Annotated in this window: 61 protein-coding genes, 1 other RNA gene and 4 pseudogenes (1 of these 66 running past the window's edge); 24 read left to right on the top strand and 42 right to left on the bottom strand. The window is 38.9% G+C overall.

Translation table 11 applies throughout. The features are described 5' to 3' along the window. Positions 1-666, top strand: the 3' portion of a protein-coding gene (locus tag MOC09_RS03490) for a DMT family transporter (protein ID WP_268360345.1). The gene continues 213 nt to the left of window position 1, outside the view; only the last 666 of its 879 coding nucleotides appear in the window; its start codon lies beyond the left edge, outside the window; its stop codon occupies positions 664-666. Between the two features lie 322 nt (positions 667-988). Here MOC09_RS03490 and MOC09_RS03485 read toward each other — a convergent pair whose 3' ends face one another. The 4 genes from MOC09_RS03485 to MOC09_RS03470 all read right to left on the bottom strand — a co-directional run bounded on the left by MOC09_RS03485 (position 989) and on the right by MOC09_RS03470 (position 3,510). Beyond that, positions 989-1,153, bottom strand: coding sequence for a hypothetical protein (locus MOC09_RS03485; protein WP_268360344.1), 165 nt, complete (start codon positions 1,151-1,153; stop codon positions 989-991). Between the two features lie 102 nt (positions 1,154-1,255). Beyond that, complete coding sequence (locus MOC09_RS03480; protein WP_268369587.1) at positions 1,256-1,624, bottom strand: permease; 369 nt, start codon at positions 1,622-1,624, stop codon at positions 1,256-1,258. Positions 1,625-1,737: 113 nt separating this feature from the next. After that, positions 1,738-2,643 (bottom strand): type II CAAX prenyl endopeptidase Rce1 family protein, encoded by a 906-nt coding sequence (locus MOC09_RS03475; RefSeq protein WP_268369585.1) that lies wholly within the window; start codon positions 2,641-2,643, stop codon positions 1,738-1,740. A 237-nt stretch (positions 2,644-2,880) separates the two neighbouring features. Further along, positions 2,881-3,510: a type 1 glutamine amidotransferase family protein gene (locus MOC09_RS03470; RefSeq protein ID WP_268369584.1), complete on the bottom strand. Its 630-nt coding sequence runs from the start codon at positions 3,508-3,510 to the stop codon at positions 2,881-2,883. Positions 3,511-3,754: 244 nt separating this feature from the next. Here MOC09_RS03470 and bla point away from each other — a divergent pair, with 244 nt between their 5' ends. Next, positions 3,755-4,675 (top strand): class A beta-lactamase, encoded by a 921-nt coding sequence (gene bla, locus MOC09_RS03465; protein WP_268369788.1) that lies wholly within the window; start codon positions 3,755-3,757, stop codon positions 4,673-4,675. A 59-nt stretch (positions 4,676-4,734) separates the two neighbouring features. Here the strand turns inward: bla and MOC09_RS03460 are convergent, their stop codons facing one another. Both MOC09_RS03460 and MOC09_RS03455 read right to left on the bottom strand, forming a co-directional pair. Beyond that, entirely contained in the window at positions 4,735-5,130 is a 396-nt protein-coding gene (locus tag MOC09_RS03460) for an SMI1/KNR4 family protein (RefSeq protein ID WP_419901063.1), read from the bottom strand. Positions 5,131-5,600: 470 nt separating this feature from the next. Further along, positions 5,601-6,221 carry a lytic polysaccharide monooxygenase auxiliary activity family 9 protein gene (locus MOC09_RS03455; RefSeq protein ID WP_268362834.1) on the bottom strand — a complete coding sequence of 207 codons (621 nt, stop codon included), beginning with the start codon at positions 6,219-6,221 and terminating at the stop codon, positions 5,601-5,603. A 357-nt stretch (positions 6,222-6,578) separates the two neighbouring features. On the opposite strand from MOC09_RS03455, the gene MOC09_RS03450 reads away from it, so the two are divergent. After that, a complete protein-coding gene (locus MOC09_RS03450; protein WP_268367274.1) occupies positions 6,579-7,082 on the top strand; it encodes a DinB family protein in 504 nt (167 codons plus the stop codon). Positions 7,083-7,961: 879 nt separating this feature from the next. Here MOC09_RS03450 and MOC09_RS03445 read toward each other — a convergent pair. From MOC09_RS03445 to MOC09_RS03425, 5 genes and pseudogenes are all read right to left on the bottom strand, one after another. Continuing rightward, positions 7,962-8,489, bottom strand: coding sequence for a PadR family transcriptional regulator (locus MOC09_RS03445; RefSeq protein ID WP_268369583.1), 528 nt, complete (start codon positions 8,487-8,489; stop codon positions 7,962-7,964). A 35-nt stretch (positions 8,490-8,524) separates the two neighbouring features. Continuing rightward, the gene (locus tag MOC09_RS03440; RefSeq protein ID WP_268367245.1) at positions 8,525-9,373 is read right to left on the bottom strand and encodes a sialate O-acetylesterase; all 849 of its coding nucleotides are present in this window, start codon (positions 9,371-9,373) and stop codon (positions 8,525-8,527) included. Positions 9,374-9,554: 181 nt separating this feature from the next. Then, positions 9,555-9,680, bottom strand: a complete 126-nt coding sequence (locus tag MOC09_RS03435) for a tyrosine-type recombinase/integrase (protein WP_268362816.1) — start codon at positions 9,678-9,680, stop codon at positions 9,555-9,557. A gap of 214 nt (positions 9,681-9,894) precedes the next feature. Beyond that, positions 9,895-11,184, bottom strand: a complete 1,290-nt coding sequence (locus MOC09_RS03430) for a Na+/H+ antiporter NhaC family protein (protein WP_268369582.1) — start codon at positions 11,182-11,184, stop codon at positions 9,895-9,897. A 451-nt stretch (positions 11,185-11,635) separates the two neighbouring features. Further along, positions 11,636-11,815: pseudogene (locus tag MOC09_RS03425) on the bottom strand (DUF3885 domain-containing protein); the annotation flags it as partial. Between the two features lie 91 nt (positions 11,816-11,906). Between MOC09_RS03425 and MOC09_RS03420 the strand changes: the two are divergent. The 7 genes and pseudogenes from MOC09_RS03420 (at position 11,907) to MOC09_RS03390 (ending at position 17,846) form a co-directional block, all read left to right on the top strand. Further along, entirely contained in the window at positions 11,907-12,272 is a 366-nt protein-coding gene (locus tag MOC09_RS03420) for a hypothetical protein (RefSeq protein WP_268362952.1), read from the top strand. A gap of 221 nt (positions 12,273-12,493) precedes the next feature. After that, on the top strand, positions 12,494-13,168 hold the full coding sequence (locus MOC09_RS03415; RefSeq protein WP_268369581.1) for an SOS response-associated peptidase: 675 nt from the start codon (positions 12,494-12,496) through the stop codon (positions 13,166-13,168). 69 nt (positions 13,169-13,237) lie between these two features. After that, a pseudogene (locus MOC09_RS03410) lies at positions 13,238-13,345 on the top strand (ATP-dependent DNA ligase); the annotation flags it as partial. A gap of 662 nt (positions 13,346-14,007) precedes the next feature. Next, entirely contained in the window at positions 14,008-15,381 is a 1,374-nt protein-coding gene (locus tag MOC09_RS03405) for a glycosyltransferase (protein ID WP_268369580.1), read from the top strand. Further along, positions 15,378-16,484 carry a glycosyltransferase family 2 protein gene (locus MOC09_RS03400; RefSeq protein ID WP_268369579.1) on the top strand — a complete coding sequence of 369 codons (1,107 nt, stop codon included), beginning with the start codon at positions 15,378-15,380 and terminating at the stop codon, positions 16,482-16,484. Before MOC09_RS03405 ends, MOC09_RS03400 begins: the two co-directional genes overlap by 4 nt. Beyond that, a complete protein-coding gene (locus MOC09_RS03395) occupies positions 16,471-17,178 on the top strand; it encodes a class I SAM-dependent methyltransferase (RefSeq protein ID WP_268358820.1) in 708 nt (235 codons plus the stop codon). Before MOC09_RS03400 ends, MOC09_RS03395 begins: the two co-directional genes overlap by 14 nt. Next, positions 17,175-17,846 (top strand): glycosyltransferase family protein, encoded by a 672-nt coding sequence (locus tag MOC09_RS03390; protein WP_268369578.1) that lies wholly within the window; start codon positions 17,175-17,177, stop codon positions 17,844-17,846. Before MOC09_RS03395 ends, MOC09_RS03390 begins: the two co-directional genes overlap by 4 nt. Positions 17,847-18,510: 664 nt before the next feature. Here the strand turns inward: MOC09_RS03390 and MOC09_RS03385 are convergent. The 3 genes from MOC09_RS03385 to MOC09_RS03375 all read right to left on the bottom strand — a co-directional run bounded on the left by MOC09_RS03385 (position 18,511) and on the right by MOC09_RS03375 (position 21,243). Then, positions 18,511-18,903 (bottom strand): NTTRR-F1 domain, encoded by a 393-nt coding sequence (locus MOC09_RS03385; RefSeq protein WP_268358823.1) that lies wholly within the window; start codon positions 18,901-18,903, stop codon positions 18,511-18,513. Between the two features lie 1,308 nt (positions 18,904-20,211). Next, on the bottom strand, positions 20,212-20,682 hold the full coding sequence (locus MOC09_RS03380) for a tyrosine-type recombinase/integrase (RefSeq protein ID WP_340815571.1): 471 nt from the start codon (positions 20,680-20,682) through the stop codon (positions 20,212-20,214). 282 nt (positions 20,683-20,964) lie between these two features. After that, a complete protein-coding gene (locus MOC09_RS03375; RefSeq protein ID WP_268369576.1) occupies positions 20,965-21,243 on the bottom strand; it encodes a hypothetical protein in 279 nt (92 codons plus the stop codon). Between the two features lie 330 nt (positions 21,244-21,573). Between MOC09_RS03375 and MOC09_RS03370 the strand changes: the two are divergent. Further along, a pseudogene (locus tag MOC09_RS03370) lies at positions 21,574-21,902 on the top strand (hypothetical protein). A 38-nt stretch (positions 21,903-21,940) separates the two neighbouring features. Here the strand turns inward: MOC09_RS03370 and MOC09_RS03365 are convergent. Next, a complete protein-coding gene (locus tag MOC09_RS03365; protein ID WP_010334537.1) occupies positions 21,941-22,300 on the bottom strand; it encodes a hypothetical protein in 360 nt (119 codons plus the stop codon). A 5-nt stretch (positions 22,301-22,305) separates the two neighbouring features. Beyond that, entirely contained in the window at positions 22,306-22,773 is a 468-nt protein-coding gene (locus tag MOC09_RS03360) for a DUF4879 domain-containing protein (protein WP_268369570.1), read from the bottom strand. 231 nt (positions 22,774-23,004) lie between these two features. On the opposite strand from MOC09_RS03360, the gene bsrG reads away from it, so the two are divergent. Then, positions 23,005-23,121, top strand: a complete 117-nt coding sequence (gene bsrG, locus MOC09_RS03355) for a type I toxin-antitoxin system toxin BsrG (protein ID WP_009967548.1) — start codon at positions 23,005-23,007, stop codon at positions 23,119-23,121. A 333-nt stretch (positions 23,122-23,454) separates the two neighbouring features. Here bsrG and MOC09_RS03350 read toward each other — a convergent pair whose 3' ends face one another. The 4 genes from MOC09_RS03350 to MOC09_RS03335 all read right to left on the bottom strand — a co-directional run bounded on the left by MOC09_RS03350 (position 23,455) and on the right by MOC09_RS03335 (position 27,032). Next, positions 23,455-24,051, bottom strand: coding sequence for an SMI1/KNR4 family protein (locus MOC09_RS03350; protein ID WP_268369569.1), 597 nt, complete (start codon positions 24,049-24,051; stop codon positions 23,455-23,457). Positions 24,052-24,106: 55 nt separating this feature from the next. Beyond that, positions 24,107-24,565, bottom strand: coding sequence for an SMI1/KNR4 family protein (locus tag MOC09_RS03345; protein WP_003241729.1), 459 nt, complete (start codon positions 24,563-24,565; stop codon positions 24,107-24,109). Positions 24,566-24,574: 9 nt separating this feature from the next. Beyond that, complete coding sequence (yobL, locus tag MOC09_RS03340) at positions 24,575-26,377, bottom strand: LXG family T7SS effector ribonuclease toxin YobL (RefSeq protein WP_268369566.1); 1,803 nt, start codon at positions 26,375-26,377, stop codon at positions 24,575-24,577. A gap of 100 nt (positions 26,378-26,477) precedes the next feature. After that, on the bottom strand, positions 26,478-27,032 hold the full coding sequence (locus MOC09_RS03335; protein WP_268369565.1) for an SMI1/KNR4 family protein: 555 nt from the start codon (positions 27,030-27,032) through the stop codon (positions 26,478-26,480). 130 nt (positions 27,033-27,162) lie between these two features. On the opposite strand from MOC09_RS03335, the gene MOC09_RS03330 reads away from it, so the two are divergent. Further along, positions 27,163-28,599, top strand: coding sequence for a flavin monoamine oxidase family protein (locus MOC09_RS03330; RefSeq protein WP_268362966.1), 1,437 nt, complete (start codon positions 27,163-27,165; stop codon positions 28,597-28,599). A gap of 420 nt (positions 28,600-29,019) precedes the next feature. Here the strand turns inward: MOC09_RS03330 and MOC09_RS03325 are convergent, their stop codons facing one another. From MOC09_RS03325 to MOC09_RS03305, 5 genes are all read right to left on the bottom strand, one after another. Further along, positions 29,020-29,466 carry a site-specific integrase gene (locus MOC09_RS03325; RefSeq protein ID WP_268369564.1) on the bottom strand — a complete coding sequence of 149 codons (447 nt, stop codon included), beginning with the start codon at positions 29,464-29,466 and terminating at the stop codon, positions 29,020-29,022. Further along, positions 29,457-30,014: a site-specific integrase gene (locus MOC09_RS20155; protein ID WP_268369561.1), complete on the bottom strand. Its 558-nt coding sequence runs from the start codon at positions 30,012-30,014 to the stop codon at positions 29,457-29,459. Before MOC09_RS20155 ends, MOC09_RS03325 begins: the two co-directional genes overlap by 10 nt. Before the next feature lie 336 nt (positions 30,015-30,350). Next, positions 30,351-30,668, bottom strand: a complete 318-nt coding sequence (locus MOC09_RS03315; protein WP_268369559.1) for a hypothetical protein — start codon at positions 30,666-30,668, stop codon at positions 30,351-30,353. 91 nt (positions 30,669-30,759) lie between these two features. Then, complete coding sequence (locus MOC09_RS03310; protein WP_268369557.1) at positions 30,760-31,011, bottom strand: hypothetical protein; 252 nt, start codon at positions 31,009-31,011, stop codon at positions 30,760-30,762. 1,394 nt (positions 31,012-32,405) lie between these two features. Beyond that, positions 32,406-33,152 carry a glucose 1-dehydrogenase gene (locus tag MOC09_RS03305; protein WP_268369556.1) on the bottom strand — a complete coding sequence of 249 codons (747 nt, stop codon included), beginning with the start codon at positions 33,150-33,152 and terminating at the stop codon, positions 32,406-32,408. 168 nt (positions 33,153-33,320) lie between these two features. On the opposite strand from MOC09_RS03305, the gene MOC09_RS03300 reads away from it, so the two are divergent. Continuing rightward, a complete protein-coding gene (locus MOC09_RS03300) occupies positions 33,321-33,677 on the top strand; it encodes a winged helix-turn-helix transcriptional regulator (RefSeq protein WP_268367238.1) in 357 nt (118 codons plus the stop codon). Between the two features lie 727 nt (positions 33,678-34,404). Here MOC09_RS03300 and csaA read toward each other — a convergent pair. The 7 genes and pseudogenes from csaA to MOC09_RS03265 all read right to left on the bottom strand — a co-directional run bounded on the left by csaA (position 34,405) and on the right by MOC09_RS03265 (position 38,592). Further along, positions 34,405-34,737: a chaperone CsaA gene (gene csaA / locus MOC09_RS03295; protein WP_268359891.1), complete on the bottom strand. Its 333-nt coding sequence runs from the start codon at positions 34,735-34,737 to the stop codon at positions 34,405-34,407. 79 nt (positions 34,738-34,816) lie between these two features. Then, the gene (locus MOC09_RS03290; RefSeq protein WP_268369784.1) at positions 34,817-35,527 is read right to left on the bottom strand and encodes a helix-turn-helix domain-containing protein; all 711 of its coding nucleotides are present in this window, start codon (positions 35,525-35,527) and stop codon (positions 34,817-34,819) included. 35 nt (positions 35,528-35,562) lie between these two features. After that, positions 35,563-35,682: pseudogene (locus MOC09_RS03285) on the bottom strand (GNAT family N-acetyltransferase, cg3035/Rv0428c family); the annotation flags it as partial. A 77-nt stretch (positions 35,683-35,759) separates the two neighbouring features. After that, on the bottom strand, positions 35,760-36,335 hold the full coding sequence (locus MOC09_RS03280; protein ID WP_268359889.1) for a TetR/AcrR family transcriptional regulator: 576 nt from the start codon (positions 36,333-36,335) through the stop codon (positions 35,760-35,762). Positions 36,336-36,340: 5 nt separating this feature from the next. Next, entirely contained in the window at positions 36,341-37,042 is a 702-nt protein-coding gene (locus MOC09_RS03275; RefSeq protein WP_268369554.1) for an MBL fold metallo-hydrolase, read from the bottom strand. A gap of 75 nt (positions 37,043-37,117) precedes the next feature. Next, entirely contained in the window at positions 37,118-37,600 is a 483-nt protein-coding gene (locus MOC09_RS03270; RefSeq protein ID WP_268359886.1) for a GyrI-like domain-containing protein, read from the bottom strand. Between the two features lie 53 nt (positions 37,601-37,653). Beyond that, positions 37,654-38,592: a helix-turn-helix transcriptional regulator gene (locus MOC09_RS03265; RefSeq protein WP_268367237.1), complete on the bottom strand. Its 939-nt coding sequence runs from the start codon at positions 38,590-38,592 to the stop codon at positions 37,654-37,656. A 206-nt stretch (positions 38,593-38,798) separates the two neighbouring features. On the opposite strand from MOC09_RS03265, the gene csk22 reads away from it, so the two are divergent. After that, positions 38,799-39,344, top strand: a complete 546-nt coding sequence (csk22, locus tag MOC09_RS03260; RefSeq protein ID WP_268359885.1) for a mother cell-specific sporulation protein Csk22 — start codon at positions 38,799-38,801, stop codon at positions 39,342-39,344. 25 nt (positions 39,345-39,369) lie between these two features. Here the strand turns inward: csk22 and czrA are convergent, their stop codons facing one another. Then, positions 39,370-39,693 (bottom strand): Zn(II)-responsive metalloregulatory transcriptional repressor CzrA, encoded by a 324-nt coding sequence (czrA, locus tag MOC09_RS03255; protein WP_268359883.1) that lies wholly within the window; start codon positions 39,691-39,693, stop codon positions 39,370-39,372. A 191-nt stretch (positions 39,694-39,884) separates the two neighbouring features. On the opposite strand from czrA, the gene MOC09_RS03250 reads away from it, so the two are divergent. Beyond that, positions 39,885-40,562 carry a lysozyme family protein gene (locus MOC09_RS03250; protein ID WP_268369552.1) on the top strand — a complete coding sequence of 226 codons (678 nt, stop codon included), beginning with the start codon at positions 39,885-39,887 and terminating at the stop codon, positions 40,560-40,562. A 91-nt stretch (positions 40,563-40,653) separates the two neighbouring features. Here MOC09_RS03250 and MOC09_RS03245 read toward each other — a convergent pair whose 3' ends face one another. Both MOC09_RS03245 and MOC09_RS03240 read right to left on the bottom strand, forming a co-directional pair. Further along, positions 40,654-41,190 carry a DUF420 domain-containing protein gene (locus MOC09_RS03245; RefSeq protein ID WP_268359879.1) on the bottom strand — a complete coding sequence of 179 codons (537 nt, stop codon included), beginning with the start codon at positions 41,188-41,190 and terminating at the stop codon, positions 40,654-40,656. Positions 41,191-41,326: 136 nt separating this feature from the next. Further along, the gene (locus MOC09_RS03240; RefSeq protein WP_268359877.1) at positions 41,327-42,109 is read right to left on the bottom strand and encodes a VLRF1 family aeRF1-type release factor; all 783 of its coding nucleotides are present in this window, start codon (positions 42,107-42,109) and stop codon (positions 41,327-41,329) included. A 170-nt stretch (positions 42,110-42,279) separates the two neighbouring features. On the opposite strand from MOC09_RS03240, the gene MOC09_RS03235 reads away from it, so the two are divergent. The 5 genes from MOC09_RS03235 (at position 42,280) to desR (ending at position 46,889) form a co-directional block, all read left to right on the top strand. Next, the gene (locus tag MOC09_RS03235; protein WP_268359876.1) at positions 42,280-42,777 is read left to right on the top strand and encodes a hypothetical protein; all 498 of its coding nucleotides are present in this window, start codon (positions 42,280-42,282) and stop codon (positions 42,775-42,777) included. A gap of 63 nt (positions 42,778-42,840) precedes the next feature. Then, complete coding sequence (locus tag MOC09_RS03230; protein ID WP_268369550.1) at positions 42,841-43,818, top strand: S66 family peptidase; 978 nt, start codon at positions 42,841-42,843, stop codon at positions 43,816-43,818. 164 nt (positions 43,819-43,982) lie between these two features. Further along, complete coding sequence (gene desE / locus MOC09_RS03225; protein ID WP_268369548.1) at positions 43,983-45,038, top strand: fatty acid desaturase DesE; 1,056 nt, start codon at positions 43,983-43,985, stop codon at positions 45,036-45,038. A gap of 120 nt (positions 45,039-45,158) precedes the next feature. After that, positions 45,159-46,271 (top strand): two-component sensor histidine kinase DesK, encoded by a 1,113-nt coding sequence (gene desK / locus MOC09_RS03220; protein ID WP_268359872.1) that lies wholly within the window; start codon positions 45,159-45,161, stop codon positions 46,269-46,271. Positions 46,272-46,289: 18 nt separating this feature from the next. After that, positions 46,290-46,889, top strand: a complete 600-nt coding sequence (gene desR, locus MOC09_RS03215; protein WP_268359870.1) for a two-component system response regulator DesR — start codon at positions 46,290-46,292, stop codon at positions 46,887-46,889. Between the two features lie 416 nt (positions 46,890-47,305). Here the strand turns inward: desR and MOC09_RS03210 are convergent, their stop codons facing one another. The 7 genes from MOC09_RS03210 to MOC09_RS03180 all read right to left on the bottom strand — a co-directional run bounded on the left by MOC09_RS03210 (position 47,306) and on the right by MOC09_RS03180 (position 53,089). Further along, positions 47,306-48,169, bottom strand: a complete 864-nt coding sequence (locus MOC09_RS03210; protein WP_268359892.1) for a LysM peptidoglycan-binding and 3D domain-containing protein — start codon at positions 48,167-48,169, stop codon at positions 47,306-47,308. Between the two features lie 247 nt (positions 48,170-48,416). Further along, entirely contained in the window at positions 48,417-50,192 is a 1,776-nt protein-coding gene (gene recQ, locus MOC09_RS03205) for a DNA helicase RecQ (protein WP_268361391.1), read from the bottom strand. A gap of 139 nt (positions 50,193-50,331) precedes the next feature. Beyond that, positions 50,332-50,518, bottom strand: a non-coding RNA gene (gene ssrS, locus MOC09_RS03200) — 6S RNA. A 230-nt stretch (positions 50,519-50,748) separates the two neighbouring features. Further along, positions 50,749-51,375 (bottom strand): FMN-dependent NADH-azoreductase AzoJ, encoded by a 627-nt coding sequence (azoJ, locus tag MOC09_RS03195; RefSeq protein WP_019258647.1) that lies wholly within the window; start codon positions 51,373-51,375, stop codon positions 50,749-50,751. A 150-nt stretch (positions 51,376-51,525) separates the two neighbouring features. Beyond that, positions 51,526-52,017, bottom strand: coding sequence for a TraR/DksA family transcriptional regulator (locus tag MOC09_RS03190; protein ID WP_268361393.1), 492 nt, complete (start codon positions 52,015-52,017; stop codon positions 51,526-51,528). 180 nt (positions 52,018-52,197) lie between these two features. After that, positions 52,198-52,542 (bottom strand): PH domain-containing protein, encoded by a 345-nt coding sequence (locus tag MOC09_RS03185; protein WP_003220141.1) that lies wholly within the window; start codon positions 52,540-52,542, stop codon positions 52,198-52,200. A gap of 343 nt (positions 52,543-52,885) precedes the next feature. Beyond that, positions 52,886-53,089, bottom strand: coding sequence for a DUF6501 family protein (locus MOC09_RS03180; protein ID WP_268361396.1), 204 nt, complete (start codon positions 53,087-53,089; stop codon positions 52,886-52,888). A 229-nt stretch (positions 53,090-53,318) separates the two neighbouring features. Here MOC09_RS03180 and dhaS point away from each other — a divergent pair, with 229 nt between their 5' ends. The 3 genes from dhaS (at position 53,319) to MOC09_RS03165 (ending at position 57,637) form a co-directional block, all read left to right on the top strand. Then, a complete protein-coding gene (gene dhaS, locus MOC09_RS03175) occupies positions 53,319-54,806 on the top strand; it encodes an aldehyde dehydrogenase DhaS (protein WP_268367236.1) in 1,488 nt (495 codons plus the stop codon). A 100-nt stretch (positions 54,807-54,906) separates the two neighbouring features. Beyond that, positions 54,907-56,802 carry a prenyltransferase/squalene oxidase repeat-containing protein gene (locus MOC09_RS03170; RefSeq protein ID WP_268367235.1) on the top strand — a complete coding sequence of 632 codons (1,896 nt, stop codon included), beginning with the start codon at positions 54,907-54,909 and terminating at the stop codon, positions 56,800-56,802. Further along, a complete protein-coding gene (locus MOC09_RS03165) occupies positions 56,792-57,637 on the top strand; it encodes a superoxide dismutase (protein ID WP_268367234.1) in 846 nt (281 codons plus the stop codon). The genes MOC09_RS03170 and MOC09_RS03165 overlap by 11 nt, the downstream gene beginning before the upstream one ends. Positions 57,638-57,671: the final 34 nt, after the last annotated feature.

The following is a 57,671-nucleotide window of genomic DNA, read 5'->3' as shown; positions in this document are numbered from 1 at the left end:
CTGCTGATGGGTCTGGGCTACATGGGAATATTAACGTATGGAATGCAGTTTGTTGATTCCGGGAAAACCTCTGTCTTGGTGTATACGATGCCTATATTTGTTACGGTGATCAGCCATTTTACATTACACGAGAAAATGAATGTATACAAATCAATCGGGCTGATCTGCGGCTTCTTCGGACTTTTATTTATATTTGGAAAAGAAATGCTGCATGTCGATCAAAGCGCCTTATTTGGAGAACTGTGCGTCCTTGCGGCAGCACTTAGCTGGGGAATCGCGAATGTGTTTAGCAAGCTTCACTTCAAGCATATCGATATCATTCATATGAATGCCTGGCATCTTCTGATGGGAGCCGTCATGTTATTGGTTTTCTCCTTTTTATTGGAACCGGTCCATTCAGCCGAGTGGACATATCAGGCGATATGGTCATTGGCGTTTAATGGTTTGCTTTCTACCGGCTTTACATTTGTCGTATGGTTTTGGGTGCTCAATCAAATCGAAGCATCAAAAGCATCTATGGCATTAATGTTTGTCCCCGTCCTGGCTCTATTCTTTGGATGGCTGCAATTGCACGAACAGATCACCATAAATATCGTCATCGGCGCACTACTGATATGCTCCGGCATCTTTATGAATACATTTACATTTTCACGGCAGAAGGTGTGAGTTTTTAAAGAAATACTTTTTCCCTGTTGAAGTTGGAGACAGATATAGAGAGCGTCTGACGGCAGTCTATTAAACAATGAAAAAAGCTAATGTCTGGTGTGAGACATTAGCTTTAATGGCTGGCGTTTAGAATGGTGAGTAGCAAACTTGCAGGCGGCTTTATTTGCGAAACCAGGTTGCTTTTTGTAATGCACTGTACTTAAAATCGTTATTTATTTGATTTACGTGTCTGCTTCGGCAGGCTTCAAATCATAATCGCTTATGTATGACCAATTATTATCCGCCCCAAACTTTCTCCATCTGGCAAAAAAAGATTCTTTTATCAAAAAGCCTTAAATACTGAATTAAAGAAAAATATCATAATAATGATGGCCAGTACAATAACAATCTCAAACGTATGTGAACTGCCGTCTTCTTTTTCTTGTTCAGTCTTCTCCCTCATTTGTTCCCTATATTTTCTTTGTATCCCATCCTTTTTCTTATCCATTTTATTTCACTCCATTTATCTAAAGAAGCCTGTGAAATGTTAAATCCATATAAACCTCATTGAATAAAAGATGATTTATTTACTTTCACTTAAAAATTTTATTCAAATATACTCTTTCGTGTTTTCTTCTCTCATCTTTTTGTTTAGTTCGAAACCAATAAAGATATTGATAACTGCAGCTGGAAAATATAAAATCCCTGCACCTATAATTCCTATCGCCGTACTTGAACCAACAATAAATGATTGCGTTGCTACACTTCTTGCCTTCAAGCTGAGTAATATAAGAATCCCCGCTAAAACACCTATAAACCGAGCGTTACCCGAAATAAAGAAGTCAGATAAAACCTCAAATAATTGTCCAACGATTGATAACAGGATTCCTATAAAGCTTGAAAGCACAACTAATTTTTTAATGACTTCACACTCCTTTTTAAAGCTTTTTTGCTCAACTACTATAATCCCAGTATCCATTGGGGTCGCTATGACAATTGGTGTTTAAAAGTTCTGTAAACAGGTATTAACAATCAAATAATGTATTCTCATTCATAAAGGTTAACATTTTCACATTAAACAATTCTATACTTTTATGTATAAAACTGTTGTTTCATAAGTCGCCTTCTCTTATTTCTACGCCGCCAGCGAGCTACTATTGCAGGTATTAATATCAGAGAACCGACAATAAGCAACATAAAAAAGATCACAAACAGCGCGCCTGTACCTGGCACAATTTCTTCATAGGCAATAAAGCGTTCCTCCCCCTGCAGGACGAAGAACCGTGAATTTTCGAGAAAAGCTAGATGAAAGGCTATAGACGTCCACAAGCTTCCTGTTAGGACACGCAGGAGCTGAAGGATGAATCCAAACAACAACAATAAAATGATGTAATCTACTGTGATAGCAGGCGATTCAATTCCTGCTAGGTATTGAAAACCACTTACAGTTAATGGTGCAAGCACAAATAGGATCGGCTGTAGGAGCAAGGCTATGAAACAAGTAAATCGCCTATTCAGAGCATAGTACAACGTTCCGCGAAAAGTTAATTCCTCTGGAAAAGCTTCATAAAAGAAAGCGATAATCATGTTTAAGAGCAATACTGTCACTAAATGGATAGAGAAATGAAATTGTGTAACTTTGATCCAGCCCAATAAATGGGCGATCGCGAATCCGGATCCAGATAGAACAATCACATACATTGCTCCCATCGCGGCTTTCGGAATGGCTTGCCGCCACCCAGTCAGTCCGATAGAGCAGAATGGTTTACTAGACATCCGTCTAAGAAGAATGTAGAGCAACGGGACAGTCCATAATGTTACTAAACCTGCTTGGATACCTTGCTGCAAAAGCTTGGAAGCTCCTGCTTGGCGGGCCATTGAACCGATCAAAGTAGCAACAAACAAAGCAAAAACGAACGTCCCCCAGCTGAGAAAAATCGTTGCCAGCCATTTAAGATGATTGTTTTGTTTTCCGCTTTGGGTATGATGAAGCTGCATTTGGTTACCCCTTTCACATTACTCATAAGCACTAAATAAGAAAATAAATTGCGCAATTTATATTTAAACTTTATTATCTCGATACATTCCACATAATGTTATTGTTCAAATTTCTGTATTGCTTTACTACAATTGCGTCCTTTTCTTTCAACAAATAGACATATTCCATCATTCAAGATATTTAGACTTTAACAAACAAATGCCCCTTCAGTTAAGGGGCATTTGTTATTGACTCTTTCAATTTATTGTATTCATTAACTCAAAGAAGTATTCAGGTTTATGGGTCTGATTCAGCTTATACCATGAATGCAATGTATCTGGTGCAAATACATCTAGTTTTTTCAGTACTTCCATCGCAAATTCCAAGGGAGCTATTCCTGATGCAGTTACCAAATTTTCATCAGATACTGCAGGTCCCATCTCGTAAAATGTTTCTCCTTTATAAGTAGGACAGGCCATTTTCATATACGCTAGATCATTGCTTGTATGCTTTCTAGAATCTAAGTAGCCATCATTCGCAAGGCCCACTGTTGCACCACAAATTGCAGCTACAATCGCGCCGAGCTTTAAAGCTTCATCAGCTTTTTTCAGGATCGGTTGTTGAATATCTTCTCCCCAAGTATTCCCTCCGGGTAAAATCAAAAGATCTTTACTCTTAAGCGTACACTCATCAAGGGAAATATCTGGTTTTATGCTGAGCCCTCCCATCGTTGTAATCATTTCTTTTTTAACTCCTACTGTAACTACTTGTAAAGGGGTTGCATCTTTTTTAAAATATCTCCCTGAATGGAGTTCTGCAATTAAATATCCATATTCCCAGTCTGACATTGTATGAAATGCATAAAGATAAACTTTTTTTGTTTGCATCCATAACACTCCAATCACAATTGATAAAGCCTAATCAAATGACTTCGTCCCACACTTTAAAATAAGGCCATATGGATGACAATAGGAACAAATAGAAAAATCTCATGCTGCACCTGCCCTATTATCAGCGATTTTCATCATGCCCCTAATTCTCTTAAACTTTTAATGGGAATATATCGATTTTACACCTATTTTTGTGGTACTAATAGAAGAGGAATACAAAATCAATGATCAGGAGGCCTTGATTAATTTGAAAAATAAAGCGACATTAAAACTTGGAATATGTATTGGGCTTTTATGTTTAAGCCTTACTGGTTTCAAACCCTTTGACGGACCAACGCATGCTGAAGCAAAAGCCATACAAGACACAAAAATGACTAACCGTGCAACAATGAAAAAACTTGTTCAACTTGAGAAAAAATTTGATGCTAGGCTTGGCATTTATGCAATTGACACAGGTACAAACAAGACGATCGCTTATCGGCAAAATGAGCGGTTTGCGTACGCATCAACCTATAAAGTTCTAGCCGGCGCTGCGGTCCTGAAGACAAACCCAATTGAAAAGCTTAATGAAGTCATCCGCTACAGCAAAGACGACCTTGTTACATATTCTCCGATCACAGAAAAACACGTAGATACAGGCATGAGCCTGAAGGAAATCTCAGAGGCTGCTATCCGTTACAGCGACAATACTGCGGGGAACATATTGTTGCAACAGCTTGGCGGCCCTAAAGGCTTCGAAAATTCACTGAAACAGATTGGGGATTATGTTACCAAGGCGAATCGATTTGAGACGGATCTAAACTCTGCCATTCCTGGAGATATTCGAGACACAAGCACCCCAAAAGCACTAGCAACCGACCTTAAAGCTTTCACTGTGGATAACACTCTCACGACTGATAAGCTCACGATCTTAACTGAATGGATGCGTGGGAACGCTACTGGAGACGAACTGATTCGGGCAGGTGCTCCTATAGGGTGGGAAGTCGGCGATAAATCTGGAGCCGGAAGTTACGGAACACGAAACGACATTGCTATCGTTTGGCCGCCCAATAGAGCTCCTATTGTTTTGGCAATCCTATCAAACCATTTTACGAAAGATGCTAATTATGATAATGCTCTTATCGCTGAGGCTGCAAAAGTCGTCCTTCACGACCTCAAATAAAGATGAAGACTCCTATTCCGGAGTCTTCTTTTTCTGAAGCCATTTTGTCACATTTTTGATTATTCTTCCCAATATTTCGCCCCATTAGAAGAGACGAACATGTCAAACCATATCTCAAAATTGGAATCTAAGTTAACTGCATCATCAATATCATCGATTGAATCCAGATATAACATATAACCTAAACCGTTTCTTGATTTGTTTGTGTCTATGACATATCTTCCATCATAATGATATCCGATTAGGACGTATCCCTCGGGGAAATCTTGAACTTCATTATATTCAATGATTCCTTCTAAGCTGAGTATTTCAATGCCATCAAATATTTCCATCCCATTGTGTTGTAACAAAAATTCTTTATAATCATTAGGGAAAGTAACACCTAACTTCTTTTCTAAATCGCTAATTGCTTGAGGGCTTGCTGGATCTCTGAAATGGAAAGTAGCATCTTCCATGACATAATCCCCCTGCATAGAGAATGTACCATATTTAGAAATTGCTTTCTTAATACTATCGAGAGTCATGTGAACTAACTTTCCTTCTTCCATAAAAAGCTCCTTAATGTTTTTTTCCATTAGTATGTTCTTCTTGTTTGATAAGCATATACCAATAGAATGTTGGAGTACACTTCTCTTAAGGTGAAAAAAGATCGGCAAATGCACGAACATCTCACCGATCTGCAAAAGAATAGTTCTTCTTAGAAGCTTCACAGCATCCTATTTGATTCTGGAGCTCTCATACTCAAACACTCTGTGTTCATCAGGTTCCGTTACATTACAGTCAACATTTCACTAGCTTTTGATAAGTAATCGCTTTAACCTTATAGTCATAGAACCGTATAGGTATACACTATACCCAGATGCAGCGCGAATTTTTGTTCATTTCTGGAAACCTTATATTCTTGTCCATTATTGGAGGCTCAATCTCATCGTATTAGGTTTACATCAATTACGTTATAAAAGGCATTAGAGGTATCCGCAACATCCCACACCCCTAGAATGACATGATAACCACTGCGATCAGTTGGTACATAAATGTTATGAGATAGATTAGTATCAGCCTTTGAACCATCGTGAACTACAGTTCCAATTAATTCAAATTCATCTCTTGATAAAGGTTTGTTTGGATTCCAATCTTTCTTGGTTATATAATAGTGCCACTTTGATGTTGCGTGAGGAGCAGTATAGTGCCAAGTAAAGGTGTTTAGCCCCCCACGCATGTTTTGTTTTACCCAATGATCTGCAGTCTGCCTGTCTAATCCAAAATCAATTTGACCCGATCCTCCATTTGCTGATGCAATTTTTCCATCTGGTGGCCCTGCGGCTGGAAACCCTTTTGGCCCTTCCACCGATTGAGGATTATCAACTACGGAACCATATTTTTGGGCAGCTGCCGTCCAACCAATTATTTGTTTTTCTAATGACCCCATATAGGCTCTACTAGCAGGTTCTTTTATATACCCGTGTGCAGATACATCACCTGCAAATAAAGTGGCACCAACACTCAGAACAGCAGTTAAAACAGCGCCTTTAATAAAACCCTTCATTACCAACTCATTCCTCCCTTTATTGTAAAATTTTTCTCTTTCCTGCTATAATAATTCATTACATGTGAGGTAATCTCCTTCTTTATTTATGATGTCGTAAACTTTAAAGAACTTCATGTTCCTCTATTCCTTTGTTCTTCAGCTTATACTCTATCAGTCTCTTCTTGATCTTATGGCAACTTTATAAAACACATATCATCTGCAATATCATGTACCCTGCGTGCGGTGTGTGTTCTGTATATTATCGCGATGTCTTTTTTCTTTTGTCTATCGATCTGTTCTTTTTAATTAAACGGGGCACTATAATTGAACTGTAGGTTCGCAGAAAGAAAATAAACTATTATAAGGGGGATTTTTATGTTTCAAACCTTAAATCATTTTTTAAAGTCTTGGGAGTTCGAATCCGGTGCGACACAGAAGATACTAAGTACTCTAACTGATGAATCACTTAAACAAGAAATCACTTCACAAAATTGGACTTTAGGGCGCATTGCTTGGCATACTGTTGCTGCCATTCGCATCATCACCTCAAACACAAACTTAACATTTGATGCTCCAGCTGAAGATTATCCTGTTCCTACTTCGGCCAAATTGATAGCAGACAGCTATCACCAAGCCAGTAATGCATTTGTACAGGCATTAGAAACCCAATGGACTGACAAAACACTTCAAGAACATATCCACTTTATTGGTGAACAATTGCCAAATGGTTCGCTTTTGATGTTTTTGATTCAACATCAAAATCACCATCGAGGACAAATGACGGTTCTTATGAGACAAGCAGGATTAACTGTTCCAGGTATTTATGGTCCAGCTCATGAGGAATGGACAAAATTTGGTTTGGAACCCCCGAAAATGTAAATAAACTTTTTTATAAAGAAGTTAACCTATTACAATATATAAAAACATGTTTTGATCAATCTTATTTCAAAACATGTTTTTTCATTTATCAATGTTGTTATTAATAAATTTGATTCGCTTGACGATCAGGAGTACAAAAGGTGACTATATTCGACTTCTTCCATTCTCGTTGAGATCGTTTTTTCCCGTCTCTTTTCTGATTAAAATTGTTGATTTATTAAGATTCCTCATCAAAAAAAGCGCTCTGCTTTCGGCGGCAGGTGCGCTTCATCTCTCAATATTTGGACATATACCATCATTCCAGAACTATGAAAAACAACAGGATATTCGCCTAGATAATCATATTTGCCAATCCAGCTAAATACGATGACCATCCACCTGGAAGGAAGGTTTAGTTCAAATCCTAGAGTCTGAACAACTGCAGCTAAGAATATTTTTCAAACTTTGTGCTTCCATACTCGGTTCCTGCTGATACCAGTCATCAGCAGTTGTTTTGACTGTTAAGCTCGGAGGCTGTTTTAATGACATTAACTGGTTGATTAACACTTAATGCAATTGTATTGTTGTTCCTGACGTTTTCTTTAGCTTCCGCCCCATCCAAAAACTTAAAAGCTTCCTCTTCCAGGTTAAACACAGTTTAATACTAAGCACGGTAAAATCCACATACCCCTCTTCGAATCCTGGAGAGTATAATCTCTCCATCCCTGCATAAGAGGGTGATACAAATGTACAAGACATTCTCATTAAAAATAAAGGTTGATACATATTGCACACGACTAATATGTATCAACCTTTTAGTTTAGCTCAACAAACTCGCTTGATTGTTGAACCATTTTCTTCGCACTTCAATTTCAATAAATCCTTATTTCGTTTGTCCCACTATACTTCTGAATCAATCTCCTTTAATAGTTCATAAAACCACTTCACATTAACTTTATGGTGTGAAATGGAATTTTCCAACATACGAACAAAACTCTTCATGAGAGTTGATCTATTTGCTAATGCATCCTCTATGAGAGAAATTTTTTTCTCTGTTTGCTTAATCTGAACTAGAATGATTTCCCTCATCTTTTCTTTGTCGAATTCCTCTTCAAAAAGCATAGCACCATAAAAGGAAAGATTCACATAATCCGTTTTTGTCCCATACTTGGTCATTAAACGATTGAACTCTGTAATTCCTAAATCAGTAAGAATGTATTTATTTCTTTCTCTCGATTCTGATTCCCTCATTTCAGAAATGCGTTGAATCAATCTTTTTTCTTCTAACTGTTGAATATTGTAATAAAATGAACCTTTAGTGTAATTGACTACATACTCGTAATGTCGCTCATTCATAATCGCCAAAAGTTCATATCCATATGAACCGGGTTTTTCTTTTAACAACCCTAAGATTAAAAGTGGAATCAATTGATCTCTCCTCATAAAATGAGATTAATTTTGCTTTACTTACTTTCATTAATATTTGAGACATTAATAGAAAACTCCTCAAAACTTAATTGTCCCAAGGCAAACTTCATACTTTCAACAAATATACGTTCATTTTTAGTTAGTTCACGCTTTGCTTCCTTTTCAATCCATTCATGCTCAACGTCCAAAATATCTAAAACATGCTTTTGTTTTGAAAAAGCCTCATAGTATCTTAATCCAAATTTTCTTTGGGAGACGGCATCAATATGAATGCCATCTGGATTTGCTGTTAAGCCTTTTGATGTTACAAAATAACAATTTTTTTCGGTATGAGCAACTTTAGATAATATCTTGTTTATTTGTTTATATTCTACAGCGCTTTTTCCAAATCCGACATCTCCAAGGTAATGTCCCAACTCACCGATAATGATCGGGATATCTGGTGCATTCAATTCTTCTCTCAAGTGTTTAATTAATGAAAGTAATTTAACTTCATACGTCTTATAACGTTCTCCGTAACTGTCGCTTTCTCCTTGATGCCACAGAATTCCCACTAATTCACTTGTTTCCATTGCGAATTTTGCTTCAGAAATCGCGTGCCTTGTTAATAGTCCGTCAATTGCCCACTCATCAATTGAGCTTCCTCCCTCGGCACATGGTATTACCCCAATGGACTCGCCCGGATGATCCGTTGTCCAAGCTTGAGCAAATGAGGCTGCCGGCCCAACACCAGATACGTGACGATCAAAATTAAGCGGTTCTGCCATCATTTGCCATCTGCCGTTTCGCAACATATTTATACGCTCATTATAAATCGGCGGTACATCCTCAATAAATCCTCTGCCTGCCATATTTGATTGTCCGATTAATAATATAGATTTCATAGAAATACCTTCTTTCTTTGTTTACGATAGTCTAATTAGACTAAGTAGGTTTATAACCATAGTTTAATGAGACTTTCTTGTCAAGTCATTTTTGTCCTTATTCACTAAATGGCCAATAACAAAAAGACACACCTCTATATGTGCATCTCGATTTTGATTAAGTTTAATCCCGTTTTGCCACTTAGCTAAGCATATATTTTTGTGGCCTCACTCTTTCATGACCAAGTAAGCTTTGGATCGCTTCTAGTAGAACAACGTTATTAATCATATAAGTAGCATAGCTGTGTCGTAGTTGATGAGGATGAATACTCTTTTTTATCCCAGCTCGATTTAATTTTTAACTCTTTGCCTTTTTTATAAAAGTACCTCTTTCTATGTGGCTTTTGCTTTTATATATGAAATCAAATGCAATATCAGCTAAAGCTTGTTTCCATTACACGTTCTATCTTCCTTTTTCTTCACTTCTATATATTTTTACGAATTATATAAAAAAAAGGTACCACTTGGTACCTTTTTTATCTTTACTTCGTATTTCTTGTGAATTTTGGTAGTCCGAATATAATTGCTATGATGCCGCAGATCCCGATTAAAACAGGATAGAAGGAGTAATGCAAGATGCTGACGGGTGAAACATTTCCAAACTTCCCGGCCGATAACATCTGCGCCCCATAAGGGATTAAGCCTTGTATCATGCAGGAAAAGATATCTAAGATACTTGCCGACTTTCGATTGTCGATTTTAAATTCATCAGAGATATTTTTGGCGATTGGCCCGGCTGCAATAATAGCAATCGTATTATTGGCAGTAGCTAGGTTAGTAACGCTGACCAATCCGGCAATGCCGGCTTCAGCACCTTTTTTCGAATGGATTTTTTTAGAAATGAATCCCAGTAAAAAGTCAATCCCGCCGTTTTGTTTCATGACGCCGACCATTCCGCCAATTAACATTGAAAGGATGATAAGATCAGACATTCCGGCAATTCCATCTGTAATTGCTTTAAAATATGACTCAAGAGTTAAGCTGCCGCTTACAAACCCTATAATTCCTGTTAAGATCAATCCGCCGAAAATGACAGCCACCACATTAAAACCAATTAGCGCAAAGACTAACACGGCAACATAAGGAAGTACTTTAAACCAGCTGTAAGTTTCAGCTCCGGTATGTCCTATGTGTCCTGTCGGTATAAAAAATAATAAAATGATAGTTATGATAGCAGCAGGCAAAACGATCAAAAAATTCGTTTTAAATTTATCCATCATTTGTGTTTTTTGTGAACGTACTGCCGCGATGGTGGTGTCCGAGATAAAAGAAAGATTATCTCCAAACATAGCTCCGCCGACAACAGCTGCAATAGCAATTTCAGTAGACAATCCAAGTTCTCCGCTCAAACCGGCGCTAATTGGAGCAACTGCCGCAATCGTCCCCATTGATGTTCCCATCGAAACAGAAATAAAACAAGCAATGATAAAAAGCCCTGGCAGTATAAACTGCTGCGGAATAATGCTCAAAGCAAGGTTGACGGTTGAGTGTACCGCTCCCATCGCCTCAGCTGCAGAAGCAAAAGCACCTGCTAATATAAAAATGATAACCATAATAATAATATCAGGATGTCCCGCACCGGAAGCAAACCATTCTATTTTCTGATTGAGCGATTTCTTCTGGTTAAATGATAGCGCGAAAGCTGATGCTATAATTGCCGCAATCAATATTGGTAATTTATAGAAATCTCCAGTCAATACACCAGAGCCGACAAAAAGACCTACAAATAAAACTAGCGACAATAGCGCCCATGGATTTCCATTCTGTTTCATCTAAGTAGCCACCTCTAATTTCAATATCAAAACCGTTAAACATAGTCTAAGCAACATTCCATACTTTAAAAGGCTACAGTAAAAAAGTCAAGCTGAAAAATAGTATAGTAATTATTAAATTAATAACAGAAAAGAGAGAAGGATTATTCAAGGTGAGGAAAAGCACTCTTATCAACAGATTTATTTGGAAAGTACAATATGCAAATACAACTGTTTTGAGGCGTGTTTAAGCGGGAATATCTAGATAACTAAACTTTCTCATTAAACTTTGGGGAAGTTGGCAACAACGATATTCGGCAAAAAAACAGTTTAGTATTATTTATAATATAAAAAGGAAAGGGTTCATCCCCTTCCTCTATATGCACCAACTCAATCTGTGGTCGTAGCAACTGTTATTCAAACAAGACAAAACAATTTCAGAGAACATGAGAAGCATTTACAAGAAAATGCTTTCAAACGGGTATGAATATGCCTTTACTTGGATTAACTTTAAATAATTTTTACACTTTAGAAACAGTTGATACACCTTTAATTTTCTTATACATTTCTCTTTCTTTTTGTGCTTATACATATTCGTCACAAGGAATATGTCATCGTTTTGTTCGAATAATTCATTAAAAATGATTGAAATTTTTTTTAAGCCAAAACATCCAAATAAAAAAGCTGGTTATAATTATTATAAAAATCAATAGGAACAATATATATATTAAAGAGGGATTGTTATGACTAAATTATATACATGTTTAATTTGCGGATATAAAGGATTAAGTGAAAACCCATTAAACAACGATGGTGAGTATCAAAAAACATTTGAAATCTGCCCTTGTTGCGATTTTGAATACGGCTACAGTGAAGATCATGAAGTAAGCTTAGGTTTTATTGTGACGCCAGATTACTTAATTGACGCTGCACTTCAGTTATATCGAAAACAGTGGATTGAGAATGGAATGAAAATTGCAAATCCCAAATATATTCCAGATGAATTAAGAAACGGTGACTGCTTAAAATTTGAGGTGTTGTTAAAGCAATTGAATAGCCTAAATCTCGATACTGAAAACTTTGAAATTAAAGGATTTAATGGTTATTAAGCAGATTCAAGCCCCCATATGGGGGCTTTCTTATTATTGTACAGTCTATCAGAAAACTATTTATAGAAAAACTATTAATGTATTGTATAAATATCACTGACCTTTTCTTTCTCCATTCAACTTCTTTAACCTCAACTGTTTGCTGCTGCATCACATTCCTCCTTTTTGATTTTCGTGTATCAAGCCTGTACAATATTCAAAAACCCTAAAGGATGATGAACATGTGTGGAAGGTTCACTTTATTTTCTGAGTTTGATGACATCATTGAGCAATTCAATATAGATCAATTCTTACCTGAAGATGAATATCACCCAAGCTATAATGTCGCTCCTTCACAGAACATCCTGACAATAATCAACGATGGATCTAATAATCGTCTGGGTAAACTTAGATGGGGTCTCATTCCTCCTTGGGCAAAAGATGAGAAGATCGGTTATAAAATGATCAACGCTCGAGCTGAAACATTGGCTGAGAAACCCAGCTTTCGAAAGCCGCTTGTCAGCAAACGCTGCATCATCCCTGCAGACAGTTTTTATGAATGGAAACGTCTTGATCCGAAGACTAAGATCCCTATGCGGATTAAGCTTAAATCATCTAAACTCTTCGCTTTTGCCGGCTTATATGAAAAATGGAACACGCCAGAAGGCAATCCGTTGTACACTTGCACAATCATCACAACAAAGCCTAATGAGCTTATGGAAGACATTCATGATCGTATGCCAGTTATCCTTACTGATGAGAACGAAAAGGAATGGCTTAACCCTAAAAATACTGATCCTGATTATCTGCAAAGCTTGCTGCTGCCTTATGATGCTGATGATATGGAAGCATACCAGGTTTCATCTTTAGTGAATTCACCTAAAAACAATTCACCTGAGCTCATTGAATCCCATTAAGTACCACTGCCATATCGCTTTATATATCGCCTTCGCTTAGCTAATGTGTTCTAAGTAGGAGGTGATATTTTGTTTGTATCGCCAATGCTATTGCATTCGATAAAGGAACCACTTGAGGACAAAGACTATATCACTGAGCTCAAAATTGATGGTATCAGACTCATTATCAAGACTTACTTTGAATAAATTAAACACGCCTTGTTGTCATTCATTGTTTATATGTACACGATGATTCTTTCCAAAGTAGTAACCCAACTAGTTTCAGTTACAAAAAAACATTCAATAAATCATATTTGAGGTCACAAATCCCTTTAGTCCTTACTCCACTTCGCCACTTTGAAAGTTTGATTTAAGTTCCCTTTGCCAAAGAACAATATATTGCTTGTTAAAGTGATGAAAACGATCATAAACATATAAAAATTTCTATCTGACTGATATTTCGTCCTTCTCCCCTGCTATAAACGCTATTAAATAAAATAATGCCCTTATCAATATGCTCCTTTAAAATATATGCATGCATGAACATACATAATTTTTAATTCACCATTTAATACAGAAAGAATTTAATATAACTCTCATACAAACTATTAAGACGCTTATCATTCCTCTGTCCCCCAACCTTGTTGATCCCTGAATACAGAATTAAGGCAAAACTAAATAGTACCCTCTCTAAACAAATTCCTCGACCTTTTCTTTAAAAAACGATTCATATTTTTTAAAAACGTCCAAATTTATTCCGTTTAAGCAGCATTCTCCTTTTACAGGAAAGAATCATTCCCTCTGAACATTACGATATACATATAGTATCCGAATGAAATGGTGAAAGGACGGAGGTTATTATGAAAACGAGTATTATTGTGCTCACTTATAATCAATTGGCGTTAACGAAACAATGCTTGGAGAGCATATGGAAGCATACGAATAATGATTGTATAGAAGTAATTGTTGTAGATAACGGCTCTCATGACGGTACACGTGACTACCTCAAACAGATATCTTCAATTAAGACAATTTTCAACAAGACGAACAAAGGCTTTGCGAAAGCCTGTAATCAGGGCTTTGGAGCTGCTTCAGGTGACAACATTCTTTTTTTAAACAATGATACTGTTGTAACAAGTGAATGGCTGGAGCCAATGATCAAGCTGCTTTATCAAGATGACAAAATCGGCATGGTCGGACCTGTAAGCAATTATGTCAGCGGTCCGCAGCAAGTTCCCGTTGACTACACAAACGTTGAGGGAATTGAAGATTTTTCTCGCCTTTACTGTTTGCAGCAGCGAGGCAAGTCAAAAGCTGTATTGAGGCTGGTCGGATTTTGCATGCTTGTTAAAAAGGAGGTGTTGGACGAAATCGGCGGTTTTGATGAACGTTTTGAAGGTGGTTCATTTGAGGATGATGATTTAAGCCTCCGCATACTGCAAGCGGGTTATCATCTGAAAATCGCTCTTGATTCATTTGTCCACCATCACGGCCATGCCACGTTTACAGGCAATCCAGACTTAAACATCAGTCGATTATACGAAGAAAATCGGCAACGGTTCATCGATAAATGGAACGTTGATATGACAGCTTTCTTTGATTCCCGGCCCCAGATGACAGCGCTTGTGCCCGTGGAAGCCGGCTCTATCTTACATATCGGCTGCGGCGCGGGAGCTGCGGGGGCAGAGCTTTTCAACCGGCAAACCTGTACATTGTATGGAGTTGAAGAGGATGAATTGTTACAGACCATTGCTAGCGCATATTACGAGCAAGTCATTTCGGCAGATGTGGAAACATGCGACCTCCCTTACCCAGAGGCCTTTTTCGATGTCATTTTGATCGGAGACCTTTTAAACTGCTCGATGAATCCCAGACATACGATTGAAACTCTTACCGTTTATCTAAAGCCTTCAGGTTCGCTGATTTGCGGCATCCCAAATACTGCCTATGCAGATACATTTTTCTCTTTATTATGTAGTGCTTCGACGTACACACATTTCATCACTCCTCGCAACGTAAATACCCTATTTCCTGAATATCTTTATAACATAAAATCCATCACTTCCCATACCACCGAGACTGAATCAAACATACAACTCTTTTTACAAGAACTCCAATTCCTTGCCGGGCAATTTGGTTTGTCTTTGGATCAATTGTCAAAACATGCCCATATTGATTACATGTTTGTCCATGCCATAAAGAAAAAACAGAATAAAACGGAGGTGGCCATGTGATTTCAATCAGTTTATGTATGATTGTAAAAAATGAAGAAGCTGTTATTGGGCGGTGCTTAAATTCTGTGCAAGGAATAGCTGATGAAATTAACATTGTGGATACCGGCTCAGTTGACCAGACGAAAGACATCGTTGCGCATTATACAGACCGGATTTTTGATTTTGAATGGATCGACGATTTTGCTGCAGCCCGAAATTTTTCGTTTCAACAGGCAACGGCCGACTATATTTTATGGCTTGATGCAGACGACGTGTTTACCGAGAATGATCAAAAGCTGTTGCTGGATTTAAAAAGAACGCTTGACCCACATATTGACGCGGTCTCAATGAAATACCACTTGGCGTTTGATGAAGAAAACAACGTCACATCCAGCTTAAAAAGGTACCGTCTTGTAAAGCGAGAAAAGGGTTTTAAGTGGATTGGCGCCGTCCATGAATATTTGGAAGTGTACGGAAACCTTCACCACAGTGAAGCTGCAGTTTCTCACATGCCACTTAGCCATGATGCAGACCGAAACCTGCGGATTTATGAAAAAATGGCGTCTTCGGGAAAGGATTTTTCGCCAAGAGATTTATTTTACTATGCGAACGAGTTGTGTGATCACGGGAAAATAGAAAAAGCAATTGAGTACTATTTGCGTTTTTTGAAAACAAAACAGGGATGGGTAGAAGATAATATTAGAGCATGCAATAAATTAGCAGATTGCTATCATACATTGGGGCTAAAGGAAAAAGAATTAAGCTGGGTGCTCCACACGCTCGTCTACGGACCGCCTAGAGCAGAAACCTGCTGCAGGCTGGGATACTCTTTTTTAGAAAAAAAAGATTTTCAAAGTGCGGTCTATTGGTATGAAAAAGCAATAGAAAACAAAGGAGCAGAAAACCTAGCTTTTCAAAACCGCGCCTGCGCGACCTGGCTTCCCCACCTGCAATTAGCCGTCTGCTACGATAAACTCAGTCAGCATCAGCTTGCCTATCAGCATAATGAATCGGCATTACAATACCGTCCCCATGATTCAAGAATGCTAGCCAACAAAAAGTACTTTGAAGATACTCTAAAGATGCAGACCGGTTCCGGGGGTGAACATCATGGAAATCAATAAAAATTCACTTGACGATTCTATGAAAGAGTATGAGCTAAAAGATAAAGAGTATTACAAAGGCATCAACTGGCAGCTATTTGATCTGATAGAACCGCATGCGAAAACCATTCTTGAAGTCGGATGTGCAGAAGGCTTGTTTGGCGCAGCTGTTAAGGAAAAAACGAATTGCTCCTATTATGGGATTGAGTCTTATCCACCAGCTGCCGAAAAAGCAACACATTATATTGACGAAGTAATAACGGGAGACATTGAAACACTGAAACTACCTTTTCAAAAAAACGCATTTGATCACATTATCTTCGGTGATGTTCTGGAGCACTTAATAGACCCGTGGGCAGTTTTAGGTAACATCAAGCCTTACGTAAAAGAAACAGGGAGCATCTTGGCAAGCATCCCGAATATCGGACATATCTCGATTTTCGAAAGTCTCCTGTCCGGCAAATGGACGTATACACAGGCAGGGCTTCTCGATAAAACACACTTCCGTTTTTTCACCTTGGAGGAAATGAAAAAGATGTTTCATGAAACAGGCTACAAGATCAGCCAAATCGAGCCCATTGTTTTTACGACTCATTATTATGAAAAAATGATCAGCAAACTTGCTTATGTCAGCTCATGCATGGGAATTCACCATGCAGTTCTTGAGGAGGAGGCCAGAGCCTATCAATATGTCATAAAGGCGGATATAAGATGAACCAGCATGCAAACGAACATTCAATTAGCTTCATTACTTGTGTGAATGACGATACCCTTTATGATCTCTGTCTAAGACATATTCATTCTCTTTCTGTACCGCCGCATATGAAGGTAGAATTAATCAATATCCGAGACGCAGACAGTATGGCCTCCGGCTACCAGGCGGCAATGGAGGACTCTGACTCAAAATATAAAGTGTATTTACATCAGGACACATTTATCATCAATCGTTCCTTTATTTATGATATTCTCCATGTCTTTCAGCAGAATGATCAGCTTGGCATGATAGGCGTCATAGGATGTGAAGAAGTGCCGCAAAGCGGGATTTGGTGGGAGGCTTCTAAAAAAGCCGGAAAAGTCATTGAATATCGCAGTATGTACAACTATTTATTATTTGATGAAATTGATGAAACTGTGAAAGCAGTTCAAGCATTAGACGGTTTATTACTGGCGACTCAGTACGATGTTCCATGGCGAAAAGATATTTTTGACGGATGGCATTTATATGATACTTCTCAATGTTTTGAGTTCAGAAAAAAAAGATATATAGTGGGCATCCCTCATCAGAAAGAGCCTTGGGTCTTACATGCATGCGGCAACGAGTTTGATACAGACCAGTATTCTTATTACCTTAAAAAATTTTTGGAGGAATATTCCGAGACATGATAAGGTTTCAATACTACGACAAAGAAACCTACTGTTTAAAAGTAGGTTTCTTGTTTCATATGCTTGAATTTTTTTAAAAAAGTGATTTTTTAATTCTCTATTATTAAGGGAACCTAATAGCATTTATATCTAGGTTTAGTGCGCTGCTGCCACTCACATTACTTACTGTTGTGAAGATTATTCTAATCTCATAAGAAGTCGTGCCTGTGACCGTTGTAGCATCTACATACGTTGTAGCAATTGGAAATCTTGACGTATTGCAGCGTTGACATTTCTTTGGACGGAGCGTGTATCTACTAATACTCCGTTTCTATAAATTCTGGTTTGAAAAGTAAAGTTTGAGTTAGCTGTCGTTGTAACATCTACAGAAATGGCAAGGTCTAATTTTATTAATTGTCCTGCGACTGTTGGCACAATTAAAGTACCAATCGACGTTTCAGTACCGTTAATAGCAAGCGGAACGGGGCCTGCTACCTCATTGTAAAACAGCTGCGGATTTGCCCCGGTTGAAGCGGTTGGTCCCGTTACTCCCGTTGGACCAGTTGCGCCAGTAGCGCCAGTTACTCCGGTTGGACCGGTTACTCCGGTTGCGCCTGTATCTCCAGTTGCACCAGTGACTCCGGTTGCTCCAAAATTAGAACAGATCCAAAAGTAGTTTTACTTATTACACTACTGCGTTTACTGCTTCTGCGGGGATTTTAATTGTTCTATATATTTCATTCCATGTATTAAATGAGACATTTGGCAAATTTCCGGAAGCAATGATAATTTCATATCCGCCTTCTATCTCTTCCCCTTCACTGTTAACAAATAAAATTTGTATAGTTACTTGAGGACTTGGATTATTTCCAATTCTCCCAAGAGAAACGATGAATAACAGAGATTGTCCAGAAACGACAGGCACGATCCGTCCTAAAAAAGCATATGGCTGGTTACTTATAAACTGGGCGGAATATCTTCCAGAATGGGCAAAAGTATTAATAACGGACGTATTTGCAGAAGCCCAGCCCGTCAGATTGGCTGTTTCAAAACCTCCATTTACAATCACATCATTCACTCAACTTCATTCCCTGCCTTTTTGAATAGTTCCAGCTATTATATGCAGGAAAAACGCCATCGGTCTTTCACTTCGCTAGACAAAATAAAAAAAGATGAATGTCCCTGAATCACTTTTTCTTCCGAATGCTGTAAAGGCTGGTATGGAACCTGAAAAGAAGAAGTAGTAAATTGATTTCTTGATGGCCAAGAAAATGAGTTTGGACTTGATAAGGACAGGGAAAGCTCTCCAGGAATTTGCAATGCAATTGAGGATTTCACATATCTTAGACTGAGAAGAGGGCGCTAATGAAGAAGTTATACCAAGCTAAGAAAGAGAATTCAAAGTCAAAAAACGTTTTATAAAAGCTGCTGGCAAGGGTACCAACAGCTTAGCTATTTTTAACACAAGATTGCTATTTTATCTATTAATTGAAGTTGCGCCTAACAAACCTTTACTCCTCCCATTTCTTGTATATTGCTTTAATTAGAGAATCATAGTTCTTTTCCCCACATTTAACGGGACATTAATGTGTATCTTCTACTATCAAAACAACAATGACTATGGAGTGCAAAGGTTTTTCTTTCTGGATAATTAAAGAGATATAATTTTAAATATAGACATAGTTATCACTAAACTTGAAAACAAATACTTAAATATTCATTTGTACTTCTAAATCTTTTGCAAGTGTTTTGGAGCCTGATAGTCCTTTTAAATATTTCATTTACCCCTGGTTTGACCAATTCACTTTTTTTATCCTAGTAAGATATTTATTCAATTTTGAACTGTCAACTTGGTTACTCTCTTCGATCATGCACTTAGCTAATAATTTTGAACCTAAAATTGATAAAGCGTTAATACATACAATATGAGTAAGTTTTGATTCTTTATAGTTCCCCCAATCATCCGGAAAATTTTTTTGATATTTTCGAAATAAAGCATTGAAATGATAAGAACTGAAACAAATTCATCCAAAAATTCTAAAAAGGAATTTAGAGCAGAGGTATACCTTGTATAGCCCGAGTTGCGAACTTTTTTATGTTTCACCATATGTGCTCTTCAACTCCTCTTCTGGTATCTTCAAAACCGCTAATATTCATTTGATAAAAATTCACCTATAAACATTAACGGAGCTCTTGCTGAAGCAAGAGTAGACGGTGTCCACACTTCGTTAATTAAATATTCAGATAAGAAATACTTCATCTCGTTTTTTATGTTCGCGTTTTTTATCTTTGTAAAATCAATATACTTAGTATTTAAACATTTATTTTTTGAAGTAAAACTCAATGGCATCTGATCACATGCCATAAATCATTTTGCCAATAACCTTTAATCTGTTTCATGTGATGGATGTATATACATTTTTAAAGTCGTTTCAATGTGCGAATGACCCATAAGGGCACGAATTGAATTAGCTTTCATACCATTATCATTTAAATTCGCAGCAAAAGTATGTCTTAGCATGTGCGCTGTAAAATCTATTCCTGTTTTATGTCGCAACCTTTTTACTAAAGACTCTAAACCCCAATATGTCATTTTGTTTCCTTTATTTTTCCCAGTATGATTAACGAATACATGCTCTGTAACTACAAATTCTGAATGATAGTCGATAATGTAATCTTGAAAAAGATTTATAGTCTCCGATGTTATATAAACTGTTCTGTTTTTACCAGCTTTTGTATTTGATTCTCTCACTAAAACACTGCATTTACTGACATTAAAATCACTCAGGATTAGATTAAGTAACTCATTTGCCCTTAGACCAGCGAATAGAATCCTGATGATTGGTTTATCTCTAATTTACAAACAAGAAGCAAGTAGGGTATTAACATGTTCTTTAGAAATTGTTTTTATGTATCTTCGAGGTTGCTTTACTTTAATAAATTCATTTTTATGGATTTATCTGTGGAGATGTGATCTAAGAAGGATTTATAAGTTTTATTTTTCGTTTTTATTTCCTTGGTGAGAGCTGATTTTACATCCTTATCAAAATATTCTCTTCTTGTCATGTAATCATAAATTCCAATTACACAGTTTACTATTTGGTTTATTGTTTTTTCTGACCTCTTAGCTTGTGTCGCATTAACATAGGTTAAATTTATTGAGCCTTTTGGATGCCTTAGCCAACTGATGCTCGGCTAATATATTTAAATCAATTAAATCGTAATTGAGGTTTTTAATCTCTAAGAAGCTCCAATATAGTTTTAAATGGTATGCATTTTTTAAAGTGTTTGCAGAACGGCCCAAGAGATCAAGATATTTAACATACTTCATAACGGGTATTACGGGATTTAAATTGCTGCTTACAACAATCCATCTATTTTCCCCTTTTGAATTTAAAATATTGATAACACTAATCATCTCAACCTCCTTATTATGCTTACTTTGTTTACTTTAGAATATCAGACTTGTTAATAAATAAGTAACAAAAAGATATAGAAAATGTATCTATCAACAAATACGATAAACACTCTCCTATATTATAGTCTGGAGAAAATTGTTCCTCGATCCCTAAGCATATCGACTCACTCATTTATCAGTCTAATATTAACGGAGCAAACGTTCTTTATTCGATATAAATAGGATCAAATGTTCTATGTGAATGTTGGTAATAAATATAAAGGTCAATAATGATATCCGTAATATTAATAAAGGAGGGATTCTTTTCCACGAAGGAGAGTGTGATGGTGAATGAAGAAGAGGTTAATCGGATATTTGATCTTAGTTCCTGCTTTGATTACGTCGGGTATAACTTTAATCGAATCAAACAAAAAAGCACCTGAAGAAGTTTTAGAAAGTGCTTGGAATGAATTTGGTTTATTTAGTTTTCAAATTGGAATAACAGATCCGGCAATTACAATTGGCATGGATCAAACCAATCAAAGCTCCGTGAATATTTAGAACATAATCTGTCTAGAGACGCAAAGGAAAAATATAAGATTTATATATTCAAAGATGATATTGATAAGCTGGAGAAAGAACATCAAGAATATTTGAAAGAAAATAATCTCAATAAGTAAAACGCCCAGCACTTATTAAGCTGGGCACTGTTTCATATTTAAATTGAATTTTTATAAGCATTAATTGCTTCGTTTCGCAGCAGCATATTATTTTTGTTAACCATGCCTAAGTTGTAAGCTTTTTTAATAATATCTAATACCTGTGAATCTAATGCAGAGAGATTACCTCCTGGATTAAATCTTGATTTCCAATAGTCTAAAGACTTATTTAGGTCAAGTGAGCTTTTTTTGTTCTCGGGTTTAACTACTTCATTTTTCTCAAGTTTTTCACAGAATTCACTAAAACCAATTGATCTACTAGGAGCTGAGTTATTTCCCCCGTATCCTTCTGTAGCCAAGCTGCAAAATGCTAAGAACTTTGGATCTTTAGTTACATCATAATTAGAAGTGCTAATCACCTGGTTCACTCTCTTTCAAAATCAATTTTTTGGGTGTAAACAAAAGTGGTGCCTGAGCTTAATGCTTTAATCTGTATAGAATTATCTTGAAGTGCGTCCATTGGAATCTCAAAATATTTATCCCAGCCTATAACCACCTTATTCTGACCAAGAATGGCATCGGATTTATACATTCTAGCTGTGCCATCATATAACAGATTTTTTCCATCTTTACCCGTGATAACTGTGAACTTTGTATACCCCATAAAACGAGCCCTAACGTGAAGTTTATCACCTTTTAAAACACTTGGAGCTTTGGTTTGGTTAAAGTTAATGTAATCCCAAGCAAAATCATTTCCTTCAGATGTTATGCCCGTAATTTGCAGATAATAAAGTGGTGTCGCTTCTGCTGCTTTGACTTTTGATGAATCAGTGAAAGCAAAAGCTACTACTGCTAGAAGAGCAAGCAGTACATACGTAATTCTCTTCTTCATTTCCTAAATCCTCCTTGGAACAAGTTTACATATTAAATATCGTCAATCGATTGGAATTGTTTAATATTTGAAATTAAAAAAGAACCTGCATTAAGCAAGTTCTTTTCATATTGTCGATTTATTGTGAATTTTTAACGACAAGGACATTTATGTATAGTATAATATTTCCTGTACATTAAGTTTGCTCACTCAAGGGAGTCTTGCTCATCCCCTATGAAAGGGGGTGGGAAAATGACTGTTTACGAATCATTAATGATTATGATCAATTTTGGCGGGTTGATATTAAATACCGTCTTGTTGATCTTCAATATAATGATGATTGTAACGTCAAGCCAAAAAAAAAAATAGACCTCCCCTTGAGCTTAGGAACCTTAAAGGGTTAGGTCTACGCAGATTGAACATCGAGCAAGCCCTTTGATGGGCAGCTTTTTGTACAGAGCCGGGGTGCGCCAACACCCTGGTCTTTATTTTTGCATTTCTCATTAAAGAAATACGCTATAACCAATCAAATGTCTTACAGTTCTGATTATAACACATTAAGTAAAACCATTGAAATAATTTGCAAAACTTTTGTTTTATAGATAAAACCATTATTTTATTTGGATTGGTTATGATTACTTCTACAACATCTCATACAATTGCAATACTTTTGCCTAGAAGAGCGTTTTGAAAAAATAAAGACTAGTTGTCCTTCCCAAAGAGCAACTTTCCAAAATCATTGTCCAAAATCTCAATTTCAACATCGCTAACATTATCATCAGTTTCAATTGGTTCATCAACTAAACTTAGGATAAACTCCTCAAACGAGTTGGCAATCAGGAAAAAGTCTTTCTCAGGATGACTTGATTCATGATCCCAAAACAATATCTTTCCATTATCGATATCCATGCATATTTCATTCCCGCCTGCAGAGCTTGCGATAGGAATAATATTTCTAGGAAAGCGATCAGAATATGTATCGATTGCTTTCTGAAGACTGTTATGATCGTTCGCTAAACCATAAAAACCTTCTAACAATTGTGTATCATCGTCCTTGCCCATCCAAGGATCTTTCTCTAAAGGTTTATAGCAAACGTCATACTCAATTTCATCTGTTGTTTTTTTACTTTCTAGATAACAGCCGCCATATTCCTTCAAAAAATCCTTATAATCAGAAGGTAATTGTTTTCCTATGTTCATTTCAATTTCTTTGAGTTGTTCATTTTTATTGATGCTGGGATCTGTTTTTGCATCAATTGAAAACTCTTTCAACTTTTGTTTGATATTATAGAAGCTCACTTTATTTACCCCTTCATATGTATGGAAAAATGAGTTAAAGACCTTCTTTTCAGTTTTAGTCGTCCCAGTCTTCATCCTCTTCCCAGTCATCTTTCGCTTCTTGAATCTTATTATAAAAAAATTCAATAAAGCTTTCTGCAACAGTATCTTGATAACCAATTACCCTATCCCATTCAACTACTGGGCATTCTCCGTCCTTCATTTTATTCGTGTCTAGACAGTAAGCAAAGTAATCAACATCTTCAATAACCACAAGTCCATCAGGAAGGCCGTAGTGTTCTCTATATTCCTTAGTTCTATTTACAACTGAGGCATGATCAAAGTTGTAACCTAAAACTAAAACACCGAATAAACCACCAGCACCGTATTTTTCTAAAAACCATTTATAGCTATTGGGAAGAACGCATTGGAGGATTTCTTCAATGCGTTCAATGTTTTTATGACTTGCGCCATCTGTAAATATAGCATTTTGTTTATTTTCATTAATAAAGTTTTCAACCTTCGAATAAATCATTTAAACACCTCAATTTCCATTCTCAAATTGTTTCGCTCTCCACTTCCAATATCTCTTTCTAAAGCTCTCGTATTGTGCTTTTAAAACCTTATCATTTCTAAAACTTTCACCATCAGACTTAAGCTTATGAATGACATCACTATATTTTGTATGTAAACTATTCGGGATTTCAAGCATTGGGCCAGGTTCTTCTTGAATCAGGTGATGTAAATTAATCTGTGTGCCATCTTTTGCATAAGGGGCATTCCCGTTTTTCATTAGCTGAAGATTTGTAACGCCGAATTCTGTTTTTTGATTAATATCTATATCTTTCATAGTATACACTCTTCGACTTACATCTTTAACTTTCCCCTTCGCCTTTACCTTCCCCTTTATTTCATACGCTTCATACTTTGCTTTATTTAGCCATGGGGGACTTATCTTTTGGCCAGTAAACGGTTTTCTTGTTCCATCTGGTATTTTATTCGCATTAGTCAAAAGTTCATTCTTAAGGTTTTGGCTATCAACCACATTGTATGGTACGTTATCAGCTAGAGCAAGCTTATACTTAGGGTTGTAAGGCAACAAATCTGAAATATTGACATTCTTAATTTTCTTCCCTGCTTGCCCTGCCTTGTTTATGACCTTACCTGCTACATCTGCTTTGTTGATGGCTCCTGCACCTTTTGTTCCAACAATTGCTGTAACTGTTGAACCAACAGCGTAGGTCACCCATCTTGATCTAGAGTAGGCATCCCCATTCACCATATCTTTTTGGTATGACTCTTCTATTGCTGCTGAAACAGCATCATATGTTTTTACTGGATGAAGAACTGCATTGCCCAGCGCTGAGAGTGTTTCTCCCGGATCGGTGATGAAGTCCCATATTCCGGTTACTGTGTCTTTTCCAACATCATATAAACCAACTCCTACACCTTTTACGATATCCCAAGTGATTTCTCCTGCTCCTTCTAGCTGCTTTGCTTGTTCAATTTGCACTGCAAGCTGTACCTGAGCTGGCTCAAGATTCTCGTAGCCTACTTTCTTAGCAATATCTAAATACTCATCTGGGTCAGACACACCATCATTAAGTTTCTTTTTCAACTCTTTAATTTCTCGTTCTTTTGCTTCTTCTTTTTTCACGCTTAAGTAAGCTTCAGAATGCTTCTCAATATCGCCTTTTTTCTTATGTATGTCACTTTCTCTGTACGCTTTAGCGTTATAGTGAATCGGGGTGGCGTTCTTCCCTTTGCCTGTTGATTCCTGCAGCTTTTTAAAGTCTTGCTGAATAAATTGTTCGTTTGGTTCTGTTTCAGCGTATTCTGTTTTTAAATCCTCATCAAGCTTGTTTAGCTTATCGATTGTTTTTTCACGTTTGTCATCTGCAGAAGAAAGTTTGTCTTTGAAGTCTTCTGTTGAGAATATTTCAAGGGGAAGAATATCATTGATGTCGTTTAATATGTCTTTCATTGCTTTTTTCTGTTCAGACATAATGGATTTTGATTTTGTATAAGCGTTAGCCAACTCGTGTTCTAGAAAGGATTCTTCTATGTAAGCATCAGACATCTTAGCATCTTCAAGTTTTGCAGAAACGCTGCTTAAGAAAGCAATTTTCATATCAATTAAATCAATCCATTGATCTGTAACACCGACATGATCTTGATAAAATGCTTTAATGTTGTCTGCGCCCTTACCGGAAAACTCGCTGTCATCTAGGTCAGCTACGTCCTTAAAGGCTTTTCTGAGCTTCACCATTTGTGACCTTAGTTCCTTGTACTCTTTGGTTCTTTTATCTGCTTCAGAGAGTAATGAATCAGCCTCAAATACCTTCATATCATTCTCCTTCCTATCCCTACTCTATGTAAATTTTACCACAATCAACTATTTGAATAACAGAAAAAGACAGCCAAATCTGACTGTCTTATACATCGTGCTATCGTGTTCTATAATAATTTTCTGCGGTATAGTAGCGCCATTCCCAAAAAGTTGCCCCATTGGATTCTATATACCGATCTAGAAATATCTCAAAGTTTAAATTTAATGGTGTATACTCTCCTAATTGTAATATAAAAAGATAGTTGGGATCACCTTTATCCAATTTATCTTTGTCGATCACCAAATGACAACCTTCTAATAAGTGGCCAATTGGAATACCATTGATGCCTTCAAACAAATCCTCATATTTTAATTCTTCTTCAATCTCTTCAAGGCTAAATAAATAAAGTCCCCCACCTATATTCTCCCCATCAGCAAGAATCTGAAAAATTTTCGCACCATTATGTAGTGTCATGAACTTCTGATAATCCTTTGGAAGGGTAAGCTGGTGTTTAGCCTCAAAGCTTTGAATGTCATGCAGGGTTGCTTTGTCCTGTGAAAATGTAACAAGGAACTCCATGATATCCCCTTCCGAACAAAACAATTTAATGGCTCCTTTTTCATCTAAGAGACTTTTCAAACCGTTTACAGTCTTATGAACAAAGTTAGTCAAATCAATCACTCCATTATTGTTCTTTTAACTTGTAGTCCATTCAAATTCCAAAAGATGTGAACAGATCGTGATAGGCGCCCTTTTCACTGAATATAATGCAATAAAATCTAAAAAGAGGTGCCTCCTAAAAGTGAATTCTCTCATGAATGAGGACATGATAAAGATCATTAGAAATGGCCTTAACGCATCTCAGCATCCAAAGCATATTCTTGTTGTTGGAGCTGGATTGGCCGGGCTTGTATCAGCATCCTTGCTAAAAAAGGCCGGTCACAGAGTAACGATTCTGGAAGCGAGCGGCAGAGCAGGCGGCCGTGTCTGCACGTTGAGATCTCCCTTTAGTGAAGGACTGTATTTCAATGCTGGCCCAATGCGCATACCGAATAACCATTTGTTAACCTTAGAATATATCAAAACATTCAGGCTGCCAACAAATGTATTTATCAACAGAACCCCCATGGACATCATTTATGCGAACGGAATCAAAACACGTCTCCATACGTTTGAACGAAATCCTCAAATATTACGATACCCTGTTGCCCAGAACGAACAAGGGAAATCGGCTGAAGAGCTAATGCTTTCTGTATTGCAGCCTATATTACATTTCATTAATCAAGATCCAGAAAGAAATTGGCGGATTGTTGAAAAACAATACAAGAATTATTCATTAAGCTCTTTCTTAAACACGTTCTTTTCATATGGTGCGATCGATATGATTGGTATCCTTTTGGATATGGAAGCGTACATGGGTATGTCCCTTGTTGAAGCGTTACGGGAATCCATCTTTTTTACATCACCCTCTCACTTCTATGAGATAACAGGCGGTATGGATCGGCTTCCTTATGCGTTTCTTCCTCAGTTAAAACCAAATATTCTATACCATCAAAAAATGATGAAAATTTCTCAAAGTGAGAACAGCGTTACGATCCATTGTCAGCATCAACAAACAGCGGAACATGTAACATTCACAGCTGATCTCGCGATTGTAACCATCCCTTTTTCAACATTGCGATTTGTGAAAATCGAACCATTCCATTCTTTTTCCTACTATAAACGGAGGGCAATTCGTGAACTGAACTATATGAGTGCAACGAAAATCGGCATAGAGTTTAAAAGCAGATTTTGGGAAAAAGCCGAACAGCGCGGCGGCAAATCTATTACCGATCTTCCGATTCGATTTTCGTATTATCCAAGCACTGATATTGGAGCAAACGGACATGCTGTTGTTCTGGCGAGTTATACATGGGCAGACGAGGCACTGATGTGGGATAGTCTTTCAGAAGGAGAGCGTATCCAGTATACTTTACTGAATTTATCTGAAATATATGGTGATATTGTATGGTCTGAATTTGTGTCCGGCGCCTCTATTAGCTGGAGTCAGAACCCTTATTCTGCAGGGGCCTTTACAGCTTTCGAACCAGGACAAGAATTAGAGCTGTATCCTTATATCCCTGTCCCTGAGGGAAGAATTCATTTCGCTGGAGAACATGTCTCGCTCACTCATGCATGGATGCAAGGCGCCATTGAATCTGGAATTCGTACCGCTTATGATGTCAATCGCTTGCCTTAGGGCCTGCTCACCCCTTTATATATTGTAATAGGTTAACTTCTTTATAAAAAAGTTTAAGAGAGCTTGTGCTGCTTCAGAAGCATACCCTCTATTATGATAATGTTTTGATCAATCTTATTTCAAAACATGTTTTTTCATTTATCAATGTTGTTATTAATAAATTTGATTCGTTAAAGCTAATGTCTCGAATTTTATATCGTCAGATCGTGATCAGATAGACAGATTAAATCACAATAACAGAAAGTAACCCTTTCATTCCTCCACCCGCCATGCTATTTTCATATAGCGGTGAGCTGAATTGTGTAAGCCGATGTACATGCCTTTGCGGCGCACACGAATGTGGCGTGTTCAAAGAGGTATTACAAACCCTTACACACCATAGCTTATCGCTATTTTTATTACATCAGGTCACAGGTAAGGTCACGATTTTAACAATAAATCCATCTTATCTGCTGCTTCTAATTGCATTGACGGAAGAGCATGACTATATGTTCCTAATGTTTGTTTAATATCAGAATGTCCTAACCTCTCTTGTAGTATTTTGGGACTTACTCCAATACTGATTAAATACGTAGCATGTGTGTGTCTTAATGCGTGAGGTTTAATCTTTGGTAACCCCAGCTGTTTACGTATTGAGTGAAATCCCCTTGTCCAATTACAAGGCGGCAGCCAATTCCCCATTTTCGTACATACTACTAAATCTAAATCATTGTATTTTGCTCCTGCTTCTTTCTTGTCCCTTTCAACCAACCTTTTGTGTTTCCGTAAGCTTTCACATAGTGACTCAGGTATATTAACATTTCTGTATGAGTTAACTGTTTTAACTCCTGGCTCTAATCCATAGTTACCTTTATCATCTATCCGCATAGTGTTTGGCGTATTGTGATATACCGTTTTTCCCAGTCAATACTCTTCCACTCTAACCCCAGTACTTCACCCATTCTCAAATCAGTCTTAATGGATATCTCATAAGCAATATAGTGTCTTGATGGGCGTTTAAGTTTTGAAGTATCCAGGAAACGTTTAATCTCTTCAGGAGTCCAAGTCTCCACTATGCTCTTTTCTCTTGGTAAGTTCAATTCATCAAAGATCGCCATATCAATTTTTCTTCTTCGTGATGCCTTTTTGAATATGCTCCTGTTTACCTGTACTGCCCTTCTTAATGTGTCAGCTGATACTTTACGCTCAAAGTGGAGTGTGTTTATGTGTTGCTGCAATACATCCTCTGTGATCTCATCGAATTTGTATTTCGATAAATAAGGAAGGACATTGTATTGGAGTATCTCTCTATAGTTGTTAAACGCACTTGGTCTAAGCTTCACTCTTTTTGATTCTAACCAGGATTCAGCATACGTCCCAAATGATTCAGATATCTCAGGTAAGTAGTTCTTTTCTTCTTCAACCTCAAGAATCACCTGTCTAAGTACCTCTTGAGCTTCTTTATAAGTCTTGATCCCTTTTCTTTTACGCTGAATCCTCTTTTTTGTTATTGGATGCGTTCCACCTGAATAAACAAAATATTATGTTCCGGTTTTATCATCTTTTTTAATTTTCGTCATTCTGTTCACCTTTTTAGCGAACACAAGGGAAAACGTACTAAAGACAATTATAATGACATGCTTATAAGATGTCACACAATATATGGAGTAGCAAAACAGGACTCCGTCCATTACCTCACCTAGCTCAATAAAAAAGACCCCAAGCTATAGGGAGTCTAATTATCTTTTTAATCACTTAAAAACGGTGAATATCTATTTCAACTTTCTCTTCCATAACCAAGAGGTACTAAAAATTTGATTACCTTTATAATTCTTAAAGAAATTATCAGATTTGCGCTCATATTGGCCTTTCTTGGCATTGAGCAATCTAAAATCATTTCTAATCCATGTAACCGTGGTTTTCACACTACTTATACTGCTAAGAATTCCAGCGGCGGCAGTTACAGCACCAGCCCTACCAGCTGTTTTCATACAAGTTGCCAATAATACACCAGCAAAAACACTTACACTTGCGGAAATTCCATTGAAACTACCCTTGCTAGTATTATAGCCTTCCCAATGATCTCTCAAAATTCCAGCCTATGTATCATTTTTATTAGCCAATTGCTCTACTGGTGATGAAGTTTGTTCAAAATTCACCACTTCGCCATTAACTTTAAGCTCATCGTATTTGGTCATATTGAATCTTGTCTGTTCTTTTCCCATCATTTACAATAATCTCGACTACATCATTAACAGTTCTTTCTGAAAAAGTGTATGTAGTTCCGTTATAATCTACAGACTCAGTATTATAGGACGGTTCTACATTCTGGACAACTGAACTTGAAGCTTGAAGTTCTTTTGCGTCTGAAACAGGACTAATAATTGTAACAGCAGTCAACACAGCAACACTTGAAAGGACAATCTTTTTCATAATAAATTAAAACCTCCTTTTGTTATACATTTACAATTCCGGAGGTTTATAGATTTAAATTCAACCCATTAATTGTATTTTAAGAAGAATTTAAACTAGGGGGTTTATAATGACTAGTCTTACATTCAGACTACTCCACTACACAACACTAGCATTGGTTCTTGTATTTATCATACTGGGCTTTACTTTAAAAGGAGTTTTCTTTTATTGGTCACTAATCTTAGTCGGTCTCAATTATCTAATCAGAGGAATACTAACATCTAAATCAGAAAATAAAAAAAACGGAACGTTTATTACAGTTTGTGGAGCAATTATAATCCTTGCAGGTTTATTTAACTTAGTAATCCGTTAGAAATGGCCAGATAATGGTTTAGAGGGTGCTTCTTTTTGATACGCCCTTTTTTCATTCCTCAAAATTGAGGAGTGACAGATATACATGATGAACTACACCTTGCCAGGTTTATTTGTTATTTGTCTTGACTTTTCTTTTGATTTTTTTGCTTGATTGGTTGAGACTGTGGACAACGGCTGGACAAGTTGTCTGCCTGAATTTGCTTGTAAAAAAATAAACAAACTCAGGCAGGCGACTGAAACTTGATTGTATATCCACTTGTGGTATCCGTGTGTTCACCCTATTTGCCGTTGGTTATTCCCCAAACAAGCCTGCTGTGTCAAGTGTCCCTAACAGGTTCCACTGAACGCAATTTTACGTTTAGTATACTTATGGCTTATCCTGCATCGTCAGAAACGATACACCCATCCTTCGTCAGCACTTAATGTCAGCTTTCGCCTTTCAGATGCATGTGTAAATGGGGAAACACAGAAGGCATCCTATCCTCATTTTTTGCGACGGCTGAGTCACTACCCTGTCAAGTTTTACGTGTGTTAGCGCATTCCACGGCAGTCTGATCCTTAAAAAAGGCCACTAAAGACAACACCTTAATTCAGGAGCATAGACTGACTTTATTTAAAGGACAGGGATATTATTTTTTATTAAAAGTCAAGAAAATGTTTAATATTATTAATAATTAAGCAACAAAATAAAATGTCACACATTTTATAAACAAAAAGAGAGGATAGATGAACAGGGTGAAAATGCCTGTATTCAACTATCCTTTTGTACAACAAATGACCTCATTTACTACAACAACGGTGTTGTTTGTTCTTCAACTAACGCCCCCGTTACTTTATGTACATCTATTCACAAAGTAATCTTTTTTACAGGTCATTTAGTGGTAGCCCCAGAAAATGCGAATTTACAACGTTAATCAAATTCAAACATAAAAAAGTCGAATTCCCTGTCCTTTAAGGAAAACGACTTTTTTATACGACTTCTTCAAGTAAATCCCCATTAACCTTTTTTGGGGACGATTTGTAATCTCTGCGCAGTGAAATTATACCTGTGCTAGCCCGCCATCTACGAACAATTCAACACCCGTCAAGTAACTGCTTTCGTCTGAAGCAAGGAAAGATACAGCGTCTGCTACTTCTTCAGGTGTCCCAACTTTTCCAGCTGGAACAGTATTTCTGGTATTTTCCATTGCTCCTTCAAGTGCATCACCAAAAAGCTCATCGTATGCAGGTGTAAGAATAACTCCTGGACTAACCACATTTACACGGATTTCAGTACCTTTTAGGTCAAGAATCCAGTTGCGAACTAGTGCTCTTAATGCTGCTTTAGATGCTCCATATACACTAAACGCTGGGTTGCCAATTGATCCAGCAGTAGAGCCCGTTACAATAATAGAACCTACTTTGTCCGGGAATAGTGATAACGCTTTTTGAACAGTAAAGATGGTTCCTTTAACGTTAATGTCGAACGTTCTATCAACCTGCTCTTCAGTAATTTCACCTAATGGAAGGAAGTTGCCGATGCCTGCATTAGCAAAAAGAATGTCCAACTTACCTTTTTCCTGCTTTATAATGTCATATAGTTTGTCTAAGTCTTCAAGCTTAGAAATATCACCTTGAACACCGGTTACGTTCTTGCCAATTTGGTTAACAGCTTTATCAAGTTCGTTTTGTCTACGTCCCGTGATATAAACATATGCACCTTCGTTTACAAATTTTTGTGCTGTAGCAAGACCAATCCCACTTGTTCCACCCGTTACAAGCGCTATTTTACCTTCAAATTTACCCATACTTAACACTCCTTTAGAGTTAATTTTATTTTATGTCTAGTACCTTTAAGTACTTGAAGAACAACTTACAAGATATAGTATCCTTCAGTAAGCACATTATCGGAAGTACCCACTTTTTTGTGATATAGTAACTAAAAAGTAATAAATGTGGAATGGAGAGGTTTAGACTTGAAAAAATTTAGTTGTGGGTTTGAAGTGACAAAGGAAGTTATTGGCGGAAAATGGAAAGGTCTTGTATTATACTTTTTAATGAATGGACCAAAGAGAACGAGTGAATTAAAGCGCATTGTCCCAAATATAACTCAGAAAATGCTGATTCAAACACTTAGAGAGCTTGAAGACAGTGGACTTGTGAGCAGAAAGATGTATAATCAAGTACCGCCGAAGGTTGAATATTCATCCACTGAACTTGGAGAATCTCTTAAACCTATCTTGCAGGAGCTCTGTCAATGGGGAAGCCATTATGCGGAGCAAGAGTATGCAGAAGGTGAATATGAAATTGTACAACCAGAACAATTGATGTAGCTGCTGAAGTAAATGCTAAACAACTTCAATACCCTCATCTAACAGATGAAGAACAGTCAGAAATAAATGAGATATTCAATTTTGAAAGTGAAGTTCTAATAATAAGTGTCATGGACTATATTCAGGAGAACTTTGATGAAATTCAAAAAAGAACTGTTTCAAATGTTAAAAAGAAGGTTCAGAAACTTAGCCAAAAAATAAATGAAGATATTGATAATAATATTTAATGCCTATGATCTCTAGATAGGCATTTTTTTGTGCATAAAAAAAGACCTGAATTAAAAATCCAGGTCACACTACTCCCCTGTATTCACCTTATTATTTAGTGCGTTCTCGTTGATTTAACAGCATTTATTCACATTCTCAAAACGGTGTTCCAGGTCGCACTCAGTTCACAGTACGGGTCACAGTTAAGTCACTTTTCTAAGGTTGGATGATAAAACGTAAACTTATTATCGTCATACAATTTAATAATATTACAATTTGAATTGTCTATCTTCGCTTACTTTCGACAATATCAGACAAAATAAGACAAGTTTTTATAACTATTTCAATCACATTAACAAAGTAACCCTTGCATTCCTCCACCCGCCATGCTATATTCATATAGCGATGAGCTGAATTGTGTAAGCCGATGTACATGCCTTTGCGGCGCACACGAATGTGGCGTGTGGTGCATCGCCTCAATACGCAAAGACGTTTGCCTTAGGCAAACGTCTTTTTTGTGTTATCCGATAATTGTGCCGTTTGGGACGGGTTGTCCCGGCTGCAGCAGGACGACATCACCCTGGGCGGGAATGCCGCCGAGGACCAAAACTTCTGATTTAAATCCGGCAATTCGGCGCGGTGGAAAGTTCACGACTGCTATAATTTGCTTGTTGATGAGATCTTCCGGCTGGTAGCGCTTCGTGATTTGCGCGCTCGATTGTTTCATGCCGATTTCTGCTCCAAAGTCAATCACAAGCTTAATCGCCGGGACTCTTGCTTCGGGAAATTCTTCCGCTTTTACAATAGTGCCTGTTCGAATATCCAATTTTTCAAAGTCTTCAATAACTGCCATATCAATAACTCCTTTTTCTCCTATTATAAAAGAGATGTTTAAGGTTCGTTTACCCAAAGGACCATCATTTTTTATCCGATCATAAGATGTTTCGATATAACCGGGGCGGCATGCCAGTATTTTTCGTAAACCATCTTGTAAATGAAGAAAGGTTTTGAAAGCCCAGCGCCTCGCTCACAACAGTAAGTGTTTCATCTTTCTCTATCAGCATTCGTTTCGCTTCCTCAAGCCGAAGATTTGCAATATAATGCTGCGGCGACATCCCCGTCTGCTTTTTGAACCAATTTGAATAGTAAGCTGGGTGATAATGCTCAATTTCCGCCAGCTTCTTAATTGTCAGCCGCTCAGATAAATGGCTGTGAATATAAGCAATTGAGGGGTAAGTATGGGATTGCAGCTTTTCTTTTATGTATTGAACCAGCATATGCAGTGAGTTCGCTGTGCCGGCCTTTGCTTCCTCCGTCAGTAAGTACCTGATTGAAGACCAGAAAGGATCAAGCGCAGCTTCAATTCCCGATCCTGCATGATATTCATCGATTTTCATTGCATGAAGCGGAACATCCAGTACAAGACATTCATTTCTGCCGATTGAACGGAAACGATGCTCGCACTCCGGCGGAATATATAAAAAATGATCCGGCTTTAATTTCACCTGGCGCCCCTCTGTCTCAAGATCTATACTTCCTTCAAGCGGAAAAAGAAATTGGCTGTACCCGTGCTTATGTGAATGATAAAGGCGTGTGTATGTCCGTTTTTCGCAAATAATTTCTTGAAGCGAGTCCATCAGCAAGCTCCTTCCTATGGTCATCTTTTAATCCGGTAATGGCTGTTCGCCCTTTTGGTTACGCCAAAATTCGCTCGAAGACGCCATTGTCCCATGTTTTTCTGAATATAAGACGGCCATGAAGCTGCCGCTACCTTCTCAATTTTGTAAATGTCATCCATAGCCCGATGTCTCTCCCCTATGTATACTACCATGACATTATACAATATCCAGAAATATAAGACATCTATTAATTAGTTTACATAATATTTTTATTGTTTTTTGATAAGCCGGCCAAAAATGTCCGAATTGAAAATGATAGACTTTCTAAAATATCCTCTTCACGTTCAAATGCCTCTTTTGCGATTAAAGCCGTAAAGCCATGCAGCAGGCTTCTAAGCCCCCTTGTCGCATGAATGGCAGTCTTTTCGCTTGCATAGCCGTTATCAATGAGCAGGTTCGCAACAAGCCGAACAATTTGGTCTGACACGATTTCCGCTCTCTTGTCCTGAATCTTGAGCAAAGCCGCTTCATAATATCCGGGATTTTCAACTGCAAAATCAACATATGCCTGAGCTAAAGAAAACAAAGCGGAATCTCCCTTTTGTACCGTTACGGCGTCAGCCATTTGATCATAGAGCTTTGTCAGTCCGCTGACAGCAAGCTCCGTTCTGATCGCTTGCAGCCCGTTGATATGATTATACAGCGACGGAGAGCGTACATTCATTTTTTTAGACAGTGCGGCAAGCGTGACACCATTCAATCCTTCCTGATCGGCAATCTCGGCTGCGGCGTCTACAATCATTTTTTGGCTCAACCCTATTCTTGGTGACATGCTCATCATCCTTTCTTCGCTTTTTGAATTGCCTGTCTCATCTGCTCTGAGGGTGATCTCAGAAAATTCCCATGTCCGACAGCGAGACAAGAAGGCGCCTTGTCGGCGAGCAATTGTGCACTTCTGATCGCTTCCTCCTTATTCCATGTGGCGAAGCCTGGAAAAGGGAACGCCCATTTTATCTGGCCAGATACAGCGATTCCTCCGCGCAACTGAAACGCATCTCCTGCTATGATAGTGCCGTTTCTTGTATCAAAAAATGACATACTGCCGGGTGTATGGCCCGGTGTAGGAATGGCAAGCAGGGAACCGATTGTTTCACCGCCCGTCAGCAATTGGTGAGGCTTTGTCTGTACGTGTTTCGGAATACCTCCTTTTATAGGTGTCTGCGGCTCATCATGACGTAAGGATGTATCACCTTGCAGCAGAAGTGAATCACGTTCTGAGATCATTACCTTTGCATGCGGAAATGCTTGTGTTAATGCATCCAGTGATCCGACATGATCTCCATGTGCATGGGTCAGTAAAATGTGCTGAAGCGGTTTCCCCAGCTGGTTTACAGCTTGAATAATTCTTTTATAACTGCCTGGCAGTGCAGCATCAATAAGGGTGACTTCGTTTTCTTCCTCAACTAAATAGCAGTTAACCGGAAACAAGGCCGGAAAAAAAGTCAGCTGCCAAACGGTTTGATATTGAGTAACTCTCATCTTATTATTCCTCCTAACAAAAACTAATGATGTTAGTTTTATTATAACTAACACCATTAGTTTTTCAAACGTTTATCAATGTTTTATGGCCACATATATGTGAACTTGCGCCCGCTGAGGTACTGCTGCACTTTGATCATACATTTCGAAGTCACCTGTAAATGTACGCAGATGGCGTTTATCCCAAGTCCAAATTTCCTTCCACGTTTCAAGCACGATCTCTTCAATAGGGCCGACTCTGGAAGTAAACACGGCATAAGCGGAAGCCGGCAAATCAATATGTTTATATGGTTCCAAAAGAGTGCAGCTGTGCTCCTGAAACGTTCCGACTGAAAACGTGTAAAATCCATTCGTCTCTTGTTCGTAATTGGAATATAAGGCGATAATGCTTTGGTCTTTTTCAGCCTGTGAGAAAAGAATGCTCATATCTTGCTGCCAGAATTGATCCCATAGTGCCGGGATCCTCCTTTCTTCCGTCATTTCCAATGCGTTGCTTGTCCGTAGTGACAGTCCGGCAAATCGTTTCCGGTCTAAGTGTGTCATATGTGAAAAGCCCATACGATCTCCTCCTTTTTTTAAGATTATAGACAAAGAAACCTGACAGCAGTGTGTCAGGTTTTATATACTTTTTGCATCTGATGAATGGTTTCTTTTACTTTATCCCGTATATGAAGAGGTTCCAAAACCTCAATGTCCTTTCCGAACTGCAGCAAAAAACCGATCAGCCATTGATCTTCTGGAAGTGAAATCACTGCCCGGCAGATTTCATCTTCATCACAGTGAAGGACATCATATCCGAACCATTCGCCTATGCGCTGACGTGCTGCCGGCTGTACAAGAATAACCAATTCAGTTAAATGGTCCTTTTGGTACCAACTCTTATCCCATGGCAAAGTGTCCAGCTGAATATCTTTTCTGATAAAGGTCTGATGTAAGATAGCCAGATCTTTCATCCGGTTAAGTTTAAAAAAACGAAAATCGTTTCTAACCAGGCAATAGGCGTATAAATACCAGTGTCCCGCCTTACAAACCAATGTGTAAGGTTCTGCTTCACGAAGAAGTGTTTCTCCGTTTGCGTTTGTATATGTAAATGATATCGTTGATAACCGATCAATGGCGGCACTGATGTTCTCACGAAGCGCCTTATGATCCTCAGTGCGGCCCCAAGCCGTCATGTCAATAAACCATTTTTCTGTTTGCTGCTTAAATGCTCCAGCTGACTGCTCCGGTATGAGATGCTTGATTTTTTGATAAGCTGTGCTGTGAGAAATCGATCCATACATGGATGAGACACTCTGTAAAGCAGAAGCTATCACAAACAGCTCCTCTTCTTTCAGCCATTCTCTCTCAAGGCGATACGTTTCCATAATGCCGATTCCGCCTCCAGAGCCCTGTGAGGTTACAATCGGAATACCAGCTCTATTGATCGTATCAATATCACGGTAAATCGTTCTGACGGATACTTCAAACAGCTCAGCAAGTTCAGCGGCCTGGACTTGTTTTTTGCTGATTAATAACACAACAATCGCTAACAAACGTTCCAGTTTCATTCTGTGCACCTTTTCTTCTTTTTATTTCCAACAAAAACAATCATAACATTTTATAAAGCTTGGGCATATCTATTATGCGGCCCAGAGACTCCTTGCATATGTTATGAAAACAGGGGCTTCCCCTTCTTTTTTGTGTTCAGCATTTGATTTGAACTACTATTTCGTACCGGATAAGCATACACTTCTCAACGGAGGGGATTCACATCATGCATCTTACACTTCAGAGCGTTTATCCTGCCATGATTATTATTTTTTTTCTGTATAAAAAAATTAAAAGGTCCATCGGATACCAGCCGCTGAAGCCTCGCTGGCTGTTCACCCGTATGATTCTTTTCTCGCTGTTTGCTTTTGGTCTTTCGCTTTTCAGCGTCACGCACCCTTTTTTATATGGACCTCTTATTTTCGGCATTCTTGGCGGATGGCTCCTTGTCTTTTTCGCTAAGAAAAACATCTCCTTTGAAAAACGCAGAGGAAAAATCTATTTTCGGACACATATTTGGGTAGAAATGATTCTCTTAACCTTATTTCTATCAAGATTTCTGTATCGAGTGACAGAGCTTTATCTTACCTCACTTGATCTAAACACCCTTGGCTCTTACAGTCAGTCAATCGGAACTGATCCTCTGACAATTGGCATCTTTTTTCTGATAGCCGTTTATTATATCGGGTTTTCTTCTTTTGTCATCAAACTCAGCAGAAATGAACTTGACCAGAACGGACACAATAAAGAAAAAGACATCCTTGCCCGCTAGCAGCGATTAAGCAAGGATGTCTTTTTTAATCGTGTTGTGTATGATGGATCATTTGCTGAAGAACATCTAAAACGTGTTCATCCTCCGGAGAGTAATAAATGGATGTTCCTTCTCTGCGCGATTTGACAAGCCGGAGATTTTTTAAGAATCTGAGCTGGTGGGAAACTGTGGATTGCAGTAAATTCAGCTTTTCTGCAATTCCGTTTACAGCATGTTCACCCTGAGATAATAAATGGAGAATTCTGATTCTGGTAGGATCAGAAAGCGCTTTGAATGTTTGCGCGACCAGAAACAGCGTCTCCTCGTCCAGATCGGCAGCCGACCGTTCTGTTTCTTTAAATTCAGTCATCTGTATCACCTTTCTTTATTCATAGTTTTATCATATAACAAATGTGTTTTGGTGCAAACCAGCCTGCTTGTATTCCAATTCAATCTCATAGTTTAAATTTATGTTTCAAATCAGGTTTTTACTTGGTCTGATATATGTTCTGTGTCATAATAAAAAAGTCATACTGCTCCAAACATTGAGGGTGAAACACAGTGAAAAAAAAGAGAAAAGGCTGTTTCGCTGCTGCGGGTTTTATGATGATTTTTGTCTTTGTCATCGCCTCTTTTTTATTGGTCTTGCTTTTATTCAACCGGGATTTAATCAAAAAACTTCCGATCGATACGAAAACGATTGTTTTGGAACGTTTAACCGATTATAAACCGCTGGTGGAAGACGAGCTTGAAAACCAAGGGCTCTCTAATTATACATCACTGATACTTGGCATGATGTATCAGGAGTCTAAAGGAAAAGGCAATGATCCCATGCAGTCCTCTGAATCTCTGGGGTTAAAACGCAATGAGATAACAGACCCTCAACTCAGTGTTAAACAAGGCATCAAGCAATTTACCCTCATGTACAAGACCGGAAAGGAAAAAGGTGTGGATTTGGATACCATTATTCAAAGCTACAACATGGGGGCAGGTTATATTGACTTTGTAGCTGAACATGGAGGAAAGCATACTGAGGAATTGGCAAAACAATACTCCGAGCAGCAAGTCAAAAAAAATCCCGAGCTGTATACTTGCGGAGGAAATGTAAACAATTTCCGCTATCCGTATTGCTACGGTGATTATACGTATGCAGAAAAAGTAAAAGAAAAAACAAAAACTGTTGAAGAATCTTTGCAGGTTGCAACACTTGAAACCATGGAATCTAAGGCTCATGATTAGGAGTCTATCAATTTACTGACACAAGCCCAAATCCGTTTTTGGGCTTTTGTCGTGTTTACATGTGCAAAAAAAGCCATACAAAGTATGGCTTTTAATAGTACGGTGATATCATCAGATATACAATAACGCCTGTCAGGCTTACATAAAGCCACAGAGGCATTGTCCATCTGGCAATTTTTTTATGGCGCTCAACCTGCATGCTGAATCCTCTGATCAGCGTAAACAGCGCAAGCGGCACAATGACTGCAGAAAGACAGATATGCGTAATTAAAATAAAGAAGTAAATCGGGCGCATAATACCTTCTCCGCCGTAGAGCGTATTCTCTGCAATCGAATGGTAGATGACATAACAAATCAAAAATAGCAATGTTGTTGTAAAAGCGGCTAAAATAAAGCGTTTATGGGCTTTAATATTTTTTTGTTTAATCATAATCAGCGCGGCCAATAAAAAGATGAACGTAAAGCTGTTGAATATCGCATTCAGCATCGGCAAAATGTGGATATTCGCATGGCTGAACTGATCTAATTTAGGCATAAAAAACAGCACTGCGATTAAACCGTTAATCAGAACTGTCAGCGTAAGAACAATTCCCGTATAATTTTTCGGTTTATTTTCTGTTTGATTCATTTGATGACCTCTCCTAATTTGTACTGGCTATCCAAATCGTATGCAAATTCATAGAAGATGTCAACGTTTTCGATTGCTTCGTCAGAAATTAGACACACTTCAAAGGCCGCGGCTTTTAGCCCCGGCCCTATGAGATTTACGCCTCCCTGATCAAATGCTCAACGGCCTTATGTTCTTTTTCATTCAGCAGGTTCTTTTGGATTTTCGAATGAATCGGTTTATTCATATGCTGATCCAAAATATCCGCCGTTTCTTTATCCCCGGCGATGACCATTCGTTCCCATCTTTTCACGGCAGCTTTTTGATCAAGATTGGCAGCCAGCCGCTTATACAGTCTCGTTTGATTCTCCGTTGCATGTTCCCTCATTCGGTCCTCTTCAAATGGAGCCTCTTTTTTTGCAGAGGAATGGCAATTCTCCCAAGACTCTTTGACCATATCATACTCATAATGCTCAACCGCCTCAATTTTGCCTAAGACGGTTTCAATGATTTTCACTTCATGCTGCTGAGTTAAAATAAACGCCGTACTTGGGTATGTTTGGCGCAAATCTTTCAGCTGATCCAGAACAGCTGTTTCTTCCCAGTAAAATCTTGTTTCTACAGGGATTTGAAGTTTAATTGGTTCCCATATGCCGCTATCCGAAACAAAAAACACGAGACTGCGGGGCATCTCTTTTCCCAATTCATTGAGGTATTGATCAATTTTCATTCTGATTCCATCCAGACATTTCTCTTCCTCTGGATCACTTGCTGCCAAATACTCTTTCAATCTGCTGAATCCCGACTTTAAGGCAATTTTCCATTCTCCCCCCTGCTGATCTGGATCTCTCATGTCTGTATTGAGATAGAGGGAGAGAATTTTATCCGGCGGTTCCAATTGGACATACTGTAATTTTTTAATCAATGAATCAATCGCCATTCCGTTTCCTCCTTTTCCACAGGTTAGTTTTCTTTTTCCTATCTTAAAAATGATCAAACCTCACTTTGCGCTAATTTCTAGCAATCATGGATTTGTTATTTACAATGCCCCTCTCATCTAATACAATTGATAACTGTGTTTCTAAGCTGATTTTTGAAAGGGGTTTGATCTTGTTTACTGTTAAAGAAAAAAATCGCCAAGAACTTGAAGAAGAACTAAATGATTTAGAATTTCAAATTTACCGCATGCAGGAGAATATGAAGGATTTATCTAAAGACGCCAAAGTGCTTGGTATTGATCAATCGAAACATGAAGAATGGTTGATTGTTTCCTCGATTGATGATGGCCAAACATGCAAAATTATGCTTACCGATTGTAAAACGGCTTATAGAGGAAAAGGCTGTTTTTCACTTATAGCTTCTTACAAGGACGATGCCATTCATATTGGGGACATAAAAGGCCCTCCGAATCACGGGTTTGGCTCTATTTGCATGAAATATTTAAAAGATATCGCCAGAGACCACAATATTCCTAAAGTCACCGGGGACATTGCCAAACGGGATTGGAATCATGTAGACCGGCTGATTCATTTTTATGAAAAACATCAATTCAAAGTATGCGTCGATCCTGCTACACAATCCGGCAGCATTAAGTGGGTTGACTTGTAAAAAAGCCTGGAAGAATGAGCCAAGATGTGCTGTAATGGTGTAAAACCATTGATGGAGGGTTCTATGTACGCCTCAAAACTAAAAAAGGGAGACGAAATCCGGATCGTGTCTCCCGCGACCAGCATGTCTATAATGTCAAATGAAGCAAAAATACAAGCTAAAACGGTGTTAGAACGCTTAGGTTATCGAGTGACTATCGCCGAACATGCAAATGAAATAAACGAATTTGATTCATCCTCTATCGAATCAAGAGTCCATGATCTGCATGAAGCCTTTTTTGATCCAAACGTCAAAGCGATTTTAACGACACTCGGCGGTTTCAATTCAAATCAGCTGCTGCGTTATCTTAATTACGAGAAGATCAAACAGCATCCAAAAATTCTATGCGGCTATTCCGATATAACGGCTCTTTGCAACGCCATTTATCAAAAAACGGGCCTTGTCACGTATTCAGGCCCCCACTTTTCAACATTTGCAATGAAAAAAGGACTCGATTATACAATAGAGTATTTTCTTTCTTGCTGCGCTTCGGACGATCCGTTTGAGATTCACCATTCAAGGGAGTGGAGCGATGACCGCTGGTTTTTGGATCAAGAAAACAGACACTTTTACCCTAATAACGGTCCCGTTGTGATCCAAGAGGGTTATGCGGAAGGCACCTTGATTGGTGGAAATCTATGTACGCTTAATTTGCTGCAGGGAACGGAGTATTTTCCTGAAACAGAACAGATCATTTTATTGATTGAAGATGATTACATGTCAGACATCCATATGTTTGACCGCGATCTGCAATCACTCATCCACCTCCCCGCTTTTTCTCATGTGAAAGCGATTTTGATTGGCAGATTTCAAAAAGCATCAAATGTATCAATAGAACAGGTAAAAGCCATGATTGAAACAAAAAAAGAATTATCCGCTCTCCCCATCATCGCAAACGTAAATGCCGGGCATACCTCCCCGATTGCCACGTTTCCAATAGGAGGAACATGCAGGATTGAGGCTGTTTCGGGTACATCACGTATATGGATCGATAAACATTAATCAGCTTGTAAATTCTTTTTTACAAGCTTTTTTAGCGTGTCATTCATGCAAGCGCACGAGGAGCCATGACAAATGTCATATATGATGCATGATGTGTGCTACTACAAAAGACTTCTCTCTTTCGCGTATACTGAACTGAGACACACAATGAGAGGATACTTACTATGACTGAACAAACTGCACATAAACAAAAACAGCTTACAAAGCAAGTCGCTGCTTTTGCTAAGCCCGAAACAAAAAACAGCCTGATTCAGCTTTTGAACACGTTTATTCCCTTCTTCGGCCTGTGGTTTCTTGCTTATCTCAGCCTCGATGTCTCCTACCTCCTTACGTTAGCATTAACAGTGATTGCCGCAGGTTTTTTGACAAGAATTTTTATCATCTTCCATGACTGCTGCCATCAATCATTTTTCAAACAAAAACGCTATAACCATATTCTCGGTTTTCTGACAGGTGTTCTGACTTTATTTCCGTATCTTCAATGGCAGCACAGCCATTCGATTCATCATGCGACAAGCAGCAATCTGGATAAACGCGGAACAGGAGACATATGGCTGTTAACGGTAAACGAATATAAAGCTGCACCTAGACGAACGAAGCTTGCATATAGACTTTATAGAAATCCGTTTATCATGTTTATTCTCGGACCGATTTATGTTTTTCTCATTACAAACCGTTTCAACAAAAAGGGTGCAAGACGCAAGGAGCGTGTCAACACGCACCTTACGAATCTGGCAATTGTAGCGCTGGCTGCTGCTAGCTGTCTGATCTTTGGATGGCAATCATTTTTGCTGGTGCAAGGCCCCATTTTTCTGATCTCAGGCTCAATCGGTGTGTGGCTGTTTTATGTGCAGCATACATTTGAAGATTCTTATTTTGAAGCAGATGAAAACTGGAGTTACGTTCAGGCTGCTGTGGAAGGCAGTTCATTTTATAAACTCCCAAAACTGCTTCAATGGCTGACAGGCAATATCGGTTACCACCATGTTCATCATTTGAGTCCAAAAGTGCCTAACTATAAGCTTGAAGTTGCCCACGAACATCATGAGCCATTAAAAAACGTACCGACAATTACCTTAAAAACAAGCCTGCAATCACTTGCCTTCCGCCTTTGGGATGAAGACAAAAAACAATTTGTGTCATTTCGGGATGTAAAACATACACCTTTCAGCCTTCCGCCTGATTCAACAGAAAAACAGAAGCTGCGGAAGAATGCCTGATGATGAAGGAGGTCTTCTCTTTACACTAGAAGGCTTCTTTTTTATTGTTCGAGGGTGCATTCTGGCTTTCGCAATGATAAAGTTACATGTAAGATGAAAAGCTGAAAATGAGGGAATATCATGATTAAAAAGCATTTTACATTTCAAAAGCTAAGCGGGATTACGCCTTATATATGGACGATCTTTTTCATCCTCCCCTTCTACTTTATATGGAAATCAAATTCAACATTTGTCATTATCGTCGGCATCATTTTGACGCTTTTATTTTTTTCGGTATATCGATTTGCTTTTGTCTCTAAAGGCTGGGCCATTTATTTATGGGCGTTTCTGTTAATCGGCATTTCAACCGCCTCCATTACGATGTTCAGTTATATTTATTTTGCCTTTTTTATCGCCTATTTTATTGGAAACATAAAAGAACGTGTCCCTTTTCATATTTTATATTACGTCCATTTAATAAGCGCAGCCGTGGCAGCTAATTTCAGTCTTGTGCTGAAAAAGGAATTCTTTCTGACGCAAATCCCTTTTGTCGTCATTACCCTCATCAGTGCGATTTTATTGCCGTTTAGTATAAGAAGCCGCAAGGAGCGCGAACGGCTTGAAGAAAAACTCGAGGATGCGAATGAACGGATTGCCGAGCTGGTGAAATTAGAAGAGCGGCAGCGTATTGCCCGCGACCTCCACGATACGCTTGGGCAAAAGCTTTCGCTTATCGGTTTAAAAAGCGACTTGGCGCGAAAACTGATATACAAAGATCCCGAACAAGCAGCTCGTGAACTGAAAAGTGTTCAGCAAACAGCGAGAACTTCTTTAAATGAAGTAAGAAAGATCGTATCCTCTATGAAAGGCATCCGGCTCAAGGATGAACTGATCAATATCAAACAAATTCTCGAAGCAGCTGACATTACGTTTATCTATGAAGAAGAGAAATGGCCCGAAAATATCTCATTGCTTAATGAAAACATTTTGAGCATGTGCTTGAAAGAGGCTGTCACAAATGTCGTCAAACACAGTCAGGCTAAAACTTGCCGAGTTGACATTCAACAGCTATGGAAGGAAGTTGTCATTACAGTATCTGACGATGGAACATTTCAAGGAGAAGAAAAATTCTTTTCAAAAGGTCACGGCTTACTCGGTATGAGAGAACGGCTTGAATTTGCAAACGGGAGCCTTCACATTGATACCAAAAACGGCACTAAGCTTACCATGGCAATTCCTAATAACTCAAAATAAACATAAAGGATGGCTTACATGATTAGTATATTTATTGCGGAAGATCAGCAAATGCTGCTGGGCGCTTTAGGATCACTTCTAAACTTAGAAGACGATATGGAAGTCGTAGGCAAAGGTACAACCGGGCAGGATGCTGTTGACTTTGCCAAAAAACATCAGCCTGATATATGTATTATGGATATTGAAATGCCAGGGAAATCAGGGCTTGAAGCAGCTGAAGAGTTAAAGGATACAGGCTGCAAAATTATAATCTTAACTACCTTTGCAAGACCCGGCTACTTTCAAAGAGCCATTAAAGCAGGCGTTAAAGGCTATTTGTTAAAAGACAGTCCGAGCGAAGAGCTCGCAAGCGCCATCCGAAGCGTCATGAACGGAAAACGCATCTATGCACCTGAGCTGATGGAGGACATGTACAGCGAAGCTAACCCTCTTACAGATCGAGAAAAAGAAGTGCTTGAACTTGTGGCTGACGGTAAAAACACAAAAGAAATCGCTCAGGAACTCAGCATCAAAAGCGGGACGGTGCGAAATTATATCTCAATGATTCTAGAAAAGCTCGAAGTGAAAAACCGAATAGAAGCAATTACTCGGTCAAAAGAAAAAGGCTGGTTTAAATAAAAAAGGATCTTGGCAACTGCCAAGATCTTTTTGTTAACCAGCAGCTCCCCCCAGGGAGATTGTCACGAGCAATCAGATTCATACTGACCCATACTCCAGCTTCACTTTTTCGCTCCTAATGTCCGCTAATTGCTTGGTTAACAGCCCAATAAAAGGGATGATTCACTCCGCTCCAAAGCTGCCTTGCATAATAGAACAGCAGCTCGTTACGCATAATCAGTAGCATCAAAATAAGCCCCGATGTAGAGATGCCAAATGTCTCTGCAATGCGGAATTATACATGTAAACGATAGCCCATAGAATCACACTAAGAAAAACAGGACCACTTTTCTGTTATCAGCATATGATAAATACATCTCCAAACAGAAAAAAAGACACGAGCCAAAAGCTCATGTCTTTTATCACAATCTATATCATTAGTTTAAGATTTTAACACTTACAGTTTTGACGCCCCAATTAGATGCATCACTTTTATTTGGTACAAATACGTCGATTTTATTACCTTTAATAGCGCCGCCAGTGTCTGCTGCTGTTGCTTCACCATAGCCTTCAACATAGACTTTAGAACCTAGCGGAATCACATTAGGATCAACCGCGATGACTTTCGCGTTCGGGTTCTTATTTAAGTCAATGCCTGTTGCCGTAACGCCGGAAATGCCGCCGTCGTTAGCAGTGTATGCAGTAGCAGTAACTGTTAGTTCTTTTGAAGCTTCTTGATTATTTGTATTTGATTGAACAGCCTTCTCTTCTGTGTTAACAGAAGTTTCTGCCTCAGCCTTTGTTTCTTGTTTAGGTTGCTGTTGTACAGCTTCTTGTTTTGGTTGCTCTTTTTGCACAGCCTCTTGTTTTGGTGCAGTTTGAGGTGCGCTTGTTTGCGCATTCTCAGTAACTGTGTTTGCTGCTGTTGCCTGACCTTTTACTGAAAGTGTAGATCCAGCATAGATCATGTCAGAGCTTAGGTTATTCCAAACTTTCAGGTTGTTGACTGTCGTACCGAATTTTTGAGCAATCTTAGAAAGCGTATCTCCCGCTTTAATTGTATATTGCCCAGAAGTGGTTGTTTCTTCTGAAGAAATGGTCAGTTTTTCTCCTGCAAAGATTTTATCAGAAGTTAACTTGTTCCATTCTTTTAAGTCCTTTAGGTTCACTCCGTTTTTCTGAGAGATTCCCCAGAGCGTATCACCCTTTTGCACCGTGATTTCTTTTGCAGAAGCGTGAGCTCCGAATGCAGTTGTTGAAAGTGCAGCAACTGCTACAAAGGACATAATCGTCTTCTTCATAAGTAAATCCTCCCTTGTTAGCTTTTTATTGGCGGCTAACAGGTGATATCGTAACACACGTAAATGTCAAATCAATAACAAAAAGATATGATTTAGATTACAGTTCCTTTACATGAAGGATTTCTCTGTGTTGGAAAGACTTGCTGAAACCTTGATATAATAGGCTTCGCAAGTCTTTTTGATGTGAACCAAAAAAGAGAAAATAAAATGTGTTTTTTATAGAAAAAAAGATTGATTTTCTGTTTTTTTAGTCTGTCATCCCTGCATAAGCTTGTATTTCTTGTAAAAAAAGCCGGCCGTATTTTGCTCTTTTTTGTTCTCCGACGCCTTTTATAGACAAAAGTTCCTCATCATTTACGGGCTGTTTGCCTGACATTTCTTTTAACGTTTGATCAGAAAAAACGACAAAAGGCGGAACTCCCTGCTCTGCTGCAATTTCTTTGCGAACCATGCGCAGTCGTTCAAACAGCTCGTCATTTTCAGTAATGGCTGCCGCTTTTAATGCTTCTTTTCTTGTGACTGATAATTCTCCTCTAAGCACGTTCCTTCCTTTACTGCTGACAAAAAGAGTCGGAAATGTCCCGTCAGACATCCTGATGAAATCGTCAGAAATAAGAAATTCGATAAAATCGCTGATTTCCCCTACTGATTGGTGTTTTAATATCCCGTATGTTGAGAGACCGGCAAAGCCGTTCTCAAGAACTTTTTTATTTTTAGATCCGGCGAGCACTTGGGCAACGATCGTCTTGCCAAACCGTTCTTTCATGCGAATGATACACGATAAGACCATTTGCGCCTCCCGTGTCACGTCATGGGCAGCCCTTGTATCAGTGCAGTTTCCGCACTGTCCGCATACATCAGGCTCCTTTTCTCCGAAATACATCAGGATAAACCGCTGCAGACAATCCTCCGTGTGGCAATAGTCAACCATTTGTCTCAGTTTTTTTAAATCCCGTTTTTGTTTCTCTTCATGCTCTGATTGTTCAATTAAAAAACGCTGCACCATAATATCCTGCGGTGAAAACAGGAGAACACATTCGCTGTCAAGCCCGTCCCGTCCAGCTCGTCCAGCCTCTTGATAGTAGCTTTCCATATCTTTCGGAATTTGGGCATGAAGAACAAATCTAATATTTGATTTATCAATGCCCATTCCAAAAGCAGAGGTTGCCACCATTACTTGCAGCTCATCATTAAGAAACCTTTCCTGCTGCTCTTTTCTGACTTCATCAGCCAAGCCCCCGTGATACCGGCCTGCACTGATCTGATTTCGTTTCAACCTCTCATAAATCCGATCAGCTTCTTTTCTGGTCGCTGTATAGACAATGCCTGCTTCATGTTTGTTTTTTTGCACATATTCATCAATAAATCGATCTTTATTTTCTCCTTTTACTACTTTAAAGGTTAAGTTCTCTCGGGAAAAACCCGTATATACCGTGTTTTCTTTTTGAATATGGAGCTGTCTGCAGATATCCTCATGGACCTCGGGCGTTGCTGTTGCTGTCAATGCCATGATGACAGGTTTGGCATGTAATTCTCGGAACAATATCTCAATATTTCTGTAGCTGGGCCTAAAATCGTGGCCCCATTGAGAAATACAGTGCGCCTCGTCTATTGCAACCAAAGGAACATCAATGCCCTGCAAAATCCGAATAAACTCCGTAGACGTTAATCGTTCCGGTGTAATGTAAAAAAGCTTATAAGCCCCTTCTTTAAGCCCGTTCAGCCTCTCATGTATTTCCTGATTGGATTGTGTGCTGTTAATGTAGGCAGCGTGAATCCCCGCTTCTTCCAACGCATCGACCTGATCTTTCATCAAGGAAATCAAAGGCGAAATGACGATCGTTGTCCCTTCAAACATCAGTGCCGGAATTTGATAGCAAATCGATTTGCCTCCTCCCGTCGGCATTATGCAGATTGTATTTTGCCTTTCTTCGGTCACCGAGCGGATCGCTTCCTCCTGGCCGCTGCGAAGGTTTTCATAACCGAAATAATGGGCCAAAAGGGATTGGGCTCTATGTAACATACGTGTAAACCTCGCTTTTTGTTCAATTTCTCCCATCATATCATATAAAAGCGGCCTTTATTTCTTTCACACAGAAATTGAATTTTCACTATACCAAACCTTTTTAGATAAATTAAAAAGCCATTTCCAAAAGGAAATGGCTTTCGCTACGTCTTGCCGTATGCAAGTAAGAAAGTTTTAAACCACCACTCCTCAAAGTGGGTGTTTGCAGAAACGTTCCTGTCGTCCCCTGCAATGGAGGCATGACATTCCGGCTTCGATATAAAACTCCCTATTACAGCTTAAAGGTTAAAACTTAATTAACAATACGTACAAAGTAGCTTCTTTTATATAGTACACCATCAGACGTTTTTTATCAAGGGGCCAAAACAATTGTTTAGAAAAACTTTTTCTCAGCCATTAAAACTGTTATTTCGCTATTATATTCGATCATTCGACAATCAAAAATATATCACAATAGAAAAAACAGCCATTATAGCGAAAAGAAATTATCACTTTCTTCTATATAATATGTATACTAAAAACTCCTATCGCATGGATAGGAGTTTTGACTTGATTAGAATTTTGCAGCAAGATCTTTTGCTTCTTGTAAACCTTTTTCAACGATTTCTTGCGCTTGATCAGGCGCTGCGTTATGTCCTTCGATGACAACTGTGTGCAAGTCTTGAACACCCCAGAAACCAAGAACAGTTTTCATGAAGTTTAATGACATTTCAAGAGAAGCCATTGGTCCTTCAGAGTAGATGCCGCCGCGCGCGTTAAGAAGCGCAACTTTTTTGCCGCCCATTAAACCAACTGGTCCTTCTTGTGTGTATTTGAATGTAACGCCTGCACGAGACAGGTAATCAACATAAGTATGAAGCACTGCCGGCACTGTGAAGTTCCAAAGCGGGAATGCGAAAACAACTTTGTCAGCTTTTACAAACTGATTCAGATATTTGTCAGCAATTGCAGCTTGTTTTTTCTCTTCTTCTGTCATTTCCATTCCTTGGCCTGCTTTAAATGTTCCGTTAATCATATCTCTTCCAAGGTAAGGAAGGTTTTCTTTATGAAGATCTAATTCAACCACTTCATCATTAGGGTTGTTTTCTTTATAAGCAGCTAAGAAAGCTTCATAAAGTTTCGTTGAAACGCCTTCTTCAGCTGTACGGTCACTTGATTTTACAAATAAAACTGTAGACATTTGTATTCCTCCCGGTAAACTTTTTATATTTACTTACAAATAGTATGTTACTTTCTTTTTTACTCGAAGTCAATCACTTTATTTTGAATGTGAGATTTTTTTTCAAAAAAAAGCAAGTACCCCTCATATCGGTGTACCTGCCTGCTATTTTCACTTCGAATCTTGTTCACGATCCAAAATTTCATATGTCTGTGAGCTTTTTTGGTCGACTGTTTCTTTATTAGATAGATCTTTTACCTGTTCGTGAAACTCTCTTTCAAATGACGGAGCATCTGTCTCAACATCATCCTCCATATCAGCTTGGGCCTCAACTGTCATTCTTGCATAGGGTACCGCTTCAAGTCTTTCGTAAGGAATGTCTTTGCCGGTTTTTTCACACACTCCGTACGTTCCGTCTTTCATTTTTTGTAATGCATGGTTGACCTCCTCTAACAGCTCCCGGTCAATCTCTCTTACCGTTTGATCTGTCATTCGGTCTGTGACGATCGTGCCGTGATCTCCCATATGGTTATCGACCCCATTGGAAAGCTCCCCTACTTCTTCCGTCATTGATTCTGTTTCCTTTTTCTCACCAGATAATTCTTTTTGCATATCGAGCAATTTATGGTAGAGATGCTGTTTTTGGTCTTTAGTCAATGCCATGTGTATCCTCTCCTTTCTATCCTGTTTCCCGTTTTGCCGCCTGTCAAACATGTGAGCTTTGATAGAAAGGTAAATTACTTCAGCTTAGAATATGTCGTAAAACAGAACAGGGCATTTGCGCCCTGCTCTGTTTATATAAAAAAAGCCTAACCATTTTTGAACGGCTGGCTCATCAAATATTCAGCTGCACAAGTGTTTTGTCAGCACCGCTTGAACTTCGCTTAAATCGGTGTCTTTTGCAAATTCTAATTCAAAGGTTTTGCTTCTTGTCATCAATAAAAGCCCGGTGTCCGGATCAAACATGCCTGCTTCCTGAATCGCAAAGCTTTCAATTGTTTTATATGGAAGAAATACACGAACCTTCTTTTTAGAAAACATTTTATTGTCAAAGAAAATGATCCGTTTATTTGTAAAGCAAATTTGGTCAACGCGGAGCTTATAAATCGATTCTATTCTTTCCCCTTCAACGAGCAGAGCTTCAAGCTTCTTTGCGTCCGTTGATCTGCTAACAGAAAAAATACCCAATGAAGAACCCCTCTTTCTGCATTTATCTATTTGTTTTATCATTCATTACTTAAAAATAAGTCCTTTATCCCTATATAAGAATACGACATGGAAGACATTTAAACCATTACGAACAGATTACATTTTTCAAATTTTTGATTTGTTTTTCGTCTTTGTGCTTTTGTCATCAAGTAATACGCACATATAGAGAAAAAAGTTTCAATATTCAGCAATGTTTTTTTAAAAAAGCGGTTTTTTAAAGCTTTCATTGATTTTGTTTCATTTTTCCATTCTTTACCTATAGAAAAAAAACCGCAGCTGAGCTGCGGTTTTCTCTACATCTGCTTTAAAAGATCTTCAAGCATTACATCTCTTCGAAGTATTCTTTATAATAGCCGCCGACTTTATTCGTATTGTCGACCACAAACAGAAACTCCTCTGTTTCATTTTTTACTTCATATTCTTTTCCGGGAGTTAAAACGCGGTTCACGATATATTTTTTTGCGTTTGTCTGCACACATTTTACCTTTTTGATTGTTTCTTTTTCAAGCCAATTATTATGAATCATGATGTAATCTCCTTTACTTATCTATAAGCTTATTGTAGCTTTTTTCTTTTATAAATTGCAATATCGGTTATTCATTGATTTTGCCTTGTTTTCTATTATAGAATGTTTGTATACGCTTACGCTTATAGCAAAAATCACAGCTTATTTCTGCTATGTAATCAAGGAATCGATGTGCTATCACCAAGAATCTCAGAACAGACCATAAAAATTGACTGGAGGTTTGTTACGAATGAGTTCTTTAACGATGCAAGTGACGAAAAGGCTGGAGACTTTTTTACAGGGAACAAAGAAGCTTTATATTGACGGAAAGTTTGTTCCTAGTGCCTCAGGGGCCACCTTTGACACTCCCAACCCGGCGACCGGCGAAACATTGATGACGCTGTATGAAGCCCAGGCTGCAGATGTGGACAAAGCGGTTAAAGCTGCCCGGAAAGCCTTTGACCAAGGTGAATGGAGAACAATGTCTCCAGCTTCGAGAAGCAGACTGATGTATAAGCTGGCTGACTTAATGGAAGAGCATGAAACTGAGCTTGCTCAGCTTGAAACGCTTGATAACGGAAAACCGATAAATGAAACGACGAATGGAGATATTCCGCTGGCTATTGAGCATATGCGCTATTACGCCGGCTGGTGCACAAAAATAACTGGACAGACGATCCCGGTTTCCGGCGCCTATTTTAATTATACGCGCCATGAGCCTGTCGGCGTCGTCGGCCAGATCATTCCATGGAATTTCCCGCTCCTGATGGCAATGTGGAAAATGGGCGCAGCTCTTGCAACAGGCTGTACAATTGTGCTTAAACCGGCTGAGCAAACACCGCTTTCAGCTCTTTATTTGGCAGAATTAATTGACCAAGCCGGTTTCCCTGACGGTGTCATCAACATCATCCCAGGATTCGGTGAAGATGCAGGAGAAGCACTGACGAACCACGAAGCGGTTGATAAAATTGCCTTTACCGGTTCCACTGAAATCGGCAAGAAAATCATGTCTACCGCTGCAAAAAGCATAAAACGCGTTACATTGGAGCTGGGCGGTAAATCCCCTAATATCCTTCTGCCTGATGCGAATTTGAAGAAAGCAATTCCAGGCGCTTTAAACGGCGTAATGTTTAATCAAGGCCAAGTCTGCTGTGCGGGCTCACGCGTTTTCATTCATAAAGACCAGTATGATGAAGTGGTAAATGAGATGGTGTCCTATGCTGAATCACTCCGTCAAGGAGCGGGACTTCATAAGGATACACAAATCGGTCCTCTCGTAAGCAAGGAGCAGCACGAACGCGTTCTTTCCTATATTCAAAAAGGAAAAGATGAAGGAGCTAAAGCTGTGACAGGCGGAAGCTGCCCTTTTGAAGAAGGATATTTTGTCGCACCGACTGTGTTTGCGAATGTGGAAGATGAGATGACCATCGCAAAAGAAGAAATTTTCGGACCGGTGCTGACTGCGATTCCATATGAAACAGTTGACGAAGTGATTGAACGGGCGAACCATTCAGAATATGGACTCGCAGCCGGACTATGGACAGAGAACGTCAAGCAGGCCCACTATATCGCGGACCGTCTTCAAGCCGGAACCGTCTGGGTGAACTGCTATAACGTGTTTGACGCGGCATCTCCGTTTGGCGGTTATAAACAGTCCGGACTTGGAAGAGAAATGGGATCATATGCCTTAGATAACTACACAGAAGTCAAAAGTGTATGGATTAATCTCGAAGACTAATATGCATTTCACAAAAACTGCTGCCTGCCAGCAGTTTTTTTCTTTCTGTAATGGCGGTTAAAAACGCTGAATATATATGCTTCTGAAGGAGTTGAGCGAGATGGGCACACTTCAGGAGAAAGTGAGGCGTTATCAAAAGAAAACCATTGCAGAGCTAAAAGACAGGCAAAATGCTGACGGTTCGTGGACATTTTGCTTTGAAGGACCAATTATGACAAATTCGTTTTTCATTTTGCTTCTCACCTCACTTAATGATGGGAATGATAAAGGGCTAATATCAGCGCTTGCAGCAGGCATTCGGGAAAAACAGCAGCCAGACGGCACATTCTTCAATTATCCCGATGAAACGAGCGGAAATATAACAGCTACTGTCCAGGGATATGTCGGGATGCTGGCATCAGGATGTTTTCACAGATCTGATCCGCATATGAGAAAGGCTGAACAATTTATCATTTCACATGGCGGCCTGAGACCTGTTCATTTCATGACAAAATGGATGCTTGCCGCGAATGGGCTGTACCCTTGGCCTATTATGTATTTACCATTATCACTTATGGCGCTCCCCCCAACATTACCGGTTCATTTTTATCAATTCAGCACATATGCCCGAATTCATTTTGCTCCTATGGCTGTAACACTCAATCAGCGATTCGCCCTTAAAAACCGCAATATTCGGTCTCTTCACCATCTCGATCCGCACATGACAAAAAACCCTTTCACTTGGCTTCGATCTGATGCTTTTGAAGATAGAGATCTCACGTCTATTTTGTCACATTGGAAACACATTTTTCGTGCACCTTTTGCTTTTCAGCAGCTGGGCTTACAGACAGCAAAAACGTATATGCTGGACCGGATTGAAAAAGACGGAACATTGTACAGCTATGCGAGCGCAACAATATTTATGGTTTACAGCCTCCTGTCACTTGGTGTCTCGCGTCACTCTCCGGTCATTAAGAAAGCAATTAAGGGCATCAAATCGCTGGTGACAGAATGCAGCGGGATACCGTATCTGGAAAACTCTACTTCAACGGTTTGGGATACGGCTCTGATCAGCTATGCCCTTCAAAAAAACGGCGTGTCCGAAACAGACGGCTCTATTACAAAAGCAGCCGCCTTTTTGCTAGAACGCCAGCATACAAAAATAGCAGATTGGTCTGTCAAAAATCCGGATGCAGCACCCGGCGGCTGGGGATTTTCAAACATCAATACAAATAATCCTGACTGTGACGACACTGCTGCTGTTTTAAAAGCGATTCCATGCAGTTATTCTCCTTCAGCTTGGGAGCGAGGCGTGTCTTGGCTTTTATCAATGCAAAACCGCGATGGCGGATTTTCTGCCTTTGAAAAAAATGTGAACCATCCTCTGATCCGCCTTCTCCCGCTTGAATCTGCCGAGGACGCGGCAGTTGACCCTTCTACCGCCGATCTTACCGGACGTGTGCTGCACTTTTTAGGCGAGAAAGCCGGTTTCTCAGAGAACCATCAACAAATTCAACGCGCTGTGAACTGGCTTTTCGAACATCAAGAACAAAACGGGTCATGGTATGGGAGATGGGGTGTTTGCTACATTTACGGCACATGGGCTGCTCTTACTGGTATGCATGCCTGCGGGGTTGACCGGAAGCATCCTGCTATACAAAAGGCACTGCGCTGGCTCAAATCCATACAGCTTGATGACGGCAGCTGGGGGGAATCCTGCAGAAGCGCCGAAATCAAAACGTACGTCCCGCTTCACAGAGGAACCATTGTGCAAACAGCCTGGGCTTTAGATGCATTGCTCACATACGAAAATCCGGAACACCCATCAGTTGTGAAAGGTATGCAATACCTTACTGACAGCAGTTCTCATGACTCCGATAGCCTGGCCTATCCAGCTGGGATCGGATTGCCAAATCAATTTTATATCCGTTATCACAGTTATCCATATGTATTCTCTTTACTGGCTGTCGGAAGATATTTGAATTCTGCTGAAAAGGAGAAAGCAAATGAAACGTGAATCTTATCAAACAGAGATGTTCAATTGGTGTGAAGTCCTGAAGGATCAGATTGAAAAACGAGGACAGCTTGATCAGTTTGAAGATCAAATCAATCAAATAATTGAAACACTGGAAGATGACCAAACAACAGAAGAAGATTGGTATAAGCAGGCCGCTGCCCTTTACCGGGATATTACAGAATCGGAGGAGACAAGTGAAAGACGTGCTTATGTTCCAATAGGGAAACATATACTGCCAAAGCTTCCATACAAATATTCTGCCTTAGAACCTTATATCTCACGCGAGATTATGGTCCTTCACCATACGAAGCATCATCAAAGCTATGTTGACGGTCTGAACAAAGCAGAATTAGAGCTTAAGAAAGCGAGAGCATCAAAGAATTTTGATTTGGTCACTCATTGGGAAAGAGAGCTTGCATTCCATGGAGCCGGCCATTATTTGCACAGTATTTTCTGGTTTTCAATGCATCCAAACGGAAAAAGGCGCCCTACGGGTGCATTGTTCCAAATGATTGATCTTTCATTTGGAAGCTATTCCGCTTTTAAAGAACATTTTACCCAGGCCGCTAAAAAAGTGGAAGGTGTCGGCTGGGCCATTTTGGTCTGGGCGCCTCGATCGGGACGGCTGGAGATTTTAACTGCAGAAAAGCACCAGCATTTCAGCCAATGGGATGTGATCCCTCTTTTACCGCTTGACGTATGGGAACATGCCTACTATTTGCAGTACAAAAATGACCGGGCGAGCTACGTTGATCATTGGTGGAATGTCGTGGATTGGCGCGAGGCGGAAAAACGTTTCGAGCTGGCAAAAGAGGTCGTCTGGAAACTCTATTAAAAAAGCCCCCTATTCTGATATTATCCCCTCTAAG

This window comes from Bacillus sp. N12A5 (genome assembly GCF_026790125.1).
In the GTDB taxonomy this organism is placed as follows: Bacteria; Bacillota; Bacilli; order Bacillales; family Bacillaceae; genus Bacillus.
Note: the sequence above shows the minus strand (reverse complement) of the source record. Positions and strands in the feature narration are given on the sequence as shown.

Excerpts from the sequence above, each read along its gene's own strand:
- MOC09_RS03485 (WP_268360344.1), bottom strand. The coding sequence starts at position 1,153 with ATGGATAAGAAAAAGGATGGGATACAAAGAAAATATAGGGAACAAATG.
- MOC09_RS03480 (WP_268369587.1), bottom strand. The coding sequence starts at position 1,624 with ATGGATACTGGGATTATAGTAGTTGAGCAAAAAAGCTTTAAAAAGGAG.
- MOC09_RS03475 (WP_268369585.1), bottom strand. The coding sequence starts at position 2,643 with ATGCAGCTTCATCATACCCAAAGCGGAAAACAAAACAATCATCTTAAA.
- MOC09_RS03470 (WP_268369584.1), bottom strand. The coding sequence starts at position 3,510 with ATGCAAACAAAAAAAGTTTATCTTTATGCATTTCATACAATGTCAGAC.
- MOC09_RS03460 (WP_419901063.1), bottom strand. The coding sequence starts at position 5,130 with ATGGAAGATGCTACTTTCCATTTCAGAGATCCAGCAAGCCCTCAAGCA.
- MOC09_RS03455 (WP_268362834.1), bottom strand. The coding sequence starts at position 6,221 with ATGAAGGGTTTTATTAAAGGCGCTGTTTTAACTGCTGTTCTGAGTGTT.
- MOC09_RS03450 (WP_268367274.1), top strand. The coding sequence starts at position 6,579 with ATGTTTCAAACCTTAAATCATTTTTTAAAGTCTTGGGAGTTCGAATCC.
- MOC09_RS03440 (WP_268367245.1), bottom strand. The coding sequence starts at position 9,373 with ATGAAATCTATATTATTAATCGGACAATCAAATATGGCAGGCAGAGGA.
- MOC09_RS03430 (WP_268369582.1), bottom strand. The coding sequence starts at position 11,184 with ATGAAACAGAATGGAAATCCATGGGCGCTATTGTCGCTAGTTTTATTT.
- MOC09_RS03420 (WP_268362952.1), top strand. The coding sequence starts at position 11,907 with ATGACTAAATTATATACATGTTTAATTTGCGGATATAAAGGATTAAGT.
- MOC09_RS03415 (WP_268369581.1), top strand. The coding sequence starts at position 12,494 with ATGTGTGGAAGGTTCACTTTATTTTCTGAGTTTGATGACATCATTGAG.
- MOC09_RS03405 (WP_268369580.1), top strand. The coding sequence starts at position 14,008 with ATGAAAACGAGTATTATTGTGCTCACTTATAATCAATTGGCGTTAACG.
- MOC09_RS03395 (WP_268358820.1), top strand. The coding sequence starts at position 16,471 with ATGGAAATCAATAAAAATTCACTTGACGATTCTATGAAAGAGTATGAG.
- MOC09_RS03390 (WP_268369578.1), top strand. The coding sequence starts at position 17,175 with ATGAACCAGCATGCAAACGAACATTCAATTAGCTTCATTACTTGTGTG.
- MOC09_RS03375 (WP_268369576.1), bottom strand. The coding sequence starts at position 21,243 with ATGATTAGTGTTATCAATATTTTAAATTCAAAAGGGGAAAATAGATGG.
- MOC09_RS03360 (WP_268369570.1), bottom strand. The coding sequence starts at position 22,773 with ATGAAGAAGAGAATTACGTATGTACTGCTTGCTCTTCTAGCAGTAGTA.
- bsrG (WP_009967548.1), top strand. The coding sequence starts at position 23,005 with ATGACTGTTTACGAATCATTAATGATTATGATCAATTTTGGCGGGTTG.
- MOC09_RS03345 (WP_003241729.1), bottom strand. The coding sequence starts at position 24,565 with ATGATTTATTCGAAGGTTGAAAACTTTATTAATGAAAATAAACAAAAT.
- yobL (WP_268369566.1), bottom strand. The coding sequence starts at position 26,377 with ATGAAGGTATTTGAGGCTGATTCATTACTCTCTGAAGCAGATAAAAGA.
- MOC09_RS03325 (WP_268369564.1), bottom strand. The coding sequence starts at position 29,466 with ATGCGGATAGATGATAAAGGTAACTATGGATTAGAGCCAGGAGTTAAA.
- MOC09_RS03310 (WP_268369557.1), bottom strand. The coding sequence starts at position 31,011 with ATGAAAAAGATTGTCCTTTCAAGTGTTGCTGTGTTGACTGCTGTTACA.
- MOC09_RS03305 (WP_268369556.1), bottom strand. The coding sequence starts at position 33,152 with ATGGGTAAATTTGAAGGTAAAATAGCGCTTGTAACGGGTGGAACAAGT.
- csaA (WP_268359891.1), bottom strand. The coding sequence starts at position 34,737 with ATGGCAGTTATTGAAGACTTTGAAAAATTGGATATTCGAACAGGCACT.
- MOC09_RS03280 (WP_268359889.1), bottom strand. The coding sequence starts at position 36,335 with ATGTCACCAAGAATAGGGTTGAGCCAAAAAATGATTGTAGACGCCGCA.
- MOC09_RS03275 (WP_268369554.1), bottom strand. The coding sequence starts at position 37,042 with ATGAGAGTTACTCAATATCAAACCGTTTGGCAGCTGACTTTTTTTCCG.
- MOC09_RS03270 (WP_268359886.1), bottom strand. The coding sequence starts at position 37,600 with ATGGGCTTTTCACATATGACACACTTAGACCGGAAACGATTTGCCGGA.
- MOC09_RS03265 (WP_268367237.1), bottom strand. The coding sequence starts at position 38,592 with ATGAAACTGGAACGTTTGTTAGCGATTGTTGTGTTATTAATCAGCAAA.
- csk22 (WP_268359885.1), top strand. The coding sequence starts at position 38,799 with ATGCATCTTACACTTCAGAGCGTTTATCCTGCCATGATTATTATTTTT.
- czrA (WP_268359883.1), bottom strand. The coding sequence starts at position 39,693 with ATGACTGAATTTAAAGAAACAGAACGGTCGGCTGCCGATCTGGACGAG.
- MOC09_RS03245 (WP_268359879.1), bottom strand. The coding sequence starts at position 41,190 with ATGAATCAAACAGAAAATAAACCGAAAAATTATACGGGAATTGTTCTT.
- MOC09_RS03240 (WP_268359877.1), bottom strand. The coding sequence starts at position 42,109 with ATGGCGATTGATTCATTGATTAAAAAATTACAGTATGTCCAATTGGAA.
- MOC09_RS03230 (WP_268369550.1), top strand. The coding sequence starts at position 42,841 with ATGTACGCCTCAAAACTAAAAAAGGGAGACGAAATCCGGATCGTGTCT.
- desE (WP_268369548.1), top strand. The coding sequence starts at position 43,983 with ATGACTGAACAAACTGCACATAAACAAAAACAGCTTACAAAGCAAGTC.
- desK (WP_268359872.1), top strand. The coding sequence starts at position 45,159 with ATGATTAAAAAGCATTTTACATTTCAAAAGCTAAGCGGGATTACGCCT.
- desR (WP_268359870.1), top strand. The coding sequence starts at position 46,290 with ATGATTAGTATATTTATTGCGGAAGATCAGCAAATGCTGCTGGGCGCT.
- MOC09_RS03210 (WP_268359892.1), bottom strand. The coding sequence starts at position 48,169 with ATGAAGAAGACGATTATGTCCTTTGTAGCAGTTGCTGCACTTTCAACA.
- recQ (WP_268361391.1), bottom strand. The coding sequence starts at position 50,192 with ATGTTACATAGAGCCCAATCCCTTTTGGCCCATTATTTCGGTTATGAA.
- azoJ (WP_019258647.1), bottom strand. The coding sequence starts at position 51,375 with ATGTCTACAGTTTTATTTGTAAAATCAAGTGACCGTACAGCTGAAGAA.
- MOC09_RS03190 (WP_268361393.1), bottom strand. The coding sequence starts at position 52,017 with ATGGCATTGACTAAAGACCAAAAACAGCATCTCTACCATAAATTGCTC.
- MOC09_RS03180 (WP_268361396.1), bottom strand. The coding sequence starts at position 53,089 with ATGATTCATAATAATTGGCTTGAAAAAGAAACAATCAAAAAGGTAAAA.
- dhaS (WP_268367236.1), top strand. The coding sequence starts at position 53,319 with ATGAGTTCTTTAACGATGCAAGTGACGAAAAGGCTGGAGACTTTTTTA.
- MOC09_RS03170 (WP_268367235.1), top strand. The coding sequence starts at position 54,907 with ATGGGCACACTTCAGGAGAAAGTGAGGCGTTATCAAAAGAAAACCATT.
- MOC09_RS03165 (WP_268367234.1), top strand. The coding sequence starts at position 56,792 with ATGAAACGTGAATCTTATCAAACAGAGATGTTCAATTGGTGTGAAGTC.